Annotated in this window: 50 protein-coding genes, 2 tRNA genes and 1 pseudogene (2 of these 53 only partly in view); 19 read left to right on the top strand and 34 right to left on the bottom strand. The window is 73.8% G+C overall.

The genetic code is table 11. The features are described from left to right. Positions 1–760 carry the 3' portion of a type VII secretion integral membrane protein EccD gene (gene eccD / locus ACQP2H_RS25955; protein ID WP_363818897.1) on the top strand. Its footprint begins 617 nt before the window's first position, so the window shows 760 of its 1,377 coding nt (coding positions 618–1,377); its start codon lies beyond the left edge, outside the window; it ends in the stop codon at positions 758–760. Positions 761–767: 7 nt separating this feature from the next. Then, positions 768–2,162: a type VII secretion protein EccB gene (gene eccB / locus ACQP2H_RS25960; protein ID WP_433229220.1), complete on the top strand. Its 1,395-nt coding sequence runs from the start codon at positions 768–770 to the stop codon at positions 2,160–2,162. 89 nt (positions 2,163–2,251) lie between these two features. Here eccB and ACQP2H_RS25965 read toward each other — a convergent pair whose 3' ends face one another. From ACQP2H_RS25965 to ACQP2H_RS25975, 3 genes are read right to left on the bottom strand one after another with little or no spacing between them, the layout of a single operon-like run. Next, complete coding sequence (locus ACQP2H_RS25965; protein ID WP_433229222.1) at positions 2,252–3,688, bottom strand: S8 family serine peptidase; 1,437 nt, start codon at positions 3,686–3,688, stop codon at positions 2,252–2,254. A 19-nt stretch (positions 3,689–3,707) separates the two neighbouring features. After that, complete coding sequence (locus ACQP2H_RS25970; protein ID WP_433229224.1) at positions 3,708–4,688, bottom strand: SMI1/KNR4 family protein; 981 nt, start codon at positions 4,686–4,688, stop codon at positions 3,708–3,710. Beyond that, positions 4,685–5,689 carry an SseB family protein gene (locus ACQP2H_RS25975; protein ID WP_433229226.1) on the bottom strand — a complete coding sequence of 335 codons (1,005 nt, stop codon included), beginning with the start codon at positions 5,687–5,689 and terminating at the stop codon, positions 4,685–4,687. The genes ACQP2H_RS25970 and ACQP2H_RS25975 overlap by 4 nt, the downstream gene beginning before the upstream one ends. Positions 5,690–5,816: 127 nt before the next feature. Here ACQP2H_RS25975 and ACQP2H_RS25980 point away from each other — a divergent pair, with 127 nt between their 5' ends. Then, positions 5,817–6,287 (top strand): hypothetical protein, encoded by a 471-nt coding sequence (locus ACQP2H_RS25980; RefSeq protein WP_433229228.1) that lies wholly within the window; start codon positions 5,817–5,819, stop codon positions 6,285–6,287. A gap of 19 nt (positions 6,288–6,306) precedes the next feature. On the opposite strand, the gene ACQP2H_RS25985 is transcribed toward ACQP2H_RS25980, so the two are convergent. The 13 genes from ACQP2H_RS25985 to ACQP2H_RS26045 form a co-directional block, all read right to left on the bottom strand. Then, positions 6,307–6,855, bottom strand: a complete 549-nt coding sequence (locus ACQP2H_RS25985; RefSeq protein ID WP_433229229.1) for a hypothetical protein — start codon at positions 6,853–6,855, stop codon at positions 6,307–6,309. Beyond that, positions 6,852–7,238, bottom strand: coding sequence for a hypothetical protein (locus tag ACQP2H_RS25990; RefSeq protein WP_433229231.1), 387 nt, complete (start codon positions 7,236–7,238; stop codon positions 6,852–6,854). The genes ACQP2H_RS25985 and ACQP2H_RS25990 overlap by 4 nt, the downstream gene beginning before the upstream one ends. Further along, the gene (locus ACQP2H_RS25995; protein WP_145921565.1) at positions 7,235–7,465 is read right to left on the bottom strand and encodes a hypothetical protein; all 231 of its coding nucleotides are present in this window, start codon (positions 7,463–7,465) and stop codon (positions 7,235–7,237) included. Before ACQP2H_RS25995 ends, ACQP2H_RS25990 begins: the two co-directional genes overlap by 4 nt. 103 nt (positions 7,466–7,568) lie before the next feature. After that, positions 7,569–8,231 carry a hypothetical protein gene (locus tag ACQP2H_RS26000; RefSeq protein ID WP_219464566.1) on the bottom strand — a complete coding sequence of 221 codons (663 nt, stop codon included), beginning with the start codon at positions 8,229–8,231 and terminating at the stop codon, positions 7,569–7,571. A gap of 123 nt (positions 8,232–8,354) precedes the next feature. Continuing rightward, positions 8,355–9,014 carry a hypothetical protein gene (locus ACQP2H_RS26005; protein ID WP_219464567.1) on the bottom strand — a complete coding sequence of 220 codons (660 nt, stop codon included), beginning with the start codon at positions 9,012–9,014 and terminating at the stop codon, positions 8,355–8,357. Between the two features lie 64 nt (positions 9,015–9,078). After that, entirely contained in the window at positions 9,079–9,732 is a 654-nt protein-coding gene (locus ACQP2H_RS26010) for a hypothetical protein (RefSeq protein WP_433229234.1), read from the bottom strand. Continuing rightward, positions 9,729–10,097 carry a hypothetical protein gene (locus tag ACQP2H_RS26015; RefSeq protein WP_357535132.1) on the bottom strand — a complete coding sequence of 123 codons (369 nt, stop codon included), beginning with the start codon at positions 10,095–10,097 and terminating at the stop codon, positions 9,729–9,731. Before ACQP2H_RS26015 ends, ACQP2H_RS26010 begins: the two co-directional genes overlap by 4 nt. 12 nt (positions 10,098–10,109) lie before the next feature. Continuing rightward, entirely contained in the window at positions 10,110–10,469 is a 360-nt protein-coding gene (locus tag ACQP2H_RS26020; RefSeq protein WP_219464570.1) for a hypothetical protein, read from the bottom strand. Positions 10,470–10,529: 60 nt separating this feature from the next. After that, positions 10,530–20,129, bottom strand: a complete 9,600-nt coding sequence (locus tag ACQP2H_RS26025) for a glycosyltransferase (protein WP_433229236.1) — start codon at positions 20,127–20,129, stop codon at positions 10,530–10,532. A 48-nt stretch (positions 20,130–20,177) separates the two neighbouring features. Further along, positions 20,178–20,549, bottom strand: coding sequence for a hypothetical protein (locus ACQP2H_RS26030; protein WP_208568082.1), 372 nt, complete (start codon positions 20,547–20,549; stop codon positions 20,178–20,180). Then, positions 20,542–20,943: a YbaB/EbfC family nucleoid-associated protein gene (locus tag ACQP2H_RS26035; RefSeq protein ID WP_219464573.1), complete on the bottom strand. Its 402-nt coding sequence runs from the start codon at positions 20,941–20,943 to the stop codon at positions 20,542–20,544. The genes ACQP2H_RS26030 and ACQP2H_RS26035 overlap by 8 nt, the downstream gene beginning before the upstream one ends. 109 nt (positions 20,944–21,052) lie before the next feature. Next, positions 21,053–21,343: a WXG100 family type VII secretion target gene (locus ACQP2H_RS26040; protein WP_088644222.1), complete on the bottom strand. Its 291-nt coding sequence runs from the start codon at positions 21,341–21,343 to the stop codon at positions 21,053–21,055. Positions 21,344–21,422: 79 nt separating this feature from the next. Beyond that, positions 21,423–21,782, bottom strand: coding sequence for a WXG100 family type VII secretion target (locus ACQP2H_RS26045; RefSeq protein WP_244252578.1), 360 nt, complete (start codon positions 21,780–21,782; stop codon positions 21,423–21,425). Positions 21,783–22,030: 248 nt separating this feature from the next. Between ACQP2H_RS26045 and ACQP2H_RS26050 the strand changes: the two genes are divergently transcribed. From ACQP2H_RS26050 to ACQP2H_RS26060, 3 genes are read left to right on the top strand one after another with little or no spacing between them, the layout of a single operon-like run. After that, on the top strand, positions 22,031–23,089 hold the full coding sequence (locus tag ACQP2H_RS26050) for a WXG100 family type VII secretion target (protein WP_219464575.1): 1,059 nt from the start codon (positions 22,031–22,033) through the stop codon (positions 23,087–23,089). Positions 23,090–23,105: 16 nt separating this feature from the next. Then, the gene (locus ACQP2H_RS26055) at positions 23,106–24,740 is read left to right on the top strand and encodes a hypothetical protein (protein ID WP_433229240.1); all 1,635 of its coding nucleotides are present in this window, start codon (positions 23,106–23,108) and stop codon (positions 24,738–24,740) included. Continuing rightward, entirely contained in the window at positions 24,709–25,137 is a 429-nt protein-coding gene (locus tag ACQP2H_RS26060) for a hypothetical protein (RefSeq protein ID WP_433229242.1), read from the top strand. The genes ACQP2H_RS26055 and ACQP2H_RS26060 overlap by 32 nt, the downstream gene beginning before the upstream one ends. Positions 25,138–25,182: 45 nt before the next feature. On the opposite strand, the gene ACQP2H_RS26065 is transcribed toward ACQP2H_RS26060, so the two are convergent. After that, a complete protein-coding gene (locus ACQP2H_RS26065) occupies positions 25,183–26,016 on the bottom strand; it encodes a phosphoribosylaminoimidazolesuccinocarboxamide synthase (protein ID WP_219464579.1) in 834 nt (277 codons plus the stop codon). A 156-nt stretch (positions 26,017–26,172) separates the two neighbouring features. Between ACQP2H_RS26065 and ACQP2H_RS26070 the strand changes: the two genes are divergently transcribed. Then, complete coding sequence (locus tag ACQP2H_RS26070) at positions 26,173–27,495, top strand: ABC transporter substrate-binding protein (RefSeq protein WP_433233680.1); 1,323 nt, start codon at positions 26,173–26,175, stop codon at positions 27,493–27,495. A 31-nt stretch (positions 27,496–27,526) separates the two neighbouring features. On the opposite strand, the gene ACQP2H_RS26075 is transcribed toward ACQP2H_RS26070, so the two are convergent. The 5 genes from ACQP2H_RS26075 to ACQP2H_RS26095 all read right to left on the bottom strand — a co-directional run bounded on the left by ACQP2H_RS26075 (position 27,527) and on the right by ACQP2H_RS26095 (position 33,145). Beyond that, positions 27,527–27,796 (bottom strand): hypothetical protein, encoded by a 270-nt coding sequence (locus tag ACQP2H_RS26075; protein WP_208568077.1) that lies wholly within the window; start codon positions 27,794–27,796, stop codon positions 27,527–27,529. Positions 27,797–28,191: 395 nt separating this feature from the next. Next, positions 28,192–28,265 (bottom strand) — tRNA-Met (locus tag ACQP2H_RS26080). A 432-nt stretch (positions 28,266–28,697) separates the two neighbouring features. Continuing rightward, positions 28,698–28,771: transfer RNA gene (locus tag ACQP2H_RS26085), tRNA-Met, on the bottom strand. A 246-nt stretch (positions 28,772–29,017) separates the two neighbouring features. Next, a complete protein-coding gene (locus ACQP2H_RS26090; protein WP_219464581.1) occupies positions 29,018–32,014 on the bottom strand; it encodes a UPF0182 family membrane protein in 2,997 nt (998 codons plus the stop codon). A 117-nt stretch (positions 32,015–32,131) separates the two neighbouring features. Continuing rightward, entirely contained in the window at positions 32,132–33,145 is a 1,014-nt protein-coding gene (locus ACQP2H_RS26095) for a YlbL family protein (protein WP_219464583.1), read from the bottom strand. Positions 33,146–33,327: 182 nt separating this feature from the next. On the opposite strand from ACQP2H_RS26095, the gene ACQP2H_RS26100 reads away from it, so the two are divergent. After that, positions 33,328–34,557, top strand: a complete 1,230-nt coding sequence (locus ACQP2H_RS26100) for a zinc-dependent metalloprotease (RefSeq protein WP_219470358.1) — start codon at positions 33,328–33,330, stop codon at positions 34,555–34,557. A gap of 91 nt (positions 34,558–34,648) precedes the next feature. Here the strand turns inward: ACQP2H_RS26100 and ACQP2H_RS26105 are convergent. Both ACQP2H_RS26105 and ACQP2H_RS26110 read right to left on the bottom strand, forming a co-directional pair. Then, positions 34,649–35,250: pseudogene (locus ACQP2H_RS26105) on the bottom strand (hypothetical protein). Positions 35,251–35,407: 157 nt separating this feature from the next. Continuing rightward, positions 35,408–35,938, bottom strand: coding sequence for a M48 metallopeptidase family protein (locus ACQP2H_RS26110; protein ID WP_208568143.1), 531 nt, complete (start codon positions 35,936–35,938; stop codon positions 35,408–35,410). A gap of 509 nt (positions 35,939–36,447) precedes the next feature. On the opposite strand from ACQP2H_RS26110, the gene ACQP2H_RS26115 reads away from it, so the two are divergent. From ACQP2H_RS26115 to ACQP2H_RS26125, 3 genes are all read left to right on the top strand, one after another. Next, complete coding sequence (locus ACQP2H_RS26115) at positions 36,448–36,615, top strand: DUF5679 domain-containing protein (protein WP_007464795.1); 168 nt, start codon at positions 36,448–36,450, stop codon at positions 36,613–36,615. A gap of 347 nt (positions 36,616–36,962) precedes the next feature. Beyond that, positions 36,963–38,042, top strand: coding sequence for a ThiF family adenylyltransferase (locus tag ACQP2H_RS26120; RefSeq protein WP_363818919.1), 1,080 nt, complete (start codon positions 36,963–36,965; stop codon positions 38,040–38,042). Between the two features lie 108 nt (positions 38,043–38,150). Next, positions 38,151–39,482, top strand: coding sequence for an ABC1 kinase family protein (locus ACQP2H_RS26125; RefSeq protein WP_208568071.1), 1,332 nt, complete (start codon positions 38,151–38,153; stop codon positions 39,480–39,482). 340 nt (positions 39,483–39,822) lie between these two features. Here ACQP2H_RS26125 and ACQP2H_RS26130 read toward each other — a convergent pair whose 3' ends face one another. The 3 genes from ACQP2H_RS26130 to ACQP2H_RS26140 all read right to left on the bottom strand — a co-directional run bounded on the left by ACQP2H_RS26130 (position 39,823) and on the right by ACQP2H_RS26140 (position 42,879). Then, the gene (locus ACQP2H_RS26130; RefSeq protein WP_208568070.1) at positions 39,823–40,188 is read right to left on the bottom strand and encodes a WhiB family transcriptional regulator; all 366 of its coding nucleotides are present in this window, start codon (positions 40,186–40,188) and stop codon (positions 39,823–39,825) included. Positions 40,189–40,319: 131 nt separating this feature from the next. Further along, complete coding sequence (locus tag ACQP2H_RS26135; protein ID WP_219464588.1) at positions 40,320–40,577, bottom strand: hypothetical protein; 258 nt, start codon at positions 40,575–40,577, stop codon at positions 40,320–40,322. 124 nt (positions 40,578–40,701) lie between these two features. Next, entirely contained in the window at positions 40,702–42,879 is a 2,178-nt protein-coding gene (locus tag ACQP2H_RS26140; RefSeq protein ID WP_208568068.1) for an ATP-dependent DNA helicase UvrD2, read from the bottom strand. A 90-nt stretch (positions 42,880–42,969) separates the two neighbouring features. Between ACQP2H_RS26140 and ACQP2H_RS26145 the strand changes: the two genes are divergently transcribed. After that, positions 42,970–43,212, top strand: a complete 243-nt coding sequence (locus ACQP2H_RS26145; protein ID WP_219464589.1) for a mycoredoxin — start codon at positions 42,970–42,972, stop codon at positions 43,210–43,212. A gap of 63 nt (positions 43,213–43,275) precedes the next feature. On the opposite strand, the gene ACQP2H_RS26150 is transcribed toward ACQP2H_RS26145, so the two are convergent. Beyond that, complete coding sequence (locus tag ACQP2H_RS26150; RefSeq protein WP_433229248.1) at positions 43,276–44,616, bottom strand: MFS transporter; 1,341 nt, start codon at positions 44,614–44,616, stop codon at positions 43,276–43,278. 234 nt (positions 44,617–44,850) lie between these two features. Here ACQP2H_RS26150 and ACQP2H_RS26155 point away from each other — a divergent pair, with 234 nt between their 5' ends. The 3 genes from ACQP2H_RS26155 (at position 44,851) to ACQP2H_RS26165 (ending at position 46,629) form a co-directional block, all read left to right on the top strand. Further along, positions 44,851–45,825 carry a helix-turn-helix domain-containing protein gene (locus ACQP2H_RS26155; RefSeq protein WP_219464591.1) on the top strand — a complete coding sequence of 325 codons (975 nt, stop codon included), beginning with the start codon at positions 44,851–44,853 and terminating at the stop codon, positions 45,823–45,825. Positions 45,826–45,900: 75 nt separating this feature from the next. Next, the gene (locus ACQP2H_RS26160) at positions 45,901–46,119 is read left to right on the top strand and encodes a DUF397 domain-containing protein (RefSeq protein WP_208568064.1); all 219 of its coding nucleotides are present in this window, start codon (positions 45,901–45,903) and stop codon (positions 46,117–46,119) included. Between the two features lie 240 nt (positions 46,120–46,359). Further along, positions 46,360–46,629 carry a hypothetical protein gene (locus ACQP2H_RS26165; protein ID WP_208568062.1) on the top strand — a complete coding sequence of 90 codons (270 nt, stop codon included), beginning with the start codon at positions 46,360–46,362 and terminating at the stop codon, positions 46,627–46,629. 49 nt (positions 46,630–46,678) lie between these two features. Here ACQP2H_RS26165 and nudC read toward each other — a convergent pair whose 3' ends face one another. Genes nudC through ACQP2H_RS26185 form a run of 4 tightly spaced genes read right to left on the bottom strand, consistent with a single transcriptional unit; the run spans position 46,679 to position 51,395 of the window. Then, a complete protein-coding gene (nudC, locus tag ACQP2H_RS26170; RefSeq protein WP_219464592.1) occupies positions 46,679–47,626 on the bottom strand; it encodes an NAD(+) diphosphatase in 948 nt (315 codons plus the stop codon). Then, positions 47,623–48,948 carry a M16 family metallopeptidase gene (locus tag ACQP2H_RS26175; protein WP_219464593.1) on the bottom strand — a complete coding sequence of 442 codons (1,326 nt, stop codon included), beginning with the start codon at positions 48,946–48,948 and terminating at the stop codon, positions 47,623–47,625. Before ACQP2H_RS26175 ends, nudC begins: the two co-directional genes overlap by 4 nt. Beyond that, positions 48,945–50,255, bottom strand: coding sequence for a M16 family metallopeptidase (locus tag ACQP2H_RS26180; RefSeq protein WP_219464594.1), 1,311 nt, complete (start codon positions 50,253–50,255; stop codon positions 48,945–48,947). Before ACQP2H_RS26180 ends, ACQP2H_RS26175 begins: the two co-directional genes overlap by 4 nt. 54 nt (positions 50,256–50,309) lie before the next feature. Beyond that, positions 50,310–51,395, bottom strand: a complete 1,086-nt coding sequence (locus ACQP2H_RS26185) for an LLM class flavin-dependent oxidoreductase (protein ID WP_219464596.1) — start codon at positions 51,393–51,395, stop codon at positions 50,310–50,312. A 187-nt stretch (positions 51,396–51,582) separates the two neighbouring features. On the opposite strand from ACQP2H_RS26185, the gene ACQP2H_RS26190 reads away from it, so the two are divergent. From ACQP2H_RS26190 to ACQP2H_RS26205, 4 genes are read left to right on the top strand one after another with little or no spacing between them, the layout of a single operon-like run. Then, positions 51,583–52,644 carry an ABC transporter substrate-binding protein gene (locus tag ACQP2H_RS26190; protein ID WP_433233683.1) on the top strand — a complete coding sequence of 354 codons (1,062 nt, stop codon included), beginning with the start codon at positions 51,583–51,585 and terminating at the stop codon, positions 52,642–52,644. After that, complete coding sequence (locus tag ACQP2H_RS26195) at positions 52,641–53,420, top strand: ABC transporter ATP-binding protein (protein WP_433229252.1); 780 nt, start codon at positions 52,641–52,643, stop codon at positions 53,418–53,420. Before ACQP2H_RS26190 ends, ACQP2H_RS26195 begins: the two co-directional genes overlap by 4 nt. Then, the gene (locus tag ACQP2H_RS26200) at positions 53,410–54,294 is read left to right on the top strand and encodes an ABC transporter permease (RefSeq protein WP_219464598.1); all 885 of its coding nucleotides are present in this window, start codon (positions 53,410–53,412) and stop codon (positions 54,292–54,294) included. The genes ACQP2H_RS26195 and ACQP2H_RS26200 overlap by 11 nt, the downstream gene beginning before the upstream one ends. 1 nt (position 54,295) lies before the next feature. After that, positions 54,296–54,928, top strand: a complete 633-nt coding sequence (locus ACQP2H_RS26205; RefSeq protein ID WP_433229255.1) for an RrF2 family transcriptional regulator — start codon at positions 54,296–54,298, stop codon at positions 54,926–54,928. A gap of 308 nt (positions 54,929–55,236) precedes the next feature. On the opposite strand, the gene ACQP2H_RS26210 is transcribed toward ACQP2H_RS26205, so the two are convergent. Both ACQP2H_RS26210 and ACQP2H_RS26215 read right to left on the bottom strand, forming a co-directional pair. Next, positions 55,237–55,437, bottom strand: a complete 201-nt coding sequence (locus ACQP2H_RS26210; RefSeq protein WP_208568054.1) for a hypothetical protein — start codon at positions 55,435–55,437, stop codon at positions 55,237–55,239. A 326-nt stretch (positions 55,438–55,763) separates the two neighbouring features. Further along, a protein-coding gene (locus ACQP2H_RS26215; RefSeq protein WP_219464599.1) for a DEAD/DEAH box helicase crosses the window boundary here: on the bottom strand, positions 55,764–56,740 show its 3' portion. It continues 346 nt past the right edge of the window; 977 of the gene's 1,323 nt are visible here — the last part of the coding sequence; the start codon falls outside the window, past its right edge — the gene reads right to left on this strand; its stop codon occupies positions 55,764–55,766.

Genomic DNA, 56,740 nt, shown 5'->3' on the forward strand with positions numbered 1-56,740 from the left:
ACTGCTGGTCTTCGGCATCGCCGGGTACGCGGCGGTGGGCGGTGTGCAGCGGCTGTTCATGGCCGGGGCTGCCGCCGGCCTGACCGGCGTGCTGGCCGCGCTGCTCTGCTACGGCGGGGTCTCCCCCGCCGGGGCGGCGGCGGCGACGTTGACCACCGTGATCGGTCTGCTGCCCGGTTACCCGTTGATCGCCGGTTGGTTGGGCAGGCTGCCGGTGCCGGAGCTGCCCGACCGGCCGGAGGAGATCCTCAAGGACCGGCCGGTGCCCGAGCGGGCGAGGGTCTTCGTGACGGTGGCGCGGGCCACCGAGCTGCTCACCGGGATGCTGCTGTCCGCGTCGGTCTGCGGCGCGCTCGCCATCGCGTTCCTGCTGACCGAAGACCGCACCCCGGCCGGCGTGTTGCTGGCGCTCTGCGGTGCCGGTGCGCTGCTGCTGCGCGGGCGGCTGTTCCCGACCGCCGCGCAGCGGGTGCCGCTGCTGGTCAGTGGCCTGTTGGGGCTGTCGGCGCTGACCGTCGCCGCGCTGCTGGCCACCACGTCGGGCGGTGACCGGATGCTGATCGGGCTCGGTGTGGTCGCCGTGGCGGCGGTGACCCTGGTCGCCGGCCTGCTCTACAGCCGTCGCCGACCGTCACCCTATCTGGGCCGGGCCGCCGACATCGCCGACGTGATCGCCATCATGGCGTTGATTCCGCTGGCCTGCGCGGTCATCGGCCTGTTCGGGGCGATCCGGGGGATGTTCGCCTCGATCGGCGGGTGAGGCGACGATGACGACCCGCCGCGACCAGCTCCAGTCCTACCAGTTCATGACCCAGCGGGTGATGTCCGCGTTCGTGATGCGCGAGACCGACCCGCAGCAGTCGCCGCTGCGTCGGGGCATCGGCGCGTTGTTCGGCGGCCTGATGGTGGCCGTCCTGGTCGCCGCCGGGGTGGGCATCTACGGACTGCTCACCAAGGTCGGCGGGGACAGTTGGCGCAAGCCCGGCTCGGTGGTGGTCGAGAAGGAGACCGGCGCCACCTACGTCTATCTGGACGGCCGGCTGCACCCCACGCTCAACTACGCCTCCGCGTTGCTGGCCGCCGGTCGCCCCGGCACCCCCGTGGTACGCGTCTCCAGCAGCACCCTCAGCGCGGTCCCCCGGGGCGTGACGATGGGCATCCCGAACGCCCCGGCCTCGCTGCCGGCAGCGGACCGGCAGGCGGGTCTGCCGTGGACGGTCTGCTCCGCCCCGGCGACCGACGACACCGGCCGTACCACCGACACGGTGACCCTGGCGCTGGCCGCCCGCCCGGTCGACGGGCGGGGCGTCGGCGACGACGGGCTGCTCGTCAAGGACGCCACGCTGGGCATGAACTACCTGGTCTGGCACGGTCGCCGGCACCTGGTGCAGGGTTCCCGGGTGGTCGTGCCCGCCCTGTTCGGGGCGGTCACCCCGACCCCCGTCGGCACCGCCTGGCTGAACGCGCTGCCCGCCGGGGTCGACCTCGCCGCCCTGCCCGTCGCCGACCGGGACGACCCGTCCCGGGAGGTGCCCGGCCGCCGCAACGGTGACGTGCTGGTCACCCAGACCGCTTCCGGCCCGCAGCACTACCTGGTGCTCACCGACGGGGTCGCCCCGATCACCCCCGTGCAGCAGGCCATCCAGACCGGCCAGTCGGGGCGGCAACCGGTGCCGGTCGCCGTCTCCGCAGTCACGGCGCTGCCGAAGAGCGGGCAGCTACCCCGCCCGGCGGACCGGGGCCAGCCGCCCGCCACCCCACCGAAGCTGCTCGGCCCGGAGCCGGGCCAGCAGCTCTGTGCCGCCACCTCCGACGCCGGCACCCCGCCGGAGCTGACCGTGGGCGGCACGCTGCCCGGCGCGGACCGGGCCGCGCCGACCGGTTCCGTCTCCCCGGACGGCGTCCCGCTCGCCGACCGGATCGCCGCCCCCGCCGGCCGGGTCACCGTGCTGAAGCTGCTCGGCAGCCCCGGGGCCTACAGCATCGTCACCGACCTGGGCATCCGGTACGCGGTGCCGTCGGCCGAGGCGTTGCGCCTGCTCGGCTACCCGGCGGAGGGTGCGTTGGTGGTGCCACCGAGCCTGACCATGCTGGTCCCGACCGGCCCGACCCTGGACCCACGGGGCGCGGTCCGTCCCGCCCCGGTCACCGTCGGGGGCTGACCGACCCCACCGGGCGTACCGGCCCGCCCGACCGCTGTCCCCGGGCGGCCCGCCCCCGGCGGAGCACGGCCCTGAACTGCGGGCGGTGTTCATCGGCCGGGGCCGGGTTCCGGGTCGTCGAAGAGCTGCACCGGGGGGCCCGGTTCGGTGGGCTGCGCCGACCGGGCGGGTGCCGGCGCGACGGCGGCCCGCCACCGGCGTCGACGCACCCTGGGCAGGGTCAGTGCGACCGCACAGATCACCAGGACGGTGCCGAGGGCGAGCACGGCACCGGCCAGCGCGATCCGCCGGCTCTCCCGCAGCGCCGGGTCGGGCCGGTCGACGGCAGGCCGGAACCGGGGCAGCGGGGCAGGTCCGGCCTGCGGCAGCAGTTGGTCGTTGAGCGCCCCGTACGGGTTGACCGTGCCGTGGCCGTACTCGGCGCGGTCGGCGCCGGGAACCGCCGTCACCGTCAACAGCCGGACCAGTTCGCTGCGCGGCGCACCGCCCCGCTTGGCCAGGGTGAGGGCGACCGCAGCGGCCACGAACCCGCACGCCAACGCGGTGCCGTCGGCGGCCTCGACCAGCCCGCTGCCGCGCTGGGTGGTGGTGACGGCGACGCCCGGCGCGACCAGGTCCAGGTACGGCCCGTACTGCGATTTCGGCCACCGCCGCCCGTCCGGGCCGATCGCCCCGACGGCGAGGACCTCCGGGTAGCCGGCCGGGTAGGACACCGGGTTGCCGTCCCCGCCCCGGTCGCCGCTGGCACCCACCACCAGCACACCCCGGACGACGGCCCGCCGCACCGACGTCCGCAGGGCCGCGCTGTCCCGGTCGGCGGCCACGGTCACCGCGACCACCCGGGCACCCCGGTCGACGGCCCAGTCGATGCCCCGGGCCAGCACCCCCGGGTCGATCGGGGCGGCACCGAACGCCCGGTCGTCGACCACCCGTACCGGCAGCACCCGGGCGCTCGGCGCGAGCCCCGCGAACGGCGACGGGCCGGCCTGCCGGGCGACGATCAGCCCGGCCACCCGGGTGCCCTGGCCGGTGCAGTCGGTGTCGGCCCGACCGCTGCCCCGGACCGCGTCGTAGCCGGGCTCGACCCTCCCCCGCAACTGCGGGTGGTCACCGTCCACTCCGGAGCCGAGCACCGCGACGGTGACCCCGGCACCCTGGCTGAACGGCCACACCTGTTCCGGGGCGAGCACCTGCTGGGCCCAGGACGGCGCGGCGACCTGCCCACCGGCCTGCGCACAGTCGGGTGCCGCCGCAGCGGGCGGCACCGGCCCGGCCAGCAGTCCGGCGGCGAGCCCGACGACCACCCCACCCGCCACCCGACGCCGGCCCGACCGGGCCGGGCCGCCCGTCGCCGGCCTGCCGGCCGCCGGGCCACCCGACCAGGTCACGCCGCCGGCCGCCGGGCCACCCGACCGGGTCACGCCGCCGGCCGCCGGACCGCCCGACCGGTGCGGGTCGGCGATGACCGTCCGGCCCCGTGCCTGCGTGGCGTCCGGCTGTCGCCCGCGCCGTCCGTACCCCGTCATGTGTTCCTCCGTCCCGGCCTCACGCCGCCGGCTGCCGGCGGGCCGGCGGCAACGCCGACCCGGCCCGCTCGTCCACGACCCGGGTCACCCGCCCCCCGGCCACCGCCTCCACGGCCAGGTCACGCAGCGGACCCGGCACAGCCCGCAGGGCGTGCCAGAAGACGCCGAAGCTGTCGGCGCAGCGGTGCAGCAGCCGGTTGCCGACGTCGGCGGCGGTGTCGTCGTCGCGGGCCCGGGGGTCGTCGTCGTCCCAGTACCAGACCGACCCCTCGTCGCCGCCGGCCACCCGGACGGCGAGCAGCCCACCCTGCACGTGCCCGACCGCCAGCCAGTCGGCGGTGAACCGGTCGGTGAACCAGGCGTTGGCGTGGCACAGGTCCTGCATCCGGTCGGCGCGGGCCACCCCGAAAAGCGGCTGGTCGACCACGAAGCCGAACCGGGGGTGCACCGCCGGCCAGTCCGGCCAGCCACCGTTGGTGCGGGCCAGGAAGTCCCGGTAGCCGCCCGGCAAGGCGAACCCGAGCCGCTGCTCGACGCGGGCCACCGCCGGTGGGCTGAGCCGTTCGGCGAACCGCAGCGGCGGCGGCGTGGCGGCGTCCACCGGCAGCCCGCGCCGCCGGGGGTCGGCGTCGCCGGTGCCCACCCCGCCCAGGTGCCGCAGCGCCGCGTGCAACTCCGCCGGCACCAGCGCGACCCGCCGGCTGCGTGCCAGATGCGCCCAGACCCACCCCGCCGGGGTACGCCCGGACGCGTCCGGGTCGGCCGGGTCGGGTACGGCCAGGTTGGCGGTGAGCACGTCCAACACCCGGGCCGCGTCCACCCCGATGCCCGGTGGCAGTGGCGGCAGCTCGACCACCGCCCGCGCGTACGGCGTCCAGTCCGGAAAGCCGTACGGGTCGACCGGCACCCCCTGCCGGTAGCGGACCCGCAGCATCGGCGCGACCGGATGGACCACCCCGAAGGCGTACCGGGCACCGGGGATCAGCGTCGCCCCGCTCACCGGCCCCACCCGGCATCGGCCGGCCGCCCGGCGACGGCCCCGGCGGAGTTCGGGTCGTCGGTGGCGGCCCCGGCGCGGGTGACCTCGTCGGGGCCCGTCTCGTCGGGGGTGGGCCAGAGCAGGAGGAACGGCACCTGGTCGGCGGGGACGGTGATGCCGGCCGGGGAGTCCGGGTCGACGGCCAGGGCGTACCCCGGCGGCCAGACGGTGAGCAGGGCGGCCATCGTGGCCCGCAGGCTCGGCGTGCCGTCCGGGTAGGCCCGCGCGAAACGTTCCGGGGCGGTGAACACCTCGATCACCGGCGTCTCCCCCGCGTCGACCGCACGCCACGGGAAGTCCGGGTCGACCAGCCGGGCCGGGTCGGGCACCGGGGCACCGGTGGGGAGCACCACCAGCGCGTCGAGCAGCGCATCCAGGTAACCGACGGAGTCGCCGCGCTCGGCCGCGTCCCGCAACAGCGCGGCGGTGTCCGGCTCGTCCGCCGGGCCCGGGGCGGGTGCCGGTGGGGCGGTCGCGGCAGCCGGATCGTCCGGCCCGTCGGCGGTCGCGGCGGCGATCTCGTCGTCGGCCGCCGCCTCGGCCAGCTCGGTGAGCAGCTCCGCCCCGGCGGGCACGGCCAGCTCCCCGTCCGCCGCCGCCCGGACCGCCTCCACCGGCAGGTACGCGTCCAGCGGGGTGCCCGGGTTGACCGCCAGCCGCCACCCGGCCACCGGCCACCGCTCGCACAGCTCGTCGTACCCGGTCACGGTGTACGCGTCGGCGACCCCGGCGACCTGCGGCACCATCGCCTCCAGCGAGGTGAACACGGGCAGGAACGGCTGTCCGAAGAGGTCCATCGTGACGAACCGCTGACCGCCGTCGGCCGGGTCGTCGGCACGCAACTGCGGCAGGAACAGCTCGGCCCGGGTGAGGATGCGGAAGAACCCGGTGCGGTCGTCGTCGCGCGCCGCGCGCAGCAACGCCCGTTCGGTGTCGTTGGCCGGCTGCCACGACTCGTCCACGACGGGTCTCCTTCCCTGCCCGGTGCCGACCTGAGCCTAGCGATGTCCCGCCGGCGGGCGGGACCCACAGGGGCGCACGCTAGGCTACGGGCCGGTCGCCGTCCGCCGCCGTTGCGCAGGAGGTTCCATGCGACGTGTCGCCGCTGTGGCCGCTGTGGCCGCCACTGTGGCCGGTTGTTCCGCCGGCCCGTCGCCCGCTCCCGCACCGGCCCCGGTGGAGTACGTCGTCACGCTCACCGTCGAGGTGGTCGGCGGCGGGGGTGGGCTGTTCGGGATGGCGGTCACCTGGGGGCACAGCGCGCTGAAGACACAGTCCGCCACCAGCCTGACCTGGGCCTGGTCCCACGCGGTGACGCTGCGTCATCCCGACGTCGAACGGGTGTGGGTGTCGGCGACGCCGCAGGCCCGGCCGGGGGTCGACGAGCGGTTGGCGTATGCCGGCGGGATCCCGACGTTGCACTGCACGATCCTGTTCGACGACCGGATCGTGCAGGACCAGACCAGCATCTCCCCGACGTGCGTGGCGAACCTGTCGGCCAGCACACCGGCCGGCAGGGCCGCCACCCCCGCGCAGCGGTCGGGCGGCACCGCCGACTGACCGCGTCCACCCCGACGGCTCAGCCCAGGCGGCGCATCGCCCCCACGTACGCCGACCGCACCGCGACCAGCCGGCCGGCCCGGAACCGCCCCGGTTCCCGCTGGTAGAGCGTGCGGCCCAGCGCCGTCCAGACCGCCGTGAACGGCACCCGGGCCCCGCCGGGCGGCACGAACTTCACCACCTCGTCGAGCGCGGCGACGGCGGCGGTCAGTCGGGACCGGCACCGCCCACGGTCCGCCTCCGGCAGGGTCCGCGCCCCGGCCGGCACCGCCCGGGCGTGGTTCTCGGCCACCCACAGCCACTCCCCGGCGTCGATCAGCCGGGACGGCTCCGGGCCGCCGTACCGGAAGCCCTCCTCGACGCCGACGGGCGCGGCGGGCAGCCGGAACAGGAACTCGCGGGCCGCGCCGCACCCCTGGCACGCGCCGGTGTAGCGGCGGGCCAGGTCGCCGTCGGGCAGGGTGAGTACGGTGGAGGCGCGCGGGAAGCGCCCCTGCCCGCAGCCGCACGGTTGCAGGTCCATGTAGAGGTGGGCCTCGTGGGTGGACCGCGCGGCCAGCGGTGTCACGCCGGGCTCCACGGCATGTGGTCGAGGTGGAAGTCGCGGACCACCTCGATCCGGCGACGACGGAACCGCCCCGGTTCCCGCTGGTAGACCGTCCGCCCCCGGGTCGACCAGAAGGCCGCCTCCGGCACCGCGTCGCCGGTCTCAGGCAGGAACTTACGGACCTCCTCCAGGGCGGCCACGGCGGCCCACCGCAGGTCCGCCGCTTCGGCGTCGGCGCCCTGCCGCTCGGCCACCTCCGCCGCCTCCCCGCACCAGTCGGCGACGAGCAGCCACTCACCGGGGTCGAGCAGGGCGGACGGCTGCGGGCCGCCGAACCTGCTGCGGGGGTGCGGACCGGCGTCGGCGGGTGCCGTCCAGGTCCGGACGGCGGGCAGCAGGGTCACTCGGTGTCCCGGTAGTGGCCGGTGTCCGGGTCGAGGCCCATGATCTCCCGGGCCTGGCGCATGTACTCGCGCTGCGCCTGTGCCGACGGCGGCCGACGCTGCGCCGAGTCGGCGCCCTCGGGGGTGAAGTCGGCGTCGTCCACCTGGTGCGTGGCCTGCCACCGGGCGTGCAGGTCGGCCAGGTCGCGCAGCCGGCGCTGCCGCTCCGGGTCGTCGGTCATCGCCATCGGGTCACCTCCGGATGCCGTCCGCCGCCGGGCGGACCGCCCGCCCGGCCCGACGGGCCGGGGCTGGTCTCTGCTGGCCGGCCGGTTCCGGCGGTCCGACCGGTCACGGCAGCGGACGCTCCACCCGCTCGGCGACCGTCTCCCGGACCCAGGTCGCCGCCCGGTCCGGTCCACCCGTCACCGTCCACCGGTACACGTCCACCGCGGAGCGGATCTCCAACAGGTAGTGGTTGTGCGAGAAGAACCGCAAGGTCCAGCCCCCGTCCGGGTCGGGCACGAACGTCGGGGGCGTCACCGCAGGCGCGTCCGGCACCGCGAGCACGTGGGTGAAATGGTCCGGGTCACGGATCAACCAGCCGGCGCGGGTGCCCTCGGTCACCGAGAAGGGGCGCACCACCGAGCCGTCGATCGTCCATGCCGAGCACAGCTCACCCAGCAGCTCCGCGTACGCCGACGGCTCCAGCCCGGCACCCACCCGGCGGCCCAGCTCGGCCATCACCCCGGGCCGGTTGAGGTGCAGCGTCCCGCCCGACGTGGTGCGCAGCAGGCCATGGGTGACGAACATGGGTTGCCGTGCCGCCACCACCCGGACCGCCTCGGCCAGCCAGTCCGCGTCGACGACGGCCCACTGTGCCGGCCGGGCCCGGTAACGGAACCGGTCGGTCTTCACGGTGACCGACTCCGGGCCTACCCACACCTGTCCGGTGGCCTCGTCGGGGGCCAGCACGTACCGCTGGAGCGCCCCGGTCGTCCACTCCGTGTCCACCAGCAACCTCCCCGTCCGGCCGTCGGCGCACGTCATTCTGCCACCCGACCCGCCAGGCGTCGGCCCGCGCGGCGCCCTGCCGGGTTCACCGCGTCCTGCCGGCGTCACCGCCGCCGTCGTCGTTCAGGCGAGCGGCAGCCGGGTGCCGACCGTCCGGCGTGACCAGGACGCCGGTCCGGCCGGGTCACCGGTCACCTCCCACTCGTGGACGTCGACCGCCGCCGCCAGCGCCTCCAACAGGTGGTAGTCGTGCGACCAGAAGCGCAGCGTCCAGCTTCCGTCGGCCCGACCGGCGAACGTCGGGGGCCCGACCGGGGGTGCCGACGGCACCAGAAAAGCGGTGCGGAAGTGGTCCGGGTCGCGGATCAGCCAGCCCGGCGGGAACCCGGGGGTCGCGGAGAACGCGTACCCGAACCGGCCGTCGGGCGTCGCGCCGGAGTGGAGGACGGCGAGCAGTTCGGCGTACGCCACCGGATCGAGGTCCACCCCTACCCGTCGGCCCAGCGCCGCCATCGTGGCCGGCGAGTTCAACACCACGCCCTCGCCGGCACGGGGGAACAGCAGGCCGAAGGTGGTGGTCACGGCACCGTTCGTGCCGACCACCTCGATCACCTCGTCGACCCAGCTCTCCCGCGCCACCGCCCAGTCCGCCGGCCGCGCCTCGTAGCCCATCTGGGCCGTCTCCAGCCCCAGCAGGGCCGGCCCGCCGAACGTACGCCTCACCCGTTCGTCGCCGGTGAAGACGGCACGTTCGAGCATGTCGATCACCCGTCGGGTGTCCATCCACTCCTCCGTACCTGGCTGGGGTCGATCGGCGGGCCGGTGCGCCCGGTGGCGGGCACGCCGGTCACGACGGCACCCAGGGCACCCGGTTGAGGTAGAGGTCCAGCAGGACCTGCAACCGGCGACGCCGGAACCGGCCGGGTTCCCGGTGATAGACCGTACGGCCCCGCACCGACCAGAACGCCGACTCGGGTACGGCCTCCCCGTCGGCCGGGAGGAACTTGCGCACCTCCTCGATCGCGGCCACCGCGGTCCACAGTGAGTCCGCCGCCCCCGTGTCGTCGCCCCGGGCATCCGACGACGACCATGCCTCGACACACCAGTCGGCGACGAGCATCCACTCGCCGGGGTCGAGCAGCAGGGAGGGTCCATCCCCACCGAACCGGGTCCTCGGACGTGGCCCCGGCGGGGCCGGTCCGTCGCCATCCTCGGAAACCTCGAACAGGAACTCCCGGTTCTCGTCGCAGTCGGCGCAGCGGCCGGCGTACCGGTGAGCCCGCCGCGACCGCACCGTCACGGGCCCGTCCCGCCAGGCGGTTTCCATCGAGCCGCAGCGCGGGCAGGGGTGCAGGTCGAGATAGATGTCGGCCTCGTCCCGGGTACGCAGCGCCGGCAGCAGCACCACGCCGCCCTCGTCGTGCGGGTTCCCGACCGAACAGGAACCCGTCGACGCGCCCTCCGGCTGCCGCCGGTCGGGTTCTCCACCGGCCGGGGTCATCGGTCGGTACGGCGACGCAGGTCGTCGGCCAGCTCGCGGGCCAGCACGCTGAGCGAGCCGTCGGAGCGGACCGGGCCACAGCTGAATCCGGGCCGGACCCGGGCCGCCAGTTCCCGCAGCATCGCCGCGACGACCAGGCCACGGGCGCTCGACATCGACACCAGCCCGGGGGCGGCCCGACCGAGCCGTTCCTCGGTCGGGCGTCCCGCGTCGACAGTCGCCCGCCACTGGGCGGCCTTCTCGTCGAGCCCGACCCTTCGCGCCGTCGTACGACCGCCGGCGTCCCGCTCGTAGTCGGGCCAGATCAGCAGCTCCCGGGTGGGGTCGGCCGGTGGGACCGGGACGGTCAGGTCGTCGTCGCTCATCGCCACGTCCCCTCAGTAACCGGTGCCCGACTCAAGGTGCCGGGCGAGCCGCGTCGCCAGCTCCGCCAGCGAGTCGTCGGCCCGCACCGCCGGCGTGGACCTCCCGGGCTCGACCCTGGCCGCGAACTCCTCCAGCAGGGCCGCCACCACGTGCGCCCGCGCGGTCGAGAAGGCGATCACGTCGCCGCCCTCCTCCGGCGCGTCCACCGTCGACTCGGCCGCCCGGCCGGACTCCAGGGCCCGCCGCCACAGGTCGGCCGCCTCGGCCAGCCCGATGGGCCGCCGTACGCCGGGCCCGTCGCCGGCCGGCCCGTGGTCGTACTGGCAGAGCAGGTGCGCGGCGGCGTCCCGGTCCGGATCAGCGTCGGTCATCAGGCTGCGCCCTTCCCTCGTCGACACCTGCACGGTCGGCCGGTCGGCTCCGTCCCCACGCTAGCGGCCCGACGCCGGACGGTCGACGTCGGGAGACGGCACGTCGGGCGTCGGCACGTCGGGCGTCGGCACGTCGGGCGTCGGCACGTCGGGCGTCGGCACGTCGGCGTCGCCGTCGTGCCCGGACCCGGTGCCGGCGGAGTCCGGGCGGGACCCGGCATCCGGACGGGACACCGGCCCCGGGTGGGACCCGGCTTCCGTCGGGCGTGACAACACCTCCAGCAGCTCCCGGGCCGCGTTGCCCGGCGGATACCTGACGTCGAGGTAGCGGCGCAGGTCGAGCGCCCGGTCACGCTGGGTCGACAGCTCGCCCAGGAGCCGCTGCACGTGCTCGGCCCACACCGGGACCCGCTCGTCGGCCACCCGGTCCAGCAGTGCCCGCTGGTCCGCCGGGTCGACCGTGCCGTCCGGGCGGGTGATCGCCGCGAGTCCGCTCCGCCACGCGGCGACGGTGACCCCGTCCCGTACCGTGGCCGCCTCGCCCAGGGCTGCCGGCACGTACCTCGGGTCGCCGAAGAACAGGCCCGCGCCGGTGCCCTCGCCGACCAGCACGGGCACCCCGGCCCGGGCGGCCTCACTGGCCACCAGGCCGAAGCCCTCGTGGATCGACGGCATCAGCACCAGGTCGGCGGTGTACAGGTCGGTCATCAGCTCCGGGCTGCCCGGTTTCACGAACGGCAGCACCCGGATCTCGGTCCCGGCGAGGTGGGCGAGCCGTTCGGTCTGCGCCGCGACGTCGGCGGGGGGCGCACCGCGCACGGTGAGCCGGACGTCGACCCCCTCGGCACGCAGGTGACGGATCAGCTTCGCGGCGAAGTCGATGCCCTTGATCGGGTCGGTGGCGCGCCCCTGGACGACCAGGTCGAAGCCCACCTTGTCGGCCGGCCGGACGGCCGGCTCGCCCGGCAGGCGGGGCATGTCCGAGACGATCTCGTGGGTCCGGGGCGGGTGGGCCGTCCCCTCACCGGCCAGCCGGGCCGCCTCCTGACCGAGCAGCGGACCCAACCCGGTCACCAGGTCGGCACCGGCCATCAGGCGACGTTCCGTCTCGGCGTGTCCGAGACCCTCACCCGGGTTGCCCCGCAGACCGTCGAGCACCTCCGGCGCGGTGTGCAGCACGTGGACGTAGCGGGCCCCGGGGTAGAGCTGCTCCACCAGCAGCCGGGCCACGCCACCGCTGAACCGCGAGTGGCCGACCACGACGTCCACCTCGGGCGGCAGGTTCTCGAAGAGCATCAGCAGCGCCCGCGTGTCGGGCCGGCCCTTGGCGTCCAGCACCCCCCACACCGGCCGTACGCCCGTCACCTCCAGGTTGTCGGCGACGCGTTCCCGGACCAGTTCCGGCTGGTCAGGGTCGACCGCGGACACCCGCGCGTGCACCTGCGCCCCGGCCGCCGCGAACGCCTCGGTCAGCTCCCGGTTGGCCGTCGGCACCCCGCCGAGCTTCGAGTGCCACTCGGTGCAGGTGGTCATCACCCGCAGCCGCCCGGCGGTCTCCCCGCTCGGGGCCGGGTTCCGACGTACCACCTCGTACGGGGAGAGTTCGCCGAACCAGTCGCCGTCGGCGACCCGGCCGCCCCGCACCCCGGCCGCCGCCAGGCCGTCGTGCACGACCTGCGCGGTCACCTCCGGTCCGAACCGTCCGGTGAGGTGCCGCCGCAGCTCCAGCGCGCGCTCGCGGCCGGCGACGGCGTGGTCGGTCAGCCCCTGGACGCGGTCCGCCCAGGCGGTGGGGGCGGACCGGGGTTCGTCGACCACGGAGTCCCGACCCAGGCCGGCCGGGACCCGGTCGGGGTCGGTGAGCAGCCGGCCGGCACCGGTCGCGCCGTCGACCAGGACGGGGACGCCGTGCTCGGCGGCGAGGACGAACCCGGGGTCGTAGCCGCCCCGGGACGACGCCAGCACGACGTCCGCCGCGTGGAACGTCGCGGTGACCGCTTCCGCCTCCGTCGGCAGCGCACGGACCTCCACGAACGTGCCGGCGAGCGTGCTCAACTCCCGGCTCAGCACCTGCCGCACGCCGGGGTCGGACTCCACACTGGTCACCACCAGCCGGGCACCGTCCAGACCCCGGGACCGCAACTCGGCCACCACCCGGGCGGCCTGGCGGTGGGCGGCCGAGTCGCCGTCGTACACCAGGAGCCTCGGGCCTGCGCCGGGGCCGTCACCGGCGGGCGGCACCGGACGGGGCACGAACCCCGGCGTCACCTCGCGGATCTCCGGCATCCGCCCGCCCAGCCCGGTCAGCCCCTGCCGCAGCCCGTCCGCCACGTCCGGGCCGACGGCCACCACCAGGTCCGCCCGGGACAGCACCCGCAGGTGTTCCGGGTCGGTCGGCACCCGGTCGAGGAGCTGCACGACCGTGGCGTCCGGATAGGCGTCCCGCCGGACGTCCGCGATGCCCGCCGTCTGCCCGTGGCCGACCAGCACGTCCACGTCGCCGGGCAGCCCGTCCGGGCGCAGCAGCGGGCTCAGCGGCCCGGTGACGCCCGGGACGGGATCGGCGCCGAACACCCGCACCCCGGGGGCCGGCGTGAACGGCTGTGCCCCCGGCACCCGGATCCTCAGCTCGTCGCCGCGCCCACCGAGGGCCTCGGCCACCCGGTGCACCGTCCCGCCGGGGGCGACCCCCTCGGCGAAGCCGAGCATCCGCAGCGTCGGAGTCCGGGCCGGCGGGTCGGCGCCGACGAGCGCCTCCCGGCCGGCGTCGCTCAGCCGCCCGTCGAGCAACCGCAGCCGGGTCGCCAGGCCCGGATCGTCCGGGTGCAGCCCGAGATGGTCGCGCAGGGCCCGCAGTTCGGTGCGGGCGTACGCCGCCTGCGCCGGGTCGTGCAGCAGGTCGGCCAGCACCTCCGCCTCGGCCAGCCGGCCCAGGTCGTGCGGGCTCAGGCCGACGCCGTCGGCCAGCGCCCCGGGGGTCAACGCGTCCGGGGCGAACGGGTCCAGCCCACCGGCCGCCCGCTCGCTGATCGCGGTCAGCTCGGCGGCCTCGTGGGCGACGGCCCGCGCCACGGTGACGTCCGCCGCCCGGTCGGACAGTTCGATCCGCCACCCTCCCCCGTCCGGCGGGACGGTGCCGTGCGGCAGGTCCCGGCCGGCCACGTCGACCGGCACCGACCGGGCCACCGCGCCGTCGGGCAGCGCGTCCGCCGGCACGGCGGTCAACTCCAGCCGTACGTCCCGCAGCGGGCTGTCGGCCGGCAACCGGCCCATGGTCTGCCGCAGGGCGTCGTCGCCGAGCTGCCGTACCAGCTCCGGCTCGGGGGTGTCCCGGCCGTACCCGTGGAACTGCGCGTCGGGGACGCGGGCCGCGGTGACCGGCGGATGGCCGCCGCTGAGCAGGCCGTGGATCGCCGACGGGTCGGGCACCCGGGGCAACCCGACGGTGTACGCCGAGCGGGGGTGCAGCGGGCCGGTGTCGCTGACCGGCTTGACGCCCTTCCAGTCCGCGCCGAGCAGGGCCCGCTTGCCGATCCACGAGGCGTCCCGCCCCTGGTGGTGTTCCCCCCAGCCGGCCTGGCTGATCTCGAACGGGGTCGGATACCGGCTGCTGCCGAAGGGGTGCCGGGCCGCCCGGTCCAGGATCTCCCGCCCCGCCTCCCGCTGCCGGTACGCCTCGGCGAGCACCCGCTGCGGATCGGTGGTGCCGTAACGCGCCCGGAGCCGGTCGGGGTCGACGGGGCCGTCGGTGGGGCGGCCGGCCAGCGCGATGTCGGCGTCCACCTCGCGCAGTTCGGCCCGGAGCCGGTCCAGCACGGCGTTCGCCCGGTGCCCGGTGTCCGGCGCCCAGTCGTACCCGTCGCGCGCCCACGCGTACCCGCCGACGGTGGAGGCGGCGTGCACCTCGATCCGCTGCACGCCCGACTCCCGGTACCAGTCCTCCAGGTAGGCGTTCCACTCCCGGGCGAAGCCCCGACCCTGCACACTCTCCGCGAGCCGCAGCGAGGTGTGCTCCACGAAGAGACTGCCGTCGTGGTCGCGCTGGAACACCCGCACGACCCGCCCGACGCTGCCACGTTCCGGATCGACGATGTCGGCCCGGACGATCACCTGGTCCCGGTGCACACCGACGCTGTACTCGTCGGCCAGGTCGACGCGAATCCGCAGGCCGGCGAACTCACGCCCGTCCAACTGGGCGGCGACCTCCGCGCGGACGACGTCCGACCAGGCCGCCACCTCCTCGTCGGAGGAGGGGAGCAGTTCGTCCAGCGACGGTCGGCGGTCCTCCTGCCGCCACCGACGGTCGGTCCAGAGCTCGTCGTGACGGGAGTGGTCGCGTCCGTCGACGTGCGGAGAGTCCTGCGGCTGGGGAGCCTCGGGGACCGGTTCCAACTGGTGGACGGGATACCCGCGCCGGGCGAGGTCGGCGTCGAACCGGTCCAGCTCCGCACGCAGCCGTGCCTGGTCGATCGGGTCCGTCGCGGCACGCAGCTCCTCCAGCGCGTACCGTCGTTCCTCGGCGCGTAGCAGGGTGGCGGCATCCACCGCCGGGCCGGGCGGGCGCAGCCCGCCCCGGGCGGGTCCGGCCTCCCCCGTCGCCTCCCGGTGCGACCGGGAACCGTCGGAGGCCCACGGTCGCGGCTCGCCGGGAGGCTGCCGGTCGACCGGTTCCGACCACCCGGCCGGAGCCCTCTGCGGATCGTCGCCCCGGGGCCGGCCCTGCCCCTCCGGGGCCGGCGGAGGTTCCTCCGTCGACCGGAACACACCGGCGACCCGGTCGACGATGCGCCGCAGCCCACCCCGGGGCCGTTCGGGGGCCGGATCGGACGGGTGGAACCCGGGACGGTCCGCCCGGCCCCCGGGACCCCACTCCGCGAGCGGCGGGGGTGCGGCGGGGTCCTGGTGAACGGTCGGGGCAGAGCCACCCCGGTCACGCAGGGGCGGTTCCACCCGCGCCGCCTGTTCCCTGCCCAGGGCGTCCAGGTCGAGGCCGAACCGTTCGGCGACATCACGGCTCATCGGGCCGTGGAGGGTTCCCTGTCGCCGCTGCTCCGCCAGGGGGTGGGTGGCCTCCTCGATCGCCTGCCGCGCTCGTTCCACGAAGCTCTCCGGCGGCAGCTCGGCGAGCCGCCGGAGCATGTCCGGGGAGAGTGCCGACCGGCTGGTGGGCGCGACGTAGCGGCTGGTTACGTACTCCTGGAGCTGCCGGGGGGTGAGGTCGGCCAGCGACCGGTAGCCGTCGGAGCGCGGCAGGCGCGGGTCTGCGGAATGGTCGGCCGAACGGAATCCGGCGAGCCCCCGCAGGAACTGCTGCTGCACGGTGAACGCCTGGAACTCACCCTCGAAGCGGAGGCTGACCAGGACTTCGTCCCGCGCGGTACGCGGAAGCCGGCCCTCGGCCACCGCTTCGAGCAGGTGCGACCCGATGTGGTCCGGGTTCGGTTGGAGGCGGTGCATGCCCTCGTGCAGCACGGTCGCGGCGAGGGCACTGATCGGTCGCGGCTGCCCGCCGTCCTCCGCAGCGACGAAGGTCAGCCCGTGCCGGGAGTCGAAACCGCCACGCGCACCCTGCGCGATCCACTGTTCGAGGGCGGGCGTGTACGCCTCGGCCGGCACCAGGGCGCGGGCGGAGTCGGGGTCCTTCGGGATGACGCGTTCGAAGGTGTCGGCCGCGTGCCGCTCGAACGCCGGCCCGAGCACGTCACCGATCTTCGCCACCGCGATCGCCTGGTCGATGACGTGGAACCGGTGGGTGACCGGGTCCACGCTGACCACCCGGTGCGCCATCTCGACGGAGTTGAGCGGGTCCACCCCGTCCAGGTCCCGCCAGCCCGGGTCGGCGTGTTCCCCGCCCCGGGAGAAGTCCCGCCAGTCGCGGTAGCGGTCGGCGTACCCGTCGACCGCCCGGCTCAGCGCGCGTACCTCCCGCACGACGTCACCGAGCGGGCCGCCGTCGCGGGCCCGGTCGGCGGCCGCCTGCAACCGGTCGGCCTGCCCGGCCACCGCGTCGAGGTCGGCGAGCCGGCCGGCGACCGCCGCCTGCGGGTACCGGGCGAGCAGGTGCTCCTTGGCTCTGCCCACCAGCTCGTGCACCTGCTCGGGCAGTTCCGCGCCGGTCCGGGTGCGGTGGGCGGGGAAGTTGCCGCTCGGCGCGAGTTCCTGGCTGATCGGCAGCTCGTCGCCGGCCCGTGACGGCCCGTCCGACGGCACGTCGACGGTCCGGGGTGTGGCGGTATCCGGCACGGCGGCGGGTGGTGCGGCGTTCGGGTCGGCCGGGGTGCGCTGCGCGACCAGCGCGGTCGTCTCCGCGCGCAGCCGGGCCACCACGGCGTCGATCTCCGCCTGGCTGCGCGGCAGGTAGGAGCCGTCCTGCTGGCGTACCGCGAGGTGTTCCCGGGCCCAGTCCCGCAGTTGCCCGGGGGTCGCCGGGTCGCCGGCGAGCAGGCCGCGCACGGTGTCCGGGGTCAGCGGCGTCGGCGGTGCCGGCGCGGGGGCGGTGGCGTCCCGGAAACCGACCGCGTCGGCGTCCAGCACCGGCGGGTCGGGCCGCACCGGTGCCTCCAGCGCCGCAAGCGACGGCTCCGGCGGCGTCCGCGCCGGTCCGGGTCGCGTCGGCCCGTCCGGCGGCGTCGCCCCGTCCCGTCCCCCTTCCGGTACGCCCTCCGCCGGCACGCCCTCCGCCGGCACGCCCTCCGCCGGCACGCCCTCCGCCGGCATCCCGGACCGGCCGGGCTCGACGGGACGGTCGAGCACCTGGTGGATCTCGTGGTGGAGGGTGCGCCAGGCGTCGCCGAGTTGCCTGTCGACGAAGGCGGCCCGCGCGGCCGGGTCGGTCGGCAGGTGCTCCGGCAGGACGACCCCGGCCGGGTCCCGCTGCACCCACTGCCCGTGCTCGACCATCATTCCCGGCCGCAGCACCACCGGTTGCCCAGGTGGTAGCGCCGAGTTGACCTGGAGCACCACCCCGACGCGGAGCCCGTCCGGGTACTCGACGGTGAGCAGCCGGGACGACTCGTCCCAGCTCGCCCGGTGCGGCTGGTCCACCGGCCCGGCGGCCCGGCCGGCCAGCAGCTGACCGACGTGCCCGTCGAACGTCGACCGCACCACCTCGGGCAGCGGCACCGAGGGCCCGATCGGGTGCGACCCGGCCGGCACCAGCTCGACCGGGACGTGTCCCTGCGCTACGCCGCGTAGCTGCCCCCCGGCGGCCAGCTCGCCGTTTCGGCCTGCATCCGCAGGATCCTGCCGTACGCCTTCCGGTACCGCATGTCCGCCGGCCCGTCCAGGACCGGCCCCTTCCGGGACCCCTTCTGGATGACCAGCCGACGGTTCTTCTCCGGGTAGCCGAACCTGTACTCGATCTCCCGACTGTCCTCCCGGACCAGTTCGAACTCCACCAGAATCGCCATCACCGGTTCTCCTCGGCCACGAGTTGTCCAGGTCCTCTCCGGCCCGGCCGGGCGCGACCCGCTCCCAGTCGGCCCGGTCGACCCGGCCCCCGCCGCTGGCCGGCCCACCGTCCCCTGTGGTCGGCGACGACTCGGTGCGGACGGACGGTGGGGGCGGGCCGTCAACCTGGTCACGGCGGACCAGGTCAGGGTCGTGACGGGCCGGGTCAGGATCGTGACGGGCCGGCTCAAGGACGGGACGGACCAGATCAGGATCGTGACGGGCCGGGTCAGGGTCGCGGCGGGGCGGGTCGGCGTCGGGGCGGGTGGGGCTGCCGTCGGGTGGACTTCCGCTGCGCTGCGGCGGGGTGTCGGCAGTCGCCGACCGGGTGGTCTGCTCACCGGCAGCCCACTCACCGGCCGGCCGGAGCGGCCCGGCAGGTCGCACTCCCCCCTCCGGGCTGCGTACCGGTGTCGGGTGGGCGGGCTGGCGCGGGCCGCCGCCGTCCCCGCCTCCGGTGCCGCCCACCAGGTCGGTGCGTTGCGGCAGGTCGGCCGGGGGCAGCTCGGGTCGCGGCGGGTGCGGGCCACCCGGGCCGCCGGGGGTGGGCCCGTCGCCGTCGACCACCGTCGGGTCGGGCGACCGGACGCCGTCGCGGGCGAGCACGGTGCCGTCGGCGGCGATGGCCCCGCCGTCGAACCGTTGGCCGTCGCCGTCGACGTGGGCCCAGATCGCGCCCCGTTCGCTGTAGGTGACCCGCAGGCCGGCGGCCCGGTCGACGGCGGCCATCCCCTCGGGGAGCACCATCACGTCGCGCCCGATCCGCAGGTTCGTACCGCCGACCCGGACGGTGTCCAGTTTGTTCTGCGCACCGAAGATGACGCCGGCCTTGGCCCCCTCCGCGCCGCCGTGCAGCGCGTTCTGCAGGTCGAACTTCCCCTGCGCGGCGTCGGTCGCGCCGGTCACCAGGGCGCCGGTGACCCCACCGCCGATGACATGGCCGGGGATGCCGCCGAACATGGACGCCCCGAACAGCCCACCCTGGACGGTGGAGACGCCGAGCTGACCGAGGTCGAGGCTGGCCCGTTCGCCCCCGGCGATCTGGTACATCTGGCCCAGCAGGTTGCCGCCGCCCATGAATCCCGCCCCGAACGCCACCCGCTGACCCAGGTACCTCGTCAGCTCCCGGCCGAAGGTGGTGGTGGCGATCTCACGGGTCGCGTACTGGCTCAGGGTGGCCCGGCTGAGCTGCTCGAACGCCTCGGTGCCGGCCAGGCGTACGCCGCCACGGGTGGCGAGGTCGGTGCCGACCCGGGCACCGAACTTGCGCAGCAACTGTTCCTCGATCTCCCGGGCGAGCTGGTTGCGGGCGGCGAGCAGGCTGCGCCCGGCCAGCCGTCGGGATTCCAGCCCGGCCTCCCGGCCGAGTTGACGCAGCAGTTCCCGGTTGGTGACGCCGCGCAGCCACTGACCGGCCATCCGGTCGGCGACCGACCGGGCGATGACGTTGCGCGGCAGGGTGTTGCGGGCCAGGGTGCCGGCACCCTGCCGGATCACCGTCGGCAGGGTCTGCCGGACGAAGGCGGGGACCTGGGTCCGCGCGAAGCGCGGCAGCTGGGTGGTGACCAGCCGGGGGACCTGGGTGCGGACCAGGTTCGGCAGTTGGGTCCGCACCAGGGTCGGCAGGGTACGGGTCAGCAGCGCGGTCACCTCGGCGAGGGCGGCGCGGACGGAGATGCTGCCGATGGCCCGTACGGCGTTGGTGGCGGCGGCCCCGATCGCGGCCCGGCAGGCGGCGAACGCCCCCGGGATGCCGGCGGTGGACAGGCCGAGCGACGGGATGGCGGCGGCGACCAGCATGAACAGCGAGACGGCGAGCATGATCAGGCCGAGCAGGGCCATGAACTTCATCAGCTCGACCTGGAGGCCGAAGCTCTGTACCGCCTCCTCCATGGACGCGAGGGTGTCGACCGTGCCGGCGAGCGACTCCAGGTAGGACAACCATTCCCGGGTGAACACCTCGGCGGCCCCGTCGCCGCTCCAGTTGGTCAGGATGCCGTCGGCGGCGTGCACCGCCTCCTCGTAGAAGGCCGCGAGTTCCTGCGTCGCGGCACCCCAGGCGTCGGAAAGCTCATAGACGGCGTCGATGTCCGACTCGGGGATCTTGCCGATGAGGATCTCACCGACGGTGGAGCGGACGCCCGGGATGGCGGCTTCGAGGTCGGAGAACCACTCCAGGATCTCGGCGAGGGCGTGGTCACTCTCGCTCACGCGGGGTCCTCCCCGGCACCGTCGGGTCCCCCGGCCGGCCGCCTCGGGTCAGCGCCGGCCACCGGCCCGGTCGATGTCGGTGGCGTTGTCGTCGTCGGTGCCGGTGTAGCTCCACATGGCGTCGGCCACGTACGCGCCGAGCTTGTCCATCGCCTCGCCGAGCTTGGGCACGGTGGCCTTGATCGCCTCGTTCATCTGCTGCCCACCACCGCCGGAGACCTCGACCGACTTGTGGTACGTCTTGAGGAACTCCTCGGTGAACTCGTCGCGCGGCAGCGTCCCGGGCGCGGCCTCCAGCGTGGTGATCGCGCCGAGCTTGCCGTCCATCGCGGTGGACATCGACTGCCCGTTGATCCGGAGCCGGTTGGCGATGCCGAGGATGTCGGCGACGCTCGTCCTGATCTCGACGAAGCTACTCATCGTCGTCCCCCTTCAGGCGCACGTCGGCGTCGTGGCTGTGCAGCAGCTTCTCCAACTGGGCCCCACCGGGGGACATCCGGCGCAGGTCGGGGGCGATGCTGCCGTCGAGGATCTCCTTGGACTGCTCGGCGGCGTCCTCCACGGCGAGCCGCACGGTCGCCACGATGGTGGCGGCCAGCGCCTTGGAGTTGGGGTTGCGGAACACCCGCGGGTCGATGTCCAGCTCCAGCAGGTGCCCCCGGGGGCCGACGACCGCCTTGACGGTGCGGTCGTCCGACCAGGCGGTGCCGGTCACCCGGAGCATCCGACGCTGCACGTCGTCCATTCCGGACCAGGCCTTCTTGAGGTCACCGATCATGGCGGTCAACGCGCCGAAGTTCGGTCGTTCCTCCATCGTCCCTCCCCCGAGGTCCCTTCCGCCGGGCAGCCTAACCGGGCCGACCCGGCCCCGGCCGCCCCGCCGGTCCGACGCCCTCCGGCCGGGAGGGCGTCGGACCGGACGGTCACATACCGGCGGCGATCTGCTGGTCGACCTGCTGCATCCGCTCGGCCGACGCGCCGAGCTTCACGCCGACCCGGGTCAGCGCCTCCTTGATCTCGGTGGCGCCCTGGTTCCACTTCTGCCGGGCCTCGTCGCACGCCTGCCCCGCCGGCCCCTGCCAGTCCTGCGCGAAGAGCTGGGTGAACTGGGTGTAGAGGTCCTGGAGGCTGCCGTCCATCTGGCCCTGGTAGGTGCCGATGGCGGTGGCCACGTCGGAGATCTGGGCGAAGTTGTAGGTGATGGGACTGCTCACTGGGGGGTCACCTTTCGCTGGTCACAGCGGCACGGGTCGCCCGGGAGGGTCGACGCGGCCGCGGCGGATACCGGCGGCGTCAGCCGCGCAGGATGCTCATCACGCTGGCGTCGCCGGTCTCGGCGGCGGCCTGGCGGATCTCGGTCGCGGCGTCCTCGTCGTTCATGCCGTACTGGGTGGCGGCGCTGGTCATCTTGCCGGACAGCTCGTCGAGCGCCGAGATGATCTTCTTCAGGCCGTCGTTGAGCTGCACGGAGACGTCCTGAAGCGCGTTGTTCGCCGAGCCGCGCATGCCGCTGCCGCCCAGGGCCTGCACCCGCTCGATGAGCCGTGCCATGCCCAGCGCGAGGCCCTCTCCGGTGTCGTTGCAGCGCGTCGCCATCTGGTTCAGCTGATCCTGGGTGGCGTGAACCTGACCCAGTCCAGGAGTGTCGGTCAAGGTGGACTCACCCGCTCCTCTGCTTGCGCCCCCCGGTCAGGGAAGCGTCCCCTCGATGGTGGTGGCCGTCGTGGCCGACCCTGACGGTAGCGCCCCGTAACGAATCGGGCTACCTCACTACGTCCAGAGTGGCTGGTCGGGGTAGCGACAGCGGCGATACCGGGTCCCGGCGGTGGTCGGCAGCGGTTACGCTCGGGGCGTTTTCCGGTGACACTCGGGCGGGGGCCCGCCGCACCAGGGGAGGTTCGGTGGCCGAGGACGACGGCAGCACGGGCGGCAGCAACCCGTACCAGCACGAGACCGAACAGAACACCCGGACCGACTGGCTGGGCGATCAGAAACCCGTCGACGTCGATCCGGACGGGCTGGTCGACTACGGCAAGAACATGGTCGTCATCCAGGAGAACCTGCAGAGCCACGGTGGCCGGTTGAGCCAGCTCGGCCAGTTGCCGCATCGCGCCTGGGAGGGCGCCGCGCTACCCGAGGGCGTCTACGTCCGCACCCAGCTCACCCTGAACTACGCCGAGTTCCAGCAGTACCTGACCTACCTGGGTGCGGCGCTGACCAACATCGGCATGGCCGCGCAGACGGTGGCGGACGCCTACGCCAACACCGACGGCTGGTCGGCGGCCTCGCTGGACGCGGTCCGGTTCGCCTTCGGCGAGGCCGACGCGCCACGTCCGGCCGGGCTGCCGCCGTTCGTCTCCGGCAAGACCTGGTGGGACCAGTACCTCGAAACGGTGTCGAGCGGTCAGGCCAACGCCGCGCCGACCCCCGAGCAGTTCGTCGACCAGGGTCAGCCCCGGGTCGCCCCGGACGGCAGCATCACCTTCACCGCGCTCGGCCCCGGCGGCGTGGTGCGCACCATCGTGCAGCGGTCGTTGCCCGGTGGCGTGGGCACCGAGACGGTCACCACCACGGCCGACGCCACCGGCAAGGTGCTCGACAGCAGCACCAGCCGGACGACCACGGTCGTCACCGGCAACTCGACGGTGGTCACCACCACCAACACCGACGCCGAGGGCCGGCGCACCGGCGGCAGCCGGGAGACCACGTCGTACGGCGTCGACGGCGGTCACACGGTGACCAGCGAGCAGCTCGACGCCGGGAACAAGCCGACCGCCACCCGGGTCGACGCGCAGCACGCCGACGGGACGCACACGATCACCACGACCGACGGCAAGGGCACCGTCACGCAGGAACTGCACATCGGTCAGGACACCGAGGGCGTGGACCCGGCCGAGCTGACCGACTCCCCCGCCAAGCGGGCGCTGGACGAGATCAAGCAGCACGACTACGGCATCTGAGCCCGGGGAGGACACCATGGCCGACTACTGGGGTGCCCAGGCCACGTACGCGCACGGTGGCCCGCGCGGCGAGGGCACCCGGTACGTCATGCCGCCGGAGAACCGGGACCTGAAGTTCACCCCGGCACCGGGCGGCGAGGGCGGGGCCACCATCGAGGCGGTCCGTCAGCAGGTGCTGGGGCAGCACCCGGAGGACATCTCGGCGCTGGCCGACCAGTGGCAGAACGCCTACAACCTGTTGCAGAGCATCCACCAGCAGTTGTTGTCCGCCAGCCAGACCCTGCACGACGAGCACTGGAAGTCCCCGCAGGCCCGCGACGCGTTCCTCAAGGCGGGGCCGGGCAAGACGCTGGCGTACCTCGACGAGTGGATGGACGCGGCCCAGCACAACGTGACCGCGCTGCGGGCGATGGTCGGCATCGCCCGCGACTCCCGGGCGGAGATGGAGCGGCTCTGGACGGAATACCGGGAGGCCATCGACGACGCTAAGAACTCCGACGGCTGGACGCAGTTCTCCGAGGGTTTCAAGCAGGGCTTCACCCTGGGTCTGTACGACGGCGAGAAGGGCATCCAGGCGGCCGAGGCCGAGGCGGTCCAGGAGAAACAGCAGGAGTTCAACCGCCGGGCGCAGGAGTTGGCCCGACGTACCGCCGACGACTACGTCGAGACGTTGAGCAAGGTCAGCGGCGGGCACGGTCCGCCGTTCTTCCCGATGGACGCGGTGCTCAACCCGGTCGGTCACCCGCCGTGGCGCGGGCCGGTCGGCGTGCCGCCACCGGTGGGGCCGCCCGGTGTGCGTCCGCCCGGCGGGACGAACCAGCCCCCGACTCCGGTGCGGGCGGTGCCCCGACCCACCCCGACCGATCCGGATCAGTTGGCCCGGCAGGTGCTGGACACCCTCAGGCCGCCGCCGGAGACCGGGGCGCCGGTTCCTACGCCCGGCACCGACGAGCGGGCGGGTCCCGCCGTGACGCCGCCGCCGGTGGTCGCGCCGCCGCTGGTCGCGCCGCCACCCGGCCTGCCCACCGGTTCACCCGGGTTGAGCGGCGTGAACGCCAATGCCAACGCCGCCGGGGTGGGCCGGGCCGGGCTGGTCCGGCCGCCGGGCCTGGACGGGCTCACCGGTGAGCGGGGTGGGTTGCGCAGCGGGGTGCTGCGCGGTGGTGCCGGAGCGCCGGGAGTCACCGAGCCGCCCCAGGCGTCGTTGCGTTCCCCCGGTGCGAACGCCACCCCGCCACCGACGGGCGGCCGGGCCGCGCCGCCGGGCGGGCTTCGCCGGCCCGGCGGCCCGTCGGCGGCGACCCCACCGCCGGGGGTACGGGGTGCCGGCGGCCCTTCGACGACGGGGGCACCGCACTCGCCGGGCACCCGCCGGCCGGGCACCGGGCAGGGGAGGACGAGGCGCGACGCGGGTCCGTCCGCCCGGGTGCCGGCGACGCCGACCTGTTCGGCCGGCCGGCCGGTGAGACCACCGCACCGGTGTTGCACAGCCGTCGTCCGGAGGTTCGACGGGCGGCCGGCGGTGGCCGCGCCACGGGGAGCGGGCCGGCGACGCCGCTGCGGCGACCCGGCCGGGCACCACCCCGTCCGTGCTGGGCAACCCGGCCAGGAGTGTCGCGGTGCCGGGGACGCCCCGGTCGAAGCGACGTGACCGGGGCGACGCGGCACGCCCGGCGGCCTCGGGCGGCGAGTGGCTGGCCGACGGCCGGTCGGAGGCGACCGCACCGGTGCTGGACGCGCCGGCCGCGCCACCGTCCGGCGGGCGGGTGTCCCGGCTGGAGGAGGTGCCGGGCGCGTTGCGGGGTCGCCCGTCGGCCGGGCCGGCACCCCGACCGGCACGGGGCGGGCAGCCGGTGCCGCCGGAGCTGGCTCCCCGGCGGGCCACCGCCGCGCGGCACGACGACCGGGACGAGGGCCGCGACGGCCCGGGGATCGTCACCGACGAGCAGGCGTTCAGCGTGGAGACCCCGGGTGGCGGTGTGCTCGGCAAGCAGGCCGAGGACCGCTCCTACCGGGCCGAGCCGAAGACCGTCCTGGGCGGCAACTGACCCTGTTCCCGGCCCGCCCGTGCAGCGCCGGCCGGGAACGGTGGGTCAGGACCAGCGTTCGCCGGTGAGCCGCTCGTAGACGTCGACGTAGCGGGCCCGGGTCGCCTCGACCACGTCGGCCGGGACCTCGGGCGCGGGGGGCTGCTTGTTCCAGCCGCTGCTGGTCGCCCAGTCCCGGACGTACTGCTTGTCGTAGGAGAACTGGGTGCGACCCGGCTGGTACGACTCGGCCGGCCAGTAGCGGGACGAGTCGGAGGTGAGCACCTCGTCGCCGAGGACCAGGGTGCCGTCCGCCGCCCAGCCCAGTTCGATCTTGGTGTCGGCGACCAGGATGCCCCGGTCGGCGGCGAGTTCCGCGCCCCGCCGGTAGACGTCGAGGGTGATCTGGCGCAGCCGCTCGGCGGTCTCGGCACCCACCTTGTCCACCACCTCGGCGAAGGTGATCGGCTCGTCGTGCTCCCCGGCCGGCGCCTTGGTCGACGGGGTGAAGATCGGCTCCGGCAGGATCGACGCCTCGACCAGGCCACGTGGCAGCGGCACGCCGGAGACCGCGCCGGTGCGCTCGTACTCCGTGCGGCCACCGCCGGTCAGGTAACCCCGGGCGACGCACTCGACGGGCACCATGTCCAGCCGGCGGCAGCGGATCGCCCGACCGGCGAACTCGGCGGGCACCTCGGTGGCGGAGATGACGTGGTTCGGCACCAGGTCGGCGAGTTGCTCGAACCACCAGAGCGACAGGGCGGTGAGCAGCCGACCCTTGTCCGGGATCGGGGTGGGTAGCACCACGTCGTAGACGGAGATCCGGTCGGAGGCGACCAGGATCAGGTCGTCGCCGTCGGTGTAGACGTCCCGGACCTTGCCCGAGTGCAAAAGTTCCACGCGCCCTAGTACACCACGGGTGCCCGGCCCGCCGGTGCGCCCACCCGGAGCCGGGGCGGCCGGCAGGCCGACCGGCCCGTTGACACCCACCTGCGCCACCTGCGTGAATGATCCGGCTACCGGCCCACCCCTTCCCAGGAGCACCCGTTGCCCGCTGTGCGTCCCCCGCTGCCCCGACCCGGCATCGACCCGGCCCGCCGGCGGCTGCTCGGTGCACTGCTCGGGCTGCCGGTGCTGGCCACCGGCGGCCTCAGCGGGTGCGGCGTCGAGGAGGAGTCACCGGTGCAGGACGGCCCGGTGGAGCTCTCCGTCTTCTGGTACGGCGGCACCAAGCGGGCGGAGGCCACCGAACGGGCCCTGCGGCTCTATTCGGCCCGGAACCCGCTGGTCACCTTCCGGGTGACCTGGCAGGGGCAGGGCGGCTACTACGACCGGCTCGCCACCCAGGCCGGCGGCGGTAACGTGCCCGACCTGTTCCAGATCGACGACTCGATGCTCGGCGAGTACGCCCAGCGCGGCATCCTCCTGGACCTCGGCGGCTACGTCGACGACGGCCGGATCAACCTGAACACCCTGCCGCCCGGCCTGGTGGACTACGGGAAGATCGACGACCGGGTCTACGGCGTGCCGGCCGCGCAGACCCACGCCGCCGTGGTGTTCAACCGCGCTCTGCTCCGCCGGCTCGGGGAGCCCGAGCCGACCACCGCGATGACCTGGGCCGACTACCTGAGCTGGGCGGCCCGGGTGACCCGGGCCGGCGGCGGCCGGGTCGCCGGCTCGATGGACCCGTCGGGCGACCACCGCGCACTGTGGCTCTGGCTGCGTGGCCTGGGCACCAAGTTCTACCAGGGACGCCAGTTGGGTTTCGGCTCGGCGGCGCTGCTGGACTGGTTCGAGTTCTGGGAGCGGGCCCGCAGCCAGCAGGCCACTCCGGCGGCAGCGCTGGTCGACCGGGCCGACGGCGGCGAGCCGGCCCGGCAACTGGTCGTCACCGGGCACACCGCCGCGTCGTTCGCCTGGTCCCACCAGTTGCCCGAACTTCAGCGCTACTGCGACGACGAGTTGGCACTGGTCGGCTTCCCCGGCCCCCGGGCCGCCCAGTGGGACCGGGCGTCGATGTACTGGGCCGGGTTTCGGGGCACCCGTCATCCGCAGGTGGTGGCGGACGTGGTCGACTTCCTGACCAGCAGTGTGGAGGTGGGCCGGCTGCTCGGCGTGGAACGGGGGCTGCCGGCCAGCCTGACGGTGCGGCAGGCGGTGGTCCAGACCATCGACGATCCGCTGGCCGAGCAGGTCGCCGCCCTCGGTGAGGCGCTGCGCCAGCAGGTGGGCCCGGCACCCGAACCGCCGCCGAAGGGGCACGGCGAGGTGCGTGACCTGCTCACCGAGGCGGCCCGGAGCATCCGCGCGGGGCGCTCCGGGGCGCGGGCGGCGACTACCCAGTTCATGGCCCGGGCCCAGGCGGCCCTGGCCCGGTGACGGGTCAGGGCCGCCTGGGCCCGGTGACGGATCAGCGCGGCGGACGGCTGCGGCGGTTGCGCATCAGCAGGACCACCAGCAGGACGATGCCCCCGACCACCACCAGGCAGCAGAGCAGCCCGATGACGCCGAATCCACCGCCCCTCGACCGGCGACGGGCGGCCTCCACCACCAGTTCGCCGGTGCCTGTGGACGCCCACGCGGCCACCGGCACGAAGACCGAGAGGACGACCGCGCCGAACACCGCGCTCAGCCGGCCCCACCACGTCACGGCAGTTGACTTGTTGATCCCAGTAGACATGCCCTCATCCTGACCGAGGAGAGCAAGTCCGGCACCCCGAAGCACCCGCCCACCCGGGCCCAGCTCCGCCCGGGCTGAGCTCCGCCCGCCGCCGCCCGCTCCGCCCGGAGCTGAGCTGGGCCCGGGGCTGAGCTGGGCCCGGGGCTGAGCTGGGCCCGGGGCTGAGCTGGGCCCGGGGCTGAGCTGGGCCCGGGGCTGAGCTGGGCCCGGGGCTGAGCTGGGCCCGGGGCTGAGCTGGGCCCGGGGCTGAGCTGGGCCCGGGGCTGAGCTGGGCCCGGGGCTGAGCTGGGCCCGGGGGCTGGGCCGGGGTGCCGGAGGCGACAGGCGGGTCGCCGGAGACGGGCCACAGACGGCGACAGGCCCCGGAGGGTAAACTCCGGGGCCTGTCGTAACAGTAGCGGGGACAGGATTTGAACCTGCGACCTCTGGGTTATGAGCCCAGCGAGCTACCGAGCTGCTCCACCCCGCGTCGGCTAGATAAGCTTAACCCACCCGCCAGACGGAGATCAGCCGGCCCCCCAATCCGCCATCCGCCCAGCTCACGCCCGCCCACCACGCCGCACCACGGCTCCACGGCTCCAGGGATGTCGGGGCACGCTCACCGGGCAGCGGGACCAGATTGCCGGTGGAGAGGCGACATGCCGGTGAGGATGCGCGTAAACGCAATCTGATCCTGGGCTGCCCACCCCCGACGGGCAACTTTCTCCCGGAGTGCCCTGCGGGCTCAGCCGGGGGACGGCCGGCGACTGGCGCTGCTGTCCTGCGCGGCGGGTCGAACGTGGGAACCCGGAAAGGGCCCAGCAGAACCGGTGGAAGAACCACAAACCGGTGGGTCGACGAGGGAACCCGGAGAGAGAAAACGACAGGCCCCGGAGAAGAAACTCCGGGGCCTGTCGAACAGTAGCGGGGACAGGATTTGAACCTGCGACCTCTGGGTTATGAGCCCAGCGAGCTACCGAGCTGCTCCACCCCGCGTCGCCTGGTTAACCGTAGCGCACCGACCCCCGGGCCCGCAAAACGGCCCCGGACGGGTCACCGTGGGCCCTGCGGATCAGGCCCGGCGCAGCTCGACCGACACCGGCCCGTCGCCCTCCGCGTCGCGTACCACCTGCGCCGGGGACGGGCAGCGGCGTCGCCGGTGGCGGGGCGACCGGCCGCAACGTCGACGGGCCCCCGATCCCGACTCGGATCGTGGGGCCCGTCGACGCGGGAGCGGGTGGGTCAGCCGCCGGAGGACGGTGCCGGCGTGGCGGGTGGGTTGCCGCCGGACGGAGCCGCCGGGTTGCCCTGCTGAGCCTGCTGGAAAGCGGTGATCGCCTCGTCCAGCGCCTTCAACGCCCGGCCGTACCGCTCGAAGTCACCGGACGCCTGCGCGGCCTTGACCTCGGCGATCGCCGTCTGGACCCGCTGGGCGGCGGCAGCCAGGTCACCGCTGGGCGGTGGGCTGCCCGCCCCGGCCGAGGGTGAGGCCGACGGCGACGCCGAGGGGGAGGTCGGCGGGGGTGGCGTCTCGCCGCTCGGCGGTGGGGTGCTCCCCTGCCCGGCCCGTTTGCCCTGCTCGACGAGCTGTTTGATGCCGTCGCTGACGTTGTTGGCCAGGACCACGTACGAGCCGCCGTCGCCGTAGGACAGGAGCACCTTCTGCAACAGCGGGTACGCGTCCTGCTGGTTGCTCTTGACGTAGACCGGCTCGACGTAGAGCATCCCGTCGGCGAACGGCAACGACAGCAGGTTGCCGTACTGCACCTGCGCCTGGTTGGAGGAGAGCAGGTTCAGCTCGGTCCGGATGGTCGCGTTGTTGGTCATCTGCTGGTGCACCTGCACCGGGCCGGAGATCCGGGTCTGGTCGGGTAGCTCCAGCACCTCCAGCTTCGGCTGCCCGTCGACGTACGACCCGGAGATCAGCGCGGCGAGGTTCTGCCGTCCGTTCGGGGTGACCGCCGAGGTGAGCTGGAACCGTGGGGCGTCCTGGTTGGGGAACTGGGTGAACAGGTAGTACGGCGGCTGCTTCTGCCCGCTGTCCGGCGCGTCCGGCACGTTGGGCACCTGCCAGAAGTCCTGGCCGGAGTAGAAGTCGCCGGGGTTGGTGACGTGGAACTTGGTGAGCAGGTTGCGCTGCACCTTGAACATGTCGGCCGGGTAGCGGAAGTGCGCGGCCAGGTCGGCCGGGATGGCGCTCTTGGGCAGCACCAGGTCCCCGCCGAACGCCTTGTTCCACGCCTTGAGCACCGGGTCGCCGTCGTCGAACTCGTAGAGGCGGACCGTGCCGTCGTACGCGTCGACGGTGGCCTTCACCGAGTTGCGCATGTAGTTGACGTTCTCCCGGGCCAGCTGGAAGGTGCCCCGGTTGGTCAGCTCGTCGGTGGTCTCCTGCTGGAGGTTGATCCGCTCGGCGTACGGGTAGGTCGCCGCCGTGGTGTAGCCGTCGATGATCCACTGGACCTTGCCGCCCACCACCGCCGGGTACGGGTCGCCGTCCAGGGTGAGGAACGGGGCGACCTTCTCCACCCGGTCCCGGGGGTTACGCACGTACAGCAGCTTGGAGTTGTCGTTGACCGCCTCGGAGAGCAGGAAGTTCGTCTCCTGCTCCTTGATCGAGTAGAGCAGCCGCCTGGTGAACGAGCCGATCTCGACGCCGCCCTCACCGGTGTAGGTGTAGTACTGCTCGCCGCCGGTGGTCGGGGTGGGCCGGTCGAACTCGGCGTTCTTGCCCTTCTCGGTCTGCCCGACGATGGCGTAGTCGTCGGCCTGCATCCGCTCGCCGTAGTAGATCCGCGGCTGGCTGGCCGGGATCTGCTCGGCCTGCGAGGAGCACGCCTCCTGCGCCTTCTCGCCGAGGAAGCCGGAGACGAAGTACGGCTGCCCGCCGCAGACCACCTGGTTGGCCGGGGCCGCGACCAGGCCGTAGCCGTGGGTGTAGACGGTGTGCCGGTTGATCCAGTTGTTCTGCTGGTCGGTCAGCTCGCCGTAGTTGATCTCCCGGACCCCGACCACGTAGTCGGAGGTCTTGTTCTCCACCGAGTAGCGGTCGATGTCCAGCTTGGGACCGAAGTCGTAGAACCCCCGGACCTGCTGGAGCTGGGTGTACGTCTCGGAGACCAGCTGCGGGTCGAGCAGCCGGACGTTCGGCACCACCGAGGTGTCGGTGGCCAGGCTGGGCGGGGGGACCAGGTTGCTGGCCGCGTACCCCTTGGTCTGCACCTCGGATATGTCGAACGCGGCGCGGGTGGCGTCGATGCTGCGCTGGATGTACGGGGCCTCCTTGTCCCGGGCGCTCGGCTTGACCTCGAAGGTCTGCACCGCCCACGGGTAGATGCCGCCGATCGCGACGGCGGAGACCCCGAGCAGGGCCAGCGAGATGCCCGGCCAGACCAGGTTCCGCATCACCGCGTTGGAGAAGACGATGATGGCGATCGCCACCACCACCGAGATGTACGCCAGGATCTCCTTGGCCGGCAGCAGCGCGTTGACGTCGGCGTAGCCCGCGCCGTACAGCTTGGCGCCCTCGTTGTACTCCAGCAGCATGGCCCGCCGGTCCAGCACGTACGCGATGGCCTTGAGTAGGACGAAGACCGCGACCAGCGTGCTCAGGTGGGCCCGCGCGGCGCCTGTCATCCGGTCGCCGACGCCCTGCAGGCGTACCCCGCCGAAGATGTAGTGCACCGCCAGCGCGCCGATCAGGGCCAGCACCACGGCGGTGAAGCCGACCCCGAGCAGGTAACGCCAGAACGGCAACTGGAAGACGTAGAAGCCGACGTCGATGCCGAACTCCGGGTCCTTGACGCCGAAGTCGCCACCGTTACGGAACAGCAGCCACTGGGTCCAGCGGCCCTGCGCGGAGAGCCCGGCGAACAGGCCGAGCACCACGGCGGTCAGGCTGATCCAGGTGCCGATCCGGGGGGCGAGCAGCATCCGGTACCGCTCGAGGGTGGCCTGCTCCAGCGAGTGTGGGCGCAACGTCGGCCGCAGCCGGTACGCCAACCACAGGTTGCCGCCGACGAACGCGGCCAGGCCCAGCCCGACGGTCAGGAAGAGCAGCGTCCGGGTCAGCAGCACGCCGGTGAAGACCTGGGTGTAGCGGACCTCGTCGAACCAGAGCCAGTCGGTCCACGCCTGCACCCCCCAGCCCAGAAGGGTGAACAGGAGGAACACCCCGACCAGGACGCCGATGGTGACGCGTCCGCGCCGACTCATCCTCGGCAGGGGGCTGCTACGCATGGCCACTGTTTGGCTCCGCACGCTCGATGTGATCGGCTCCGGACAGGCACCCAGAGTACGGGGTGTTCCTGAACGTCACGGGTCAGGTCGTGCCCGGCCGGTCCGGCGTGCCCGCCCTCAGCAGCGGGTCGGCTCCGCACCGGCGCGCAGGGCGTCCAACGCGGTCAATGCCTCGTCCAGCGAACCGACCTTGAGCATGGGCAGGCCGGGCTGCGGGTTGCGGACCGCCTCGGCACAGTTGTCGGCGGGCACCAGGAACGCCTTGGCCCCGGCCTTCTTCGCCCCGACCAGCTTCTGGGCGATGCCGCCGATCGGGCCGACCCGACCCTCGTCGTCGATGGTGCCGGTGCCGGCGATGACCTTCCCGCCGGTCAGGTCCTCGGGCTTGAGCTTGTCGATGATGCCGAGGGCGAACATCAGCCCGGCGCTCGGACCACCGATGTCCTTCAGGTCGATCTTCAGGGTGAACGGGTGCGGCTGCCGCTGGTCGGGGACCACCCCGATCCGGGGTCGGCCGTCGGACTCCCGGCTGGTCACGGTGGCGGTGCCGGGGGCGCCGTCGCGGACGTACCCGATGGTCAGCGCGGTGCCGGCGGGCTTGCCCCGGACCAGCTCGACCAGCCGGGACGCCGAGGTGACCTTCGCGCCGTCGACGGTGGTGACCACGTCGCCGGCCTTGAGCGAACCGGCCGCCGGCCCGTCCGCGGCGACCTCCTTCGCCACCACCTCGACCGGGTAGCCGAGCTTGACCAGCGCGGCGGTCTCGGCGCTGCTCTGCGAGTTCTGGAAGTCCTCGGCGTTGCGCTTCTCGACCTCCTCCTGCGACTCGCCCGGCGGGTAGACCAGTTCCCGGGGGACCACCGCCTCGTCCTTCGACAGCCAACCGACGATCGCGGCACGCAGCTTCACCGTCGGCTGCACGCCGACCGTGGTCATCCGGAGCTGACCGGCGGAGGTGGACGTCTCCCGGCCGGTGACCTGGATGACCTCCCGGCCGTCGGAGGTGCCGAGGGTGTTCACCGTCGGCCCGGGGCCGAGCACCACGTACGGGATGGGCGCGCCGAGCACGCCGATGCTCAGCAGGGTGGTGAGCAGAGCACCGAGGAGGACGGTCACGCCACGACGTCTCATGCGGCAGAGCGTACCGACCGGGGGCGGCGGGTCCGGCAGGCTACGGCGGACTTCGCCCTCAGCGCAACGCCGACGGCGGCTACCAGGGGCGCGGCGCGCGTACCGTAGACGTCGTGCCTGATATTCCGTTCGGTTTCGCGCTCCCGGGTGGGCAACCACCAGACCCCAACGATCCCGCGCAGATGCAGCAGTTCATGTCGCAGTTGCAGCACCTGCTCTCCGCGCCGGGCAGCGGGCCGGTCAACTGGGACCTGGCCCGCCAGGTGGCCGCCAGCCAGCTCGCGGCCACGGGTGACCCGATGGCCTCACCGTACGAGCGGCACGCGGTGGAGGAGGCGCTGCGGCTGGCCGACCTCTGGCTGGAGCCGGCGTCGGCCTGGCCGACCGGCATCCGCCTCTCCGTGGCGTGGAACCGCAACGAGTGGATCTACAAGACGCTTGACGTCTGGCGCAAGCTCTGCGACCCGGTCGCCAGCCGGATGGTCGGCGCGATGGGTGACCTGGTCCCGCCGGAGGCCCGCGCCCAGCTCGGCCCGATGCAGTCGATGGTCGCCACCCTGGGTGGCGCGCTCTTCGGCGGCCAGCTCGGCCAGGCCCTCGGGCAGCTCGCCGCCGAGGTGCTCTCCGCCGGTGACATCGGCCTGCCGCTCGGCCCGGCCGGCACCGCCGCGCTGATCCCGGCCAACATCCGGGTGTACGGCGAGGGCCTGGAGCTGCCCGAGGACGAGGTACGCCTCTACGTGGCCCTGCGCGAGGCGGCCCACCAGCGGCTCTTCGAGCACGTCCCGTGGCTGCGCGGGCACGTGCTGACCGCAGTGGAGAACTACGCGTCGGGCATCCGGGTCAACCGGGAGGCGATCGAGGAGGCGATGGGCCGGGTCGACCCGACCGACCCGGAGTCGATGCAGGCGATCGCCCTGGAGGGGATCTTCACCCCGGAGGACACCCCGGCGCAGAAGGCGTCCCTGGCCCGGTTGGAGACGGCGCTCGCGCTGGTCGAGGGCTGGGTCTGCCACGTGGTGGACAGCGCGGCGGCCGACCGGCTGCCCAACGTGGTCCGCCTCGGCGAGGCGTTCCGTCGCCGTCGGGCGGCCGGCGGGCCGGCCGAGCAGACCTTCGCCGCGCTGGTCGGCCTGGAGCTGCGACCGCGCCGGCTGCGGGAGGCGTCGGCGCTCTGGGCGGCGCTGACCGAGCACCGGGGCATCGCCGGCCGGGACGCGGTCTGGGGCCACCCCGACCTGCTCCCGTCGGACGCGGACTTCGCCGACCCGGTGGCCTTCGCGACCACCTCGACGGATCTCGACGACGAGCTGGCCACCTTCGACTTCACCGCTCCCGGCGGCCCCGAGGAGCAGGCGCCGGGCAGCCGTCCCCGCACCGACGACACCGACGGCGACACCGACCGGCCCTGACCGCTGCGGACCAGCCGCGACACCGGCCGGACCCGCCCGATCACCGGGCAGGCCCGGCCGGTCGCCGTTGGTGGTCAGGTGCGGTGGCCGGTCAGGTGCGGTGGCCGGAGAGCAGGGCGCGGGTCGCCTCCCAGCCCTCGACGGCCGGGTCGAGGGCGGCCAGGTCGGCCGGGCCGCGCAGCCGGTGCCAGCCGGGGTGACCGCCACGTCGGTCGGGGCGGGCGCCGCGCGCCGCAGGTCCGCCGGCCCGGCGGCGTCCAGGTCCAGCGCCGGCAGCCAGCCGGGTACGGGTAACCGGCACGCCACGCCGAGCAGCCCGGGGCCACCGCCCTCGACCGGAGCGACGGCGACGGGTCGACTGGTCAGCGGTCGGAGCAGCTTGCCGAGGGTGAGCCCCGGCAGGTCGGGGGCGTCGGCGACGACCACGGCAGCCTGGTCGTACCCGTCGAGGGCGGCCAGCACGGCGTCGACGGTCGGCTCGGGCACCTCGTACACGGGGGTGTCGGGCCAGCGCACCGCGTCGGCCAGCCAGCGGTCGGCCGGGGTGACCGCGAGCGCGGTCTCCACCTCGGCGAGGGTGGCGAACAGGTCCACCACGTCCTCGGCCAGCGCGGTACGCCAGCGCGTCAGCTCGACGCCGGGCGGCGACCAGGCGACCGGAGCGAGCAACGCCACCACCACCCGTCGGAGCATTCCCCGACTGTAGTGGGCACCCTGTGGGTGATCGACTCCTGTGGGCCGAAGTGGTGGCGTCGACGCCCGGCGGACCCCGCTACCTGCGCCCGGACGAGTCGATCTGCACCTGGACGAGTCGATCGACCCACGGCCGGACGGTCGACGGGGGTTGCGGTCAGCCGGCCACCGGGACGGCCGAGGCGGCGGCCACGCCCTCCAGATAGCCCCGGGCCCGTTCGGTCTTGGCGTACCGGCCGACCAGGGCCCAGAAGCGGGCGTTGTGGCTCGGCACGATGAGGTGCGCCAACTCGTGCAGCAGCACGTAGTCGAGCACCCACTCGGGCATGTCCTGGAGCCGGTGCGAGATCCGGATGGTCCGGTCGGCGGGGGTGCAGGACCCCCATCGGCCGTTCTGGTTGGTGACCCACCGGACGCTGGCCGGCAGGGTCTCTCCGCCCTGGTCGGACAGGTACAGGTTGATCAGGCGGAGGGCCCGGTCGAGCAGCTCGTTGTCGTTGCGGGCCAACCGGCCCTCCCGGGCGGCGAGCCGGGCGAGCATCCGGTCGACCCACTCGCTCTCCTCGGCTCGGGAGAACTGGTCCGGGATGAGCACCACGACCCGTTCGCCGTCCCGGTAGGCGGACACCGTCCGTCGCCGGCGCTGACTGCGCCGTACCTCGACGACTGGCTTCCGCGCCGCCATCAGTGGGCCGCGCAGCCGTGGTTTCCTGCCACGAGGGAAAGCTAATGCGTACTGACCAGGGGTCCGCAAGGGTCAACACCCCGACACGCGCCCAGAAAATGGGGGTTAGTAGTAAGGAGTCCGAAAAAAACTGGTGGTGACCATGAGGCTGGACCCTCGTCACCCTTCGTGGCGAGACCGACCGCCCCCCACCGGGCGCGATCTCCACCGTAGTTGATCAGCTCCGGTAGCGTCGCCGCACCCCCGTCCGGGGGACCTCCCCTGGCACTCCACACGGCGTGTCCCCGGCAAACTCACTTATCCCGCCTATTTCGGGATGCACACTCTCGACGTCGACTTGCTCACAGTGTCGATGCACAGCTGACATGGAACCGCCCAGAGCTGGGTAGGGTCCGCCAACCGGCGGTCACGTGGGTGGCCGCGGAGAAGGACCCGGCGCCGCGCCCCGCGTGGCCCGCCGCCGGGAGAACCGCCGGACCGACGTGCCCGGCGGACGAGACGAGGAGGCTACCGTGGCCGACCAGGCCCAGACCTACAACGGTTACTGCGTGAAGTGCAAGGAGAAGCGGGACTTCGAGGGGCACGTCGAGGTCTCGAAGACCGGGATGAACATGGCCAAGGGCAAGTGTCCGGTGTGCGGCACAACAGTGAACCGCATCCTGGGCAAGGCCAAGGTCTGACCCGTCCGGGTACGACGCTGGAGGGGCGGCCGGTCGGCCGCCCCTCCGGCACGTCCAGCCAGCCCACGGGGACGACCCGGCCGACCGATCCGCGACGACGCCCTCCGATCGGTGGGCAGCGCCCTCCGATCGGTGGGCAGCGCGCACCGATCGCAGGGCAGCGCGCACCGGACGGCCGGCCCACAGCAGCCGCCCACTCCCCCGCCGGGCGATCTGTCAGCTGCCCGACATGACGCGCGGTGAGCTGTGGATAACCCGCCAACTCCTGTGGACAACGCTGGATCTGGCGCTGCGCACCTGTGGACAACGATCGACTCACCGCAGGGATTCGGTCACGATTCGTCATCGTGGCCCCCTCTCCTCCCGCACCCAGCGACGCTGCACTGCTCCGCCCCGTACTGGTGCCGGGTCTGACCCGGCTCTGGCGCGACCGGCACACCCTGCAACTGGGGTTGAACCCGGGTCGGGCCGTGCTGCTGGAAGTGACCGATTCGCGGGTCACCCGGCTACTCGACCTGCTCGACGGCACCCGGAGCGTCCGCGGTGTCCTGGCGGACGCGGTGCACGCCCAGGTCGACCCCGGCCAGGCGCGCGGGTTGATCGACACGCTGCATGCGGCCGGGCTGGTCGTACCGGCGCACACCCTGCTCCCCCGGGAGCTGACCGGCCCGGACCGGCTCCGGCTCGCCGCGGAGGCCGCAGCACTCGCCCTGGCCGCGCCCGCCCTGCCCGGCACCCCTGCCCAGGTGCTCCGCCGACGACGCGCCGCCCGGGTGGTGGTGGCCGGGGCCGGCCGGCTCGGCGCACCGGTCGCCGTGGCCCTGGCCCAGGCCGGTGTCGGGCACGTGGCAGCCGAGCTGACCGGCCCGGTGGACCCGGTCGACCTGGTCGGGTCCGGGTTGGCCGCGACCGACGTGGGGCGACCGCTCACCGAGGCGGTCCGGGACGCCGTCGCCCGCACCGCCCCGGGCACCCGGACGCACCCGGCCGGCCGACGCCCGGCCGCCCTGGTGGTGCACCTCGGCACGGACCGCCCGACGGACCTGCTCGCCACCGGGTACGCCCGCCGTCGCCAACCGCACCTGCTGCTCACCCTCCGGGAGGGGGTGCCGGTGGTCGGTCCCCTGGTCCGGCCACCGGTGGGCCCCTGCCTGCACTGTCTGGATCTGCACCGCACCGATCGCGACCCGGGCTGGCCGGGGTTGGCCGCGCAGCTCGCCACCGGCCCGGCCGACCGGTCCTGCGGCACGGCCACCCTGCTCAGCGCCGTCGGCTATGCGGTCGCCGAGGCCCTGGCCCAGGTCGACGGGGGCACCCCGGAGACGGTGGGCTGCGCGGTGGAGATCGGGTCGGCCGGCCGGTTCCGACGTCGGGCCTGGGCCCCGCACCCCGGCTGTTCCTGCTCCGGCCCCGGTCGCCCGCAGTGACGGGTGGGAGCGCGGTGGGCGTCCCACCGGGCCCGCGGAATGGGGTATGCGCCGACCCAGCCCAGCTTGGAGCAGCAGCGGGGCCGAGAAGTCGGTAACAATGGCCAGGTGACCGACATCCCGCGCCGCGCCGTGTCCCGGACCGCCAAGCTCGCCGCTCTGCCGCTCGGCTTCGCCGGTCGGACCGTCCTCGGGATGGGTAAGCGCGTCACCGGCATCGCCTCCGACGTCATCTCCGCCGAGATCCAGCAACGCACCGCCGAGCAGCTGTTCAGCGTCCTCGGGCAGCTCAAAGGCGGGGCGATGAAGTTCGGCCAGGCGTTGTCGGTGTTCGAGGCGGCGTTGCCTGACGAGATCGCCGCGCCCTACCGGCAGGCGTTGACCAAGCTCCAGGAGGCCGCCCCACCGCTGCCGGTGGCGAGCGTGCACAAGGTGCTCGCGGAGCAGCTCGGGCCGGACTGGCGGGACCGGTTCGTGGAGTTCGACGACACCCCGGCCGCGGCGGCCAGCATCGGCCAGGTGCACCGGGCGGTGTGGCGGGACCCGGAGACCGGGGTGTCCCGGTCCGCCGCCGTCAAGATCCAGTACCCGGGTGCGGGGGACGCGCTGCTCGCCGACCTCAAGCAGCTCTCCCGGCTGGGCGGGATGTTCCGGGCCATCCAACCCGGCCTGGACGTCAAGCCGCTCCTGGCCGAACTGCGGGAGCGGATCACCGAGGAGTTGGACTACGAGCTGGAGGCCGAGTCACAACGCGCCTTCGCCGCCGCGTACGCCGACGACCCGGAGATCTTCATCCCGGCGGTGCTCTCCGCCTCGCCCCGGGTCCTGGTCACCGAGTGGATCGAGGGGACACCGCTCGCGGACATCATCCGGGAGGGCACCGACGAGCAGCGCAACTCCGCCGGTCGGCTGATGGCGACCCTGCACCTGTCCGCCCCGCCCCGGGCCGGGCTGCTGCACGCCGACCCGCACCCGGGCAACTTCCGGTTGCTGCCCGACGGCCGGCTCGGTGTGATCGACTTCGGCGCGGTGGCCCGGATGCCCGAGGGTACCCCGGAGCCGATCGGCCGGTTGCTCGGGTTGTCGCTGCGTGGCGACGCCGACGCGGTCGTCGCCGGGTTACGCGAGGAAGGCTTCGTCAAGGCGACCGAGCCGATCGACGCGCAGGCGCTGCTGGACTACATCCGGCCCATGCTGGACCCGGTGGCGCAGGAGGAGTTCCGGTTCACCCGGGCCTGGCTCCGCGCCGAGGCGACCCGGCTGGCCAGCCCGAAGTCGCCCGCCTTCCAGCTCAGCCGGCAGCTCAACCTACCGCCGTCGTACCTGCTCATCCACCGGGTGACGCTGGGCTCGATCGGGGTGCTCTGCCAGTTGGAGGCGAAGGCGCCCTACCGGGGCATCCTGGAGCGCTGGCTGCCCGGTTTCGCCCCGGTGGCCTGACCGACGCGCGGCAGCGGGACCGGCGGCGGGCCGGCCCGGCCGACGGACGACGCGGGGGCGGTGACCGGAACCCGGTCACCGCCCCCGCGTATCGCAGGTGGTCCTAGAGAACGCCCAGGTCGCGAGCCGACTGGCTCCGGCTGCTCATCGCGACGGTACGGGCAGAACGGTGCGCCTCAGTGCTCGTGGTGGTACGACCGGCCTGAGGCTGGCGCATTCGAGCCCGGGACAACGCTTCGTGGAGTAGTTGCATCTCGGTTCCGTTCGGCAGGTGCAGCATCGTGGTCAACTTTCTCGCGGCCGATGGTCATCGGCGGGTGGGTGGAACGGATCGGGTAGGTCAGGCTGCCAGCCGGACCGCACTGCGCGAGGTGGCCACACCACTGGCCGCCATCCGCGCCTCGGCCTCGACCTGAAGGGCCGCGTCACGGGCGAGGTCCTCCTTGCGCGGACGGCCCCGGGGCCGCTTGCGCGGGACGACCGCGCCACGCTCGAAGATCTCGCCGCCCCAGACGCCCCAGGGCTCGGCCCGCTCGACCGCACCGGCCAGGCACTCGACGCGCAGCGGGCAGTCCCCGCAGAGCGACTTGGCCAGCTCCAGGTCGGTGGGCGAGTCGGAGAACCACAGGTCGGGGTCGAACTTCCGGCAGGGCAGGTTCGCCTCCAGCTCGACGCTCACGTCGAGGGGGGCCAACGCCAGACTCATCTCCCGGTCACCTCTCTCTCACTTCGATCTCGTGGATCGCAATTCCGACGTACTTCGACGGGCAAAAAACTGAGGCCGCGGATCCCGGTGAGCGGGTTCCGCGGCCTCGAGGTGAGCCGGTGGTCTGAGTGTCAGACCGGTCTACCTCGAGGTGGAACGCCGCGGACATCCATGCGCTGCTTAGCGACATCAATGCCCAGACCCGTGAAGCCACTGGTCCCCTCGGCTCCCGCAGTGGGTGCAACAGTCAGGTTCAGCTCGGCCTGAACCGAGACCTGGTGCACCTGCGGGTTCGACGGTCGCGGAGCGGCAAGGGCCACCCGGACAGCCGACAGCGGAGCGAAGGCAGCTGGCATCGCCGCCGGACGCTCATAAGTGATGATCTCCACGGTTGCCACCTCCCTCACGTTCCTCGTGCCGATTCGGACTCAGCCCCCGTGAGCAGCCGTTATGGCGCTGCTCCCGAGGTGCGTCCTGAGGCTATTCCTCGCCACGGGGCGAGGGCAAACGAATTTACGACGAGATTTCGAGAGTTTTCTCCGGGCCGATCTCGTCGACCGTCGCGCCCGCCACCAACGCCAGCACCGCCTCGCCGTACAGGCCGAGTTTGCGGGGGCCGATGCCGGCGATGGCGATCAGCTCCTCGACCCGGCCCGGTCGCCGTTCGGCCAGCGCGACCAGGGTGGCGTCGGTGAAGACCACGTACGCCGGGACCCGCTGCGCCCCGGCCACCCGGGCCCGCCAGTCACCCAACCGCTCGTATAGATTCTCGTCAATGTCCGACGGGCAGGTCGGGCAGCGGCCCAGTTTGCGGTCCGCCCCGGCGAGCAGGGTCGCGCCGCAGATCCGGCAGGACACCACCTGGGTCCGCCGACGTTCCACCGCCCGTTTCGCCCCGGCCACCCCGCCCGACCGGCCCGCACCGGCCCGCTCGCCCCCACCGGTCCGGTCCAGCTGGGGCAGGAACCGCGACGGCCGGCGGGCCCGACCACCGGGCGAGCGGGCCGAGGCGTACGACAGCCAGAGCCACTGCCGGGCCCGGGTGATCCCGACGTAGAGCAGCCGCCGCTCCTCCTCGACCTGCTCCGGGGTACGCGCGTACGAGGTGGGCAGGGTGCCTTCGGAGAGGCCGACCAGGAACACCGCGTCCCACTCCAGCCCCTTGGCCGAGTGCAGGGAGGCCAGGGTCACCCCGTCCACCGTCGGCACGTGCTGCTGGGCGGCCCGACGGGCCAACTCGTCGTTGAAGTCCGCCAGGGTCGCCTGACGTTCCACCGTCGCCGCCTCGCCGATCGGCAGCACCTCGGGGCTGGCCGCGTACTCCTCGGCGAGCTGGACCAGGGCGGCGAGGGCCTCCCAGCGCTCCCGGGCGGCACCACCGGGCGGGGCGGCGTCGGGGGCCCAGCCGACCGCGGTCAACGCCTCCCGGACGGCGATCGGCAGCGGGGTGTCGCCCGGGATCGACCGGGTGGCGGCCCGCAGCGCCACCATCGCCTGGCGTACCTCGGCACGCTCGAAGAACCGCTCCGCCCCCTGCACCACGTACGGGACGCCGACCTCGGTCAACGCCTTCTCGTACGCCTCCGACTGGGCGTTGGTGCGAAACAGCACGGCGATCTCCTTGGCCGGGGTGCCCCCGTCGACCAGGGTCCGGCAGCGGGCCGCCACCGCGGTCGCCTCGGCCGGCTCGTCGGTGAAGATCCGCAGCTCCGGTTCGGGGCCGGGCGGGCGCTGGCCGTGCAGCTCCAGCCGCAGCCGCGCCTCGGTGCCCCGGGCCTGCCCGATCACCGCGTTGGCCAACCCGACGACCTGCGGGGTGGACCGGTAGTCACGCACCAGCCGGACCACCGTGGCCGCCCGGTGCCGACGCGGGAAGTCGATCAGGTACGCCGAGGTGGCCCCGGTGAACGAGTAGATCGTCTGGCTGGCGTCCCCGACCACTGTCACGTCGTCCCGGCCGCCCAGCCAGGCGTCGAGCAGCCGCTGCTGGAGCGGGTTGACGTCCTGGTACTCGTCGACGACGAAGTGCCGGTACTGGCCGCGTACCTGCTCGGCGACGTCCGGGTGCTCCTCGATGCCCCACACCGCGGCGCGCAGCATGTCCTCGAAGTCGATCACCCCGGAGGACCGCTTCAACCGTTCGTACGCGGTGAAGACCTCGGCCACCGTCGCCGGCTCGTACGGCGTCTCGCGCAGCGCCCGGGCCGCGGCGACCACGTAGTCCCCCGGCTCGACCAGCGACGACTTGGCCCACTCGATCTCACCGGACAGGTCCCGGGCGGCGGCCCGGTCGGCCCGCAGGCCGACCTTGGCGGCGGCCAGGGTGACCACCCGGACCTTGCTGTCCAGCAGTTCCGGCATGGCCCGGCCGGACAGTAGCCGGGGCGCGAAGTAGCGCACCTGACGCAGCGCCGCCGCGTGGAACGTCCGCGCCTGCACCCCGGGCACCCCGAGCCCGGTGAGTCGGGCCCGCATCTCGGCGGCGGCCCGTGCGGTGAAGGTGACCGCCAGCACGTGTCGTCCGACGATCTCCCCGGTCAGCACCCGGTGGGCGATCCGGGAGGTGACCGCGCGGGTCTTGCCGGTGCCGGCGCCGGCCAGGATGCAGACCGGGCCGGCCGGGGCGGTCACCGCCGACCGCTGCTCCGGATCCAGCCCGGCGAGGACCGACTCCGCTGAGTGAACCACCACAGCGAGGAATCATCTCAGCTCCGGCCGGTGTTGTACCGGTCAGCCTGGCCTGACCGGGCCGGGGCGCGGCGAACCGTGGAGGATCCGACGATGTTGACCATGTATTCCACCCCGTGGTGCGGCTACTGCCACCGGCTGAAGTCGCAGCTGGACCGGGAAGGCATCGGGTACGAGGTGGTCGACATCGAGCAGGACCCGAAGGCCGCCGACTTCGTGATGAAGGTCAACGGTGGCAACCAGACCGTCCCGACGCTGCGCTTCGCCGACGGCAGTGCCCTGACCAACCCCTCCATCACCCAGGTCAAGCAGCACCTGGCCACGATCACGGGCTGACCCCGTCGACCCGCCGCGGGGAGCGGCCGGCCCCACCGGGCCGGCCGCTCCCCGCGGTGCAGGTCACCGACCGGGGAGCCGGTGGATGGTGGGATCGGGCAGCGGCCGGCGGGGTGCCGGGATGTGGGCGGCCGGTGTGGGCGGGACCGGCGTCGGGGGTGTGGGCGGGACCGGTGTGGACGGGACCGGGGCGGGCGGGACCGGCGTCGGCGGGGCGGGCAGCCGCGGCGGGGTGAGCCGGCGACCCTGCCAGAGCCAGAGGCCGGCGACCGTGGTGACCACCCCCACCAGGACGAAGAGCAGCCGGTAGTCGAACACGCCGACCAGCAGCGCCCCCGTCCCGATGGAGACCGCCTGCGGCCCACTGACCAGCGCCTCGGAGGCCGCGGTGGCCCGACCGAGCAGTCCCGGCGGGGTACGCCGCTGGACCAGCGTGGTCAGCCCGACCATGGTCAGTGGCAGGGACAGCCCGGCGAGCAGCAGGGCCAGCACCCCGAGGCGCAGGTCCGGCCAGGCCAGGGCCAGTGCGGCCGGACCGAACAGGGTCACCCCGGCGGCGAGCGCCCCCAGTTCGCCGACCCGACGCACGACCGTCGGCGAGAGCAGGCCGCCCACCAGGCCCCCGATCCCCTGCACGGTGATCAGCACCCCGACGAAGGCGGCGTCCCGGCGTAGTCCCTGGTCGACGTACGCGAAGATCAGCGATTCGGTGAAGCCCATCACGAGTGAGCCCAACCCGTACCCGAGCAGGGCCCGGCGCAGGGCCGCCTCGTGGGTGAGGTGGCGCAGCCCGGCGCCCAACTCGGCCGGCCAACGCAGGGTGGCGGTGGCGGGCGCGTGCTCGGTCACCCGCAGCAGCCCCACCACGGCGGCGGCGACCACGAAGCCGGTCATCGCCAGGCTGGTCAGCAGCCAGCCGCCGACCGCCGCGTACAGGGCCGCCCCGGCGAGCGGGCCACCCAGGCGCAGGCCCTGCCGGACGGTCTGCAACGCCCCGTTCGCGTCGGCCAGCAGTTCGCTCGGCACGATCTGGCGGAGCAGCCCGCTCAGGGTCGCGTGCAACGTCAGGTAGGACAACCCGTAACAGGCTGCCACCACGTAGATGATCCAGACGTCGGCCCGGTCACGGACCAGGAAGAGCGGGCTGAGCACCAGCGCCGTGCCCAGGTTGGCGACCACGAAGAACGGTCGGCGACGGTAGCGGTCGACGACCCAGCCGATCAGCGGGGCCAGGATCATCGGCGCGATGATCGCGAAGATGGTCGCGCCGGCCAGCCCGTCGGAGCCGGTCAGGTCCTTGACCCAGATGGCGAGGGCGAGCAGCAGCAGCGACTCGGCCGCCATGCTGGCCAGCAGGGCGACGAAGAGCAGTCGGAAGTCGGGGCGGCGCAGGACGGTGCGCATGGGGTTCCCTCCGGCGGGGGGTGGCGTCCGGTGGACGCGTACGGGGGAACTGCCGCCAGCTGGGACGACGTCGTCCCCGGGCTCGGCCGGCACGTTCCACAGTCCTCTTTTTGACGCAAGACACGCCCTCGTCGGGACCTCCGACGCCGGTCGCGACGTCCATACTGACCGTGGGGGGCGAATTTCATACAGTTACCGCCGCGCCTCGCGACGGTCGACGGAATCGAGGACACCGTGCCTCCAGCCGTACCGAGTCCGATCCTGCGCCGACGCAGGCTCGGCAATGACCTGCGCCGCCTGCGCGAGGCGGCGGGACTCACCGGTGACCAGGTGATCGACCGGATCGGCTGGGCGTCGGCGTCGAAACTCTCCCGGCTGGAGAACGGCCGCAGCCGGCCCGACCCGGAGGACGTCAGCGTCCTGCTCGACCTCTACGGCGCCACCGCCGACCTGCGCCACGAACTGCTCGCCATCACCGACGAGGCCGGCGACATGCGCGCCTGGCGCAAGTCGTACCCGGTGATGACGCAGCAGCAGTTGGGCTGGGCGGAGCTGGAGGCGGGGTGCGCCCAGATCCGTGAGTACAACCCGGTCCTGGTGCCGGGGCTCCTGCAGACCGAGGGGTACGCCCGACTGCGGATCCTCTCGGCCGACGCCGCCGCCGCCGAGTCGGCGGAGCCGCCCGGGGACGACCCGGAGACCGAGGTCAAGGCCCGGCTGGGACGGCAGTCCCTGCTGGACCGGGCGGACGGCCCCCGGTACACGGCGGTGTTGGAGGAGGCGGCGCTGGGCCGGCGGGCCTGCCCGCCGGAGGTGCTGCGGGAGCAGCTCGCCCACCTCTGCGAGCTGGCCATGCTGCCGAACGTGACCCTGCACCTGCTGCTGCGGGACACCCGGATCGGGGAGTTCTACCTGCCACCGACGGCCTTCTCGCTCTACCGGTTCGCCGATTCGCAGGATCCGGAGACGTTGGCGATCGAAGGAGGCTTCATCGACGTCATGTCGACCGAGGTATCCACGGTAAATCGCTATAAAGTGGCATTTGAGTGGCTCTGCTCGGCGGCGCTCTCCGCATCGGACACCCTTACCTGGCTCTTCGCGGCAACGGGACGGCTGACCGACACGGCGGCCTCGTCCGTGGTGGCTCCGGGACCGACAGCAGCGCCGGCCCAACGCCGCCGGCAACCGGGGCGCCTGACGGAACGGTGACCCACACCGATCCGCCGGGGCCGGGCGACCGCCACTCGTTCCGTCGAGGCAGTTCCAGAAAGCAGGAGCAGAACCATGAACGAGATCCAGACCGTGCCCGCCGACGCGCGCTGGCACAAGAGCACCCGCAGCCAGACCTCCAACTGTGTGGAGGTCGCCCACCTGCGTACCGCGACGGTCGAGGTGGCGCTGCGGGACAGCAAGGACCCGAACGGCCCGGTGCTGCTGTTCCCGAGGGCCGGCTGGCTCGGCTTCCTCGCTGGCACCAAGAACGGACAGTTCGCACTGGACTGATCCCGGTCGCTCAGGGTGGGGCCGTCGGCAGGATTGCCGGCGGCCCCACCGTCGTCCGGCGGCCCCGAACCCGTCATCCCCGGACGGCAACCGGTCTGACCAGGCATCGGATGATCGGACAGGGACCCGGTCGATCGCCGCGTTTCACTTGCTGGGACCCCGCGCGGGCGTAACATGACGATTCAGTGACGTGGAAGTTCCACCACGTACCGGCCACCCGCGGTCCGTCCGGAGACAGCCATGCGTTTCCTGATCGTTCGTACCGACATCCGCACCGCCGCCGACATCGACCTCGCCGCCGCCTGGGCCGGCGGGGGCTGCCTACGCAACGAAACCACCACCCCGGAGTTCCGCCGGCAGACCGTCCACGCCGAGGACCGGGACGCGGCCCTGCTGCTGGCCCGCGCCCTGTCCACGGTGGGCGCGGTCCGCGCCGGCCGGCAGCGGGTCAAGGTGCTTCCGCTCGACGAGCCGGGCCGACGCTCCCGCAGACAGCACCCGCCCGGCTGACCGACGTCAGTCGGCAGACCCGCACGGCGTCGGTACGCCACCCGACCGGTCAGCAGTGCCCGTCGAGCCAGCGGTGGATCAGGAAGAGGGCGATCGACGACGGCGGCGGCAGGAGCACCCGGTCGCCGTCCCCGGCGTCCACCGCCCGACCGGCCAGTACCGCGCCGATGTCCCGCCGGGTGAACCACCGGGCGTACGCGATCTCCGTCGGGTCGACCCGCACCGGCTCCCGGGGGTCCGCCTCGGCCAGGTAGCCCAGCATCAGCGAGCCGGGAAACGGCCAGGCCTGGCTGCCCGCGTACGTGATCCGCTCGACCCCGACGCCGACCTCCTCGCGGACCTCGCGCAGCACCGCCGCCTCCGCCGACTCCCCCGGCTCCACGTAGCCGGCGAGACAGGAGAACCGCCGCTGCCCCGGGGTACGCGGCCAGGTGGCGTTGTTGCCGAGCAGGCAGCGACCCTCCGGTCCGCCCATCCCGTCGTGCACCAGGACGATCATCGCCGGGTCGGTCCGCGGCCACATCCGCTGGCCGTCCGTGCCCACCCGTGTCCAGCCGCCCTCGGCGACCTCGGTCCGGTGCCCCGACCGGGGTGACCAGCCGTGCCCCAGGTGCCAGTTGACCAGGGCGAGCGCCGTGGTGAAGATCCCCGCGTCCCGGTCGTCGAGCAGGTGGCCGATCTCCCGCAGGTTGGCCGCCCGGGTGCCCGGCAGGTCGGGGAGCGGGGCGTCCACCGCGAAGACCGGCACCCCGTCGGGCTCCACCCCCAGGAAGAGCGGGTACGCCTCCCCCGGCGGGCCGACCTCGGCGGCTTCCCGCAGCACCAGCACCGGCGGGTTCGCCTCGGTGTGCACCAGCGCCCGCCCGTCCCGGGTCGAGTCCAACACCAGCACCCGGGCCCGCTGCCACGCCTGCGCCAACCACTGCGGGTCGGTACGCCGGTGCGCCGCCCGGTCCAACGTGGACCGGGCCAGCGGGGGCGCGGCCTCCCCGCTCACGCCGACTCCGTCCGCACCGGGGTGAGGGCGGACAGTGGTCCGGCGACCCGCTCGGCGTCACCGAGCACCACCACGACCGCCCGCGCCGGGGCAAGATACCGGGCACCCGCCTCGGCGACGTCGTCGACGGTGGCCTTCGCCAGCCGGGCGGCGTGCTCGGCGAGGAAGTCCAGGCGCAGCCCGCTGCCCGCGTACGCGCTGGTCAACGCGGCCAGCCCGGCCTGGGTGGAGATGCCGAGCTGGAGGGTGCCCAGGGCGTACTGGCGGGCCTGCTCCAACTCGTCCGCCCCGGGCGGCACCGAGGCCAGCCGGCCCAGCTCGTACGTCGTCTCCAGCAGGGCCGGGCCGGTCACCTCGGTGGCCACCTCGGCCCCGGCGACCAGCACCGACCCGGCCACCGAGTGCTCGACCGACGAGTGCGGGCCGTAGGTGTACCCCTTGTCCTCCCGGATGTTCTCCGTCCAGCGGGACGAGAAGTAACCGCCGAAGATCAGATTGGCCAGTTGCAGCGCGGCGTGGTCCGGGTGGGTGCGGGGCACCGCCGGCAGCGCGATCCGCAGCGACGACTGCACCGAACCGGGCCGGTCCACCAGCAGCAGCGGACCGGGTTCCAGCGGGGGTGCCGGCGGCAGGGCGGCACCCCGGCTGTCCCCGGTCCAGCCGGCCAGGGCCTTCTCCGCCGCGTCCAACGCGCGTTCCGGCTGCACGTCGCCGACCAGCACCAGCACCGCCTCGGCCGGGTGCACCCGCTCGGCGTGCAGCCGGCGCAGCGCCGCCGGACGGACCGCGCGGACCTGGTCCGGTTCCGGGGTCTGCACCGCGTACGGGTGCCGGCCGTAGATCCGCCGCAGCAGCGCGGTACGGGCCAGGTGGGCCGGCTGGCTCTGCGCCACCTGGATCCGGTCCACCAGCCGGTCCCGCTCGGTCTGCACCCAGTCGGCCGGGTAGCTGGCGTCGGTCAGCACGTCCGCCAGGATCTCCAGCATCCGGTCCAACCCGGTGACCAGACCCGCACCGGAGAGCATCAGCCGGTCCGGGTCGGCCCCGGCCGAGAGCCCGCCGCCGACCTTCTGCAACTCGGCGGCGATCTGGGTGGCGGTGAGGGTGCCGGTTCCGGCCAGCACGGTCTCGGCGAGCATCGCCCCCCGGGCCAGGTGGGTCCGGCCGAACGGCATCCACAGCCGCAACTCCACCAGGGGGACGGCGGGCCGGCGTACCGCGAGCACGGTGAGCCCGTTGGGAAGCCTGCGCTCGGCCTGCTTGGGCAGCTTGAGCCGCCGGGTCGGACCGAGCGCCGGCAGCGCCCGGGTGACGCTGGTCATTTGGCACCTCCTGGGATGACCTCGATGGAGGCGCGGCGCTCCGGGCGCAGGGTGGCGGCGGCGGCGCGGACCTGGTCCTCGGTGACCTCGCCGACCAGCCGGGGCAGGTCGTTGAGCAGGCCCGGCTCGCCGCGCTGCTGTTCCAGCACCGCCATCCGCAGCGCCCGGCCGAGCACCGCGTCGGTGTCCCGCAGCAGGTGGGTGGCCATCCGTGCCTGGGTACGGGCCAACTCGCCGTCGGTCAGCCCGTCGGTGGCCAGCCGGTCCAGTTCCTCGTCGATCGTGCGCAACGCCTTGTCCACGTCGCCGCCGGGCGGCAGGTGCGCCTGGAGCAGCAGTGCGGTGGGGTCGCGGACGTCGAACGGGTCACCCATGAAGCCGAGGTAGCCGCCGAGGCCGGTGACGCTGCGGTCGCGCTGGACCATCCGCTCCACCAACCGGGACGCGTCCCCGTCGGTGAGCACCTCGGCGAGCACCACGTAGGGCAGGTAGCCGGCGAAGTCGACGACCGGGTCGGGCACCCGCCACGCCGAGGCCACCGCCGGCAACGGGGCCAACTGATCGGTGTACGAGGTACGCCGCTCGACGGTCAGGTCCGGCTCGGTGAAGTCCGGACGCTCCGGGGCGGGTCGGGCCGGCACGTCACCGAAGTGCCGTTCGACCAGGGTGGTCGCCTCCGCGACGTCGATGTCCCCGCTGACCGCCAGGACGGCGTTGCCGCTGGCGTAGTAGCGGCGGAAGAAGTCGGCGGCGTCGGCGACGGTGGCGGACTCCAGGTCGTCGAACGAGCCGTAACCGTCGTGCGCGTTGGGGAAGGTGTCGAACATGACCGGCGGCAGGGTCAGCCAGGGAAACCCGCCGTACGGCCGGTTGAGCACGTTGACCCGGATCTCCTCCTTGACCACGTCGACCTGGTTGCGCAGGTTCTCCTCGGTCAGCCGGGGGCCGCGCATCCGGTCGGCCTCCAGGAACAGCGCCCGTTCCAGGGCGTTGCCGGGAAGCGTCTCGTAGTAGTCGGTGTAGTCCAGGTGGGTGGAGCCGTTGAAGGTGCCGCCGGCGCCCTGCACGTGCCGGAAGTGGGCAAGCTTCTCCAGGTTCTCCGAGCCCTGGAACATCAGGTGCTCGAAGAGGTGGGCGAAGCCGGTACGCCCCTGCGGCTCGGAGCGGATGCCGACGTCGTAGACGACCGCGACGCCGATCACCGGGGCGCTGCGGTCCGGGGTGAGGACCACCCGTAGGCCGTTGTCGAGGGTGAACCGCTCGACCGGGTATTTCGTCGCTGGAATTCTCGCTCTCCGGGTCGGCACGTGATCGACCCTAGCGTGTCGCCAGCGGTGACACGGCCGTCCGCGACCCGCGTCTCAGTGCGACACCGCGACGGGCAGCGCGGTGACCCGGGGCAGCACCTCCGCGCCGACGCGTTCCGCCTCCTCCCGGTGCGGCCAGCCGGAGAGGATGAACTCGTCGACGCCGCTGTGGGCGTACTCGTCGAGCCGGGCGGCGACCTCGGCGTAGCTGCCGACCAGCGCGGTGCCCGCCCCCTCGCGGACCAGGCCGATGCCGGCCCACAGGTTCGTCGCGACGGCGAGGCGTCCGCTGCCGCCGCCGTGCAGCGCGGTCATCCGGGCCTGGCCGACGGAGTCCATCCGGCCGAACCGGGCCTGGGCGGCGGCGATCCGCTCCGGGCTCATCCCGGCCCGCAGCCGGTCGGCCTCGGCCCACGCCTCGGCGGCGGTGTGCCGGGCGATGACGTGCAGCCGCAGCCCGGTGCGCAGGGTGCGGCCCTGCTCGGCGGCGCGGGCGCGGACCCGGGCCACCCGGGTGGCGATCGCCGCCGGTGGCTCGCCCCACATCAGGTACGCGTCGGCCTGCCGGGCGGCGACCGCCTCGGCGGCCGGGGACGCGCCGCCGAGGTAGACCGGGGGCGGGTCGACCAACGGGCTGGCGAGCCCACCGCCGTCGATCCGGTAGTGCTCACCGGCGAAGTCGAACGGGCCGCCGCGCCAGGAGCGGCGGAGCACCTCGATGAATTCCCCGGTACGGGCGTAGCGGGCGTCGTGGTCGAGGAAGTCGCCGTACGCCCGCTGCTCGGTGGGGTCGCCGCCGGTGACGATGTTCAGCGCGAGCCGGCCGCCGGAGACCGCCTGGAACGCCTCGGCCTGCTGGGCGACCAGGGTGGGCAGGGCGAAGCCGGCGCGGACGGCGACCAGCAGGCCGATCCGTTCGGTGTGCTGGGTGACGGCGGCGCAGACGATCCACGGGTCGGGGCAGCCGGAGCCGACCGGGGTGAGCAGTGCGCGGAACCCGCCCGCCTCGGCGGCCCGGGCCACCTCGGTCAGATATCCGATCGTGGCGGCCCGTGCGTGCCGGGCCGCGCCTGCGGCGACGGTGGCCGCGCCGACCTGGTCGCCGTCGCCGGAGGTGGGGAGGAACCAGTGGAAGGTCATGTCGGCAGCCCTCTCGCCGTGTCCCGCCCGGTCTGCCTCGCCGGGGCAGCTAAACCTATCAAGAAGGTAGGAAAACCAGGAATATCTGAGACCCGACATCCCATGATGTGGACGGCGCTTGACGTCAATGGACCCCTGGCCCACTCTTCCTACCAACTAAATAGGAATACTGCGGATTGGACAGATGATGAGACGGCTCCCCTTCCGTCGGCTGATCTCCCTCGCCACCCTCGCCGTCGTCGGCGCGGCCACGATGGGCACCACCGCCGCGTGCGGCGACGACGACAGCGCCGGCGGCGACTCCGGCCCGGTCACCCTGCGGCTGGGCTACTTCCCCAACATCACGCACGCCCCGGCCGTGGTGGGGGTGGAGAAGAAGATCTTCGAGGACAAGCTCGGCAGCGACGTCAAGCTGGAGACCAAGACGTTCAACGCCGGCCCGGCCGCCATCGAGGCGATCTTCTCCGGCGCGCTCGACGCCACGTACATCGGGCCGAACCCGACGGTGAACGCGTTCTCCAAGTCCAAGGGCGAGGCCGTCCGGGTCATCTCCGGCGCCGCCTCCGGCGGGGTCGCCCTGGTGGTCAAGCCCGGGATCACCTCGGTCGAGCAGCTGCGCGGCAAGAAGATCGCCACCCCGCAGCTCGGCAACACCCAGGACGTCGCCATCCGCTACTGGCTCAAGGAGAAGGGCCTCAAGACCACCAAGGAGGGCGGCGGCGACGTCAAGATCGTCCCGCAGGAGAACGCCCAGACGGTGGAGACCTTCTCCAGCGGCTCGATCGACGGCGCGTGGGTGCCCGAGCCGTTCGTCTCCCGGCTGGTCAACGCGGGCGGCAAGGTCCTCGTCGACGAGCGGGACCTCTGGCCCGACAAGAAGTTCGTCATCACCAACCTGATCGTCTCCACCAAGTTCCTCAAGGCCCACCCCGACGCGGTGAAGAAGCTGGTCGAGGGGCAGGTCGCGGCGAACGACTTCGTCAACACCAAGCCGGACGAGGCCCAGCAGGCCATCTCCGACCACATCGGCAAGATCACCGGCAAGCCGCTGGACCTCAAGCTGATCAAGCAGGCCTGGCCGACCCTGCTGTTCACCAACGACCCGATCGCGTCCTCGCTCAAGACCGGGCTGGACCACGCCGTCGCCGTCGAGCTGACCCAGCCCGTCGACCTGAACGGCCTCTACGACCTGAAGTACCTCAACGAGGTGCTCAAGACGCAGGGCCAGGCCGAGGTCACCCAGCCGTGACGTCGACCACGACACCGCCGCAGAGCGCGACCGCCGCGGTCGCGCTCTCCGGCGTGACCAAGGTGTACGGGCGCGGGACGAACGCCGTCCTCGCCCTGGACGGGGTCAGCCTCGACGTCCGGCCCGGCGAGTTCGTCTGCCTCGTCGGCGCGTCCGGCTGCGGCAAGAGCACCCTGCTCAACCTCGTCGCCGGGCTGGACCGCGCGCAGGGCGGCACCATCACGGTGGCCGACGACGCCCACCCCGGCCTGATGTTCCAGGAGCCGGCGCTCTTCCCGTGGCTGACCGTCGAGGCCAACGTCGAGGTGCCGTTGAAGCTGCGCGGGCTGCCCCGGGCCGAGCGTCGGGAGCGGGTGGCCGAGCTGCTGCGCACCGTCCACCTGTCCGACTTCGGCCGCAAACGGCCGCACGAGCTGTCCGGCGGCATGCGGCAGCGGGTCGCCCTGGCCCGCACCCTCGCCCTGGACACCCCGGTCCTGCTGATGGACGAGCCGTTCGGCGCGCTCGACGCGATGACCCGGGACATCCTGCACGACGAGCTGGAACGGATCTGGGCCGAGCGGCAGCTCACCGTGCTGTTCGTGACGCACAACGTCCGGGAGGCGGCCCGGCTCGCCGACCGGATCATCCTGCTCAGCAGCAGGCCCGGCCGGATCATCTGGTCCACCGCAGTGAACGTGTCCCGCCCCCGGCGCATCGACTCCCCCGAGGTGGCCGCGATCGCCTCCGAGGTCACCGACCGACTCCGTACCGAGGTGGGCCGCCATGGCAAGTGACACCCTGACCGGCTCGGCCCGCACCGACGCGGAGATCTCCGGGCTGGACGCGCTGGAGATCGCCGGTCGCGACAAGGAGGTCTCCCGGGGGGCCCGGCTCTGGGCGTCCACCTGGCCCAAGCTCGCCGCGCTCGCCATCGCCATCGGGTTGTGGCAGGTGGTGGTCTGGAGCGGCTGGAAGCCGCCGTACTCGCTGCCCGGCCCGGTCACCGTCGCCGAGGAACTGGCCCGGCAGGCCAGCGGGCGGCAACTCTGGGACGGGCTCGCCACCACCCTGCAACGGGCCGCCCTGGGCTACCTCTTCTCCGTCGCGGTCGGCCTGCTGGTCGGCCTGGCGGTGGCCCGGTCCAAGGTGCTCCGGGCGGCGATCGGCTCGATGATCACCGCGTTGCAGACGATGCCGTCGATCGCCTGGTTCCCGCTGGCCATCCTGCTGTTCGAGCTGAGCGAGAAGGCGATCTTCTTCGTGGTGGTGCTCGGTGCCGCGCCGTCCATCGCCAACGGGGTGATCAGCGGCGTCGACTACGTGCCGCCGCTGCTGGTCCGGGCCGGCCGCAACCTCGGCGCCCGGGGGCTGAACCTCTACCGGTACGTCATCGCGCCGGCCGCGCTGCCCGCCATCGTCGCCGGGCTCAAGCAGGGCTGGGCCTTCTCCTGGCGCAGCCTGATGGCCGGTGAGCTGCTGGTGGTCGGCATCTCACAGACGTCCCTGGGTGCCCAGCTCACCTACTCACGGGAGTTGTCCGACGCGCCCTGGCTGCTCGCCACGATGATCGTCATCCTGGTCGTCGGGCTGGTGGTCGACGCCGCGTTCGGGGCGGCCGACCGGGCGATCCGCCGCCGCTGGGGCGTACTGGACCAGGCTGGTCAGTGACGTGTACATCTCCGCGCGCAGTGACTATGCGCTCCGGGCCATGCTCGCCGTCGCCGCGTCCGGCGACGGCGAGACCACCCACTCCACGGATGGGCCCGGCCGCCCCGAGGGCGGCAGCAGGCCCGAGGGCGGCAGCGGGCCCGAGGGCGGCAGCGGTCGGCCTGACAGCGGCGACCGGTTCGAGGACGGCCGGTCCGGGGGTGGTGGCGACCGTGGGAGCCCTGGTGGCGGCGGTGGGGGCCGTGGCGGTGGCGGTGGCGGTGAACTCGTCAAGGCGGCGTGCCTGGCGCAGGCGCAGGGTATTCCGCTGAGCTTCCTTCAGGGCATCCTGCTCGACCTGCGCCGCGCGGGTCTGCTGCACAGTCACCGGGGCACCGAGGGCGGCTACGCGCTGACCCGACCCGCCTCGCAGATCAGCGTCGGGGACGTGCTGCGTGCCGTCGGTGGATCACTGACCACCGTCCGTGGGCTGCCCGCCGAGGACGCCGGCTACCACGGGGTGGCGACCGGCCTGCGCGACGTCTGGCTCGCCGTGGACGGCGCGATCGCCGTGGTGGTCGACCAGACCACCCTGACCGACCTGCTGGTCCGCCAGGACCATGCCCCGGCCCCACTGCCGACGCCCAGCCGCTGACCCGGTTCGACCGGTGACGCCGGCCGGCCCGCCTGCGGGCAGGGTCCGGACGCGGTGCCGTTCGGCCGCTGACGACACCCGACCGGCCGCACCGTTCGGCTGCGACGACACCTGACAAGCCGCGCCGTTCGGCTGCGAAGACACCCGACCGGCCGCGCCGTTCGATCGCTCACGGCAGCCGACCCGCTGACCGCCTGCGAACCGCTGGTCCGGGGTGTCCGTCCGACCGTCGACCCCCCAGGATCCGACGGTCGGACGGGCACCCGGGCCCTCGGCCCCGCGGGCCCCACGGCCCCCGCGGGGTCGACTCAGCCGGCGGTCAGCTCGACCGTCGGCGGGCGCCCCTCGTCAGGGCTGTGCAACTCGACCAGCCCGGCCGGGGCGGTCCGCCCCGGCCTCGGGTGCCAGGGCGCGAACGCCGCGACCATGGCGAGCAGGAGCCCGGCACCGGCCACGGCTAACACCACCATCAGCTCGCGTCCCGCTCCCGACTCGACGTCGCCCCCCATGGTCACCCCTCCCGTGCCCGACCGTGCCGGCCGGTTCTTCCCCCGCGAGCAAGCTTCGACCAGCCGGGCACGGTGGAACAGTCACCGATCGGACGCAATAGAGCCGGCAAACCGACCCACCCGCCACCATGATCACCGAGGGTCTCCGCCCGACCCCGCACCGTCCATCGGCCGGCGGCACCCGACCCTCACCCGGCCCGAAAGCACGATCGACTCAGCCGGGCCGATGTGCGGCATCGTCGACACGATGACACCGCAACACGGCCCGGCTGAGTCGAACGTGACCAAGCCCGGCGGACGGCCCGGGTCGGGCGGGGACCGGTCGGTCAGGCGGTACGGGGGCGACGCGGTCGACGGGACCGGCCCGACGCCCGGTGCGACCGACCACCCTCGCCACCGCCACCGGTGCCGCCACCGACAGCGGCACGCGGCCGGGCGGCCGGGGTGGGCGTCGGGACGACGATCGTCACCGGCACACCGGACGGCTCACGGGCCCCGGTCACCCGGGCCAGCGCTCCGTCGCCGAGGCGTACCTGGGTGGACTGCGGCTTGATGCCGGCCACGCTCATCAGCCGGGAGACGTCCCGGCGCTGCTCCGGCAGGACCAGGGTGACCACCTGACCGGCCTCACCGGCGCGGGCGGTACGGCCACCCCGGTGCAGGTAGTCCTTCGCCTCGGTCGGCGGGTCCACGTTGACCACCATGTCCAGACCGTCGACGTGGATGCCCCGGGCCGCCACGTCGGTGGCGACCAGCGCGGTCACCTGGCCGGTGCGGAACTGCTCCAGGATCCGGGTGCGCTGCGGCTGGGACTTCCCCCCGTGCAGCGCCGCGGCGCGGACGCCCTTGGCGAGCAGCTGGCGGGCCATCCGGTCGGCCCGGTGCTTCGTCGCCATGAACAGGATGGTGCGGCCCTCGCGGGCGGCGATCTGGGTGAGCGCGGTGGGCTTGTCGACCGCGTCGACGTGCAGCACGTGGTGGGTCATCGCGGTCACCGTGGCGGTGCCCGGGTCCACCGAGTGCGACACCGGGTTGCTGAGGAACCGGCGGACGAGGCGGTCCACCCCGCCGTCCAGGGTGGCCGAGAAGAGCATCCGCTGGCCGTTCGGGGCGACCTGCTCCAGCAGCTTGGTCACCTGCGGCAGGAAGCCCATGTCGGCCATCTGGTCGGCCTCGTCCAGCACGGTGATGGCGACCTGGTCGAGGCGGGCGTCGCCCCGGTTGATCAGGTCGTGCAACCGGCCGGGGGTGGCCACCAGCACCTCGGTGCCGGCGCGCAGCGCGTCCGCCTGCCGCTGGAGGG

Source organism: Micromonospora sp. CA-248260, assembly GCF_050942205.1.
In the GTDB taxonomy this organism is placed as follows: domain Bacteria; phylum Actinomycetota; class Actinomycetes; order Mycobacteriales; family Micromonosporaceae; genus Micromonospora; species Micromonospora antibiotica.

What these genes read in the sequence shown, in the direction of transcription:
- ACQP2H_RS26165 (WP_208568062.1), top strand. Translation starts at nt 46,360, where the DNA reads ATGCGTTTCCTGATCGTTCGTACCGACATCCGCACCGCCGCCGACATC.
- ACQP2H_RS25995 (WP_145921565.1), bottom strand. Translation starts at nt 7,465, where the DNA reads ATGGCGATGACCGACGACCCGGAGCGGCAGCGCCGGCTGCGCGACCTG.
- ACQP2H_RS25965 (WP_433229222.1), bottom strand. Translation starts at nt 3,688, where the DNA reads ATGACGGGGTACGGACGGCGCGGGCGACAGCCGGACGCCACGCAGGCA.
- ACQP2H_RS26055 (WP_433229240.1), top strand. Translation starts at nt 23,106, where the DNA reads ATGGCCGACTACTGGGGTGCCCAGGCCACGTACGCGCACGGTGGCCCG.
- ACQP2H_RS26020 (WP_219464570.1), bottom strand. Translation starts at nt 10,469, where the DNA reads ATGACCGACGCTGATCCGGACCGGGACGCCGCCGCGCACCTGCTCTGC.
- ACQP2H_RS26160 (WP_208568064.1), top strand. Translation starts at nt 45,901, where the DNA reads ATGAACGAGATCCAGACCGTGCCCGCCGACGCGCGCTGGCACAAGAGC.
- eccB (WP_433229220.1), top strand. Translation starts at nt 768, where the DNA reads ATGACGACCCGCCGCGACCAGCTCCAGTCCTACCAGTTCATGACCCAG.
- ACQP2H_RS26015 (WP_357535132.1), bottom strand. Translation starts at nt 10,097, where the DNA reads ATGAGCGACGACGACCTGACCGTCCCGGTCCCACCGGCCGACCCCACC.
- ACQP2H_RS25980 (WP_433229228.1), top strand. Translation starts at nt 5,817, where the DNA reads ATGCGACGTGTCGCCGCTGTGGCCGCTGTGGCCGCCACTGTGGCCGGT.
- ACQP2H_RS26075 (WP_208568077.1), bottom strand. Translation starts at nt 27,796, where the DNA reads ATGTCTACTGGGATCAACAAGTCAACTGCCGTGACGTGGTGGGGCCGG.
- ACQP2H_RS26175 (WP_219464593.1), bottom strand. Translation starts at nt 48,948, where the DNA reads ATGACCAGCGTCACCCGGGCGCTGCCGGCGCTCGGTCCGACCCGGCGG.
- ACQP2H_RS26200 (WP_219464598.1), top strand. Translation starts at nt 53,410, where the DNA reads ATGGCAAGTGACACCCTGACCGGCTCGGCCCGCACCGACGCGGAGATC.
- ACQP2H_RS26190 (WP_433233683.1), top strand. Translation starts at nt 51,583, where the DNA reads ATGAGACGGCTCCCCTTCCGTCGGCTGATCTCCCTCGCCACCCTCGCC.
- ACQP2H_RS26030 (WP_208568082.1), bottom strand. Translation starts at nt 20,549, where the DNA reads ATGAGTAGCTTCGTCGAGATCAGGACGAGCGTCGCCGACATCCTCGGC.
- ACQP2H_RS26145 (WP_219464589.1), top strand. Translation starts at nt 42,970, where the DNA reads ATGTTGACCATGTATTCCACCCCGTGGTGCGGCTACTGCCACCGGCTG.
- ACQP2H_RS26095 (WP_219464583.1), bottom strand. Translation starts at nt 33,145, where the DNA reads ATGAGACGTCGTGGCGTGACCGTCCTCCTCGGTGCTCTGCTCACCACC.
- ACQP2H_RS26130 (WP_208568070.1), bottom strand. Translation starts at nt 40,188, where the DNA reads ATGAGTCTGGCGTTGGCCCCCCTCGACGTGAGCGTCGAGCTGGAGGCG.
- ACQP2H_RS26005 (WP_219464567.1), bottom strand. Translation starts at nt 9,014, where the DNA reads ATGGACACCCGACGGGTGATCGACATGCTCGAACGTGCCGTCTTCACC.
- ACQP2H_RS26100 (WP_219470358.1), top strand. Translation starts at nt 33,328, where the DNA reads ATGCAGCAGTTCATGTCGCAGTTGCAGCACCTGCTCTCCGCGCCGGGC.
- ACQP2H_RS26150 (WP_433229248.1), bottom strand. Translation starts at nt 44,616, where the DNA reads ATGCGCACCGTCCTGCGCCGCCCCGACTTCCGACTGCTCTTCGTCGCC.
- ACQP2H_RS26035 (WP_219464573.1), bottom strand. Translation starts at nt 20,943, where the DNA reads ATGGAGGAACGACCGAACTTCGGCGCGTTGACCGCCATGATCGGTGAC.
- ACQP2H_RS26210 (WP_208568054.1), bottom strand. Translation starts at nt 55,437, where the DNA reads ATGGGGGGCGACGTCGAGTCGGGAGCGGGACGCGAGCTGATGGTGGTG.
- ACQP2H_RS26185 (WP_219464596.1), bottom strand. Translation starts at nt 51,395, where the DNA reads ATGACCTTCCACTGGTTCCTCCCCACCTCCGGCGACGGCGACCAGGTC.
- ACQP2H_RS26090 (WP_219464581.1), bottom strand. Translation starts at nt 32,014, where the DNA reads ATGCGTAGCAGCCCCCTGCCGAGGATGAGTCGGCGCGGACGCGTCACC.
- ACQP2H_RS26010 (WP_433229234.1), bottom strand. Translation starts at nt 9,732, where the DNA reads ATGACCCCGGCCGGTGGAGAACCCGACCGGCGGCAGCCGGAGGGCGCG.